51 protein-coding genes and 2 riboswitches (1 of these 53 only partly in view) are annotated in these 57,523 nt (G+C 59.9%); of the genes, 11 read left to right on the top strand and 40 right to left on the bottom strand.

The genetic code is table 11. The features are described from left to right. A riboswitch (SAM riboswitch) is annotated at positions 1-16 on the bottom strand (it extends 97 nt beyond the left edge of the window). 547 nt (positions 17-563) lie between these two features. Then, positions 564-1,499 (top strand): magnesium/cobalt transporter CorA, encoded by a 936-nt coding sequence (gene corA / locus ACSEXW_RS13050; RefSeq protein ID WP_438446590.1) that lies wholly within the window; start codon positions 564-566, stop codon positions 1,497-1,499. A gap of 98 nt (positions 1,500-1,597) precedes the next feature. Here the strand turns inward: corA and ACSEXW_RS13045 are convergent, their stop codons facing one another. Continuing rightward, positions 1,598-2,623 carry an HRDC domain-containing protein gene (locus tag ACSEXW_RS13045; protein ID WP_438446589.1) on the bottom strand — a complete coding sequence of 342 codons (1,026 nt, stop codon included), beginning with the start codon at positions 2,621-2,623 and terminating at the stop codon, positions 1,598-1,600. A 254-nt stretch (positions 2,624-2,877) separates the two neighbouring features. Here ACSEXW_RS13045 and ACSEXW_RS13040 point away from each other — a divergent pair, with 254 nt between their 5' ends. Continuing rightward, on the top strand, positions 2,878-3,177 hold the full coding sequence (locus ACSEXW_RS13040) for a DUF3055 domain-containing protein (RefSeq protein ID WP_438446588.1): 300 nt from the start codon (positions 2,878-2,880) through the stop codon (positions 3,175-3,177). Between the two features lie 69 nt (positions 3,178-3,246). Beyond that, positions 3,247-3,501, top strand: a complete 255-nt coding sequence (locus ACSEXW_RS13035) for a hypothetical protein (protein WP_438446587.1) — start codon at positions 3,247-3,249, stop codon at positions 3,499-3,501. Positions 3,502-3,565: 64 nt separating this feature from the next. On the opposite strand, the gene ilvD is transcribed toward ACSEXW_RS13035, so the two are convergent. The 27 genes from ilvD to ACSEXW_RS12900 all read right to left on the bottom strand — a co-directional run bounded on the left by ilvD (position 3,566) and on the right by ACSEXW_RS12900 (position 30,907). Then, positions 3,566-5,251 (bottom strand): dihydroxy-acid dehydratase, encoded by a 1,686-nt coding sequence (gene ilvD, locus ACSEXW_RS13030; RefSeq protein WP_438446586.1) that lies wholly within the window; start codon positions 5,249-5,251, stop codon positions 3,566-3,568. Between the two features lie 88 nt (positions 5,252-5,339). Next, positions 5,340-6,047: a hypothetical protein gene (locus ACSEXW_RS13025; protein WP_438446585.1), complete on the bottom strand. Its 708-nt coding sequence runs from the start codon at positions 6,045-6,047 to the stop codon at positions 5,340-5,342. Continuing rightward, positions 6,044-6,907, bottom strand: a complete 864-nt coding sequence (locus ACSEXW_RS13020; protein WP_438446584.1) for an ABC transporter ATP-binding protein — start codon at positions 6,905-6,907, stop codon at positions 6,044-6,046. The genes ACSEXW_RS13025 and ACSEXW_RS13020 overlap by 4 nt, the downstream gene beginning before the upstream one ends. 71 nt (positions 6,908-6,978) lie before the next feature. After that, positions 6,979-8,238 (bottom strand): methyl-accepting chemotaxis protein, encoded by a 1,260-nt coding sequence (locus ACSEXW_RS13015; RefSeq protein ID WP_438446583.1) that lies wholly within the window; start codon positions 8,236-8,238, stop codon positions 6,979-6,981. Between the two features lie 109 nt (positions 8,239-8,347). Then, positions 8,348-9,196 (bottom strand): 5'-3' exonuclease, encoded by an 849-nt coding sequence (locus ACSEXW_RS13010; RefSeq protein WP_438446652.1) that lies wholly within the window; start codon positions 9,194-9,196, stop codon positions 8,348-8,350. Positions 9,197-9,443: 247 nt separating this feature from the next. Beyond that, complete coding sequence (locus ACSEXW_RS13005) at positions 9,444-9,920, bottom strand: NanQ anomerase/TabA/YiaL family protein (RefSeq protein WP_438446582.1); 477 nt, start codon at positions 9,918-9,920, stop codon at positions 9,444-9,446. A 131-nt stretch (positions 9,921-10,051) separates the two neighbouring features. Then, complete coding sequence (locus ACSEXW_RS13000) at positions 10,052-11,221, bottom strand: DNA sulfur modification protein DndB (RefSeq protein ID WP_438446581.1); 1,170 nt, start codon at positions 11,219-11,221, stop codon at positions 10,052-10,054. Next, positions 11,221-12,339 (bottom strand): DGQHR domain-containing protein, encoded by a 1,119-nt coding sequence (locus ACSEXW_RS12995; protein WP_438446580.1) that lies wholly within the window; start codon positions 12,337-12,339, stop codon positions 11,221-11,223. Before ACSEXW_RS12995 ends, ACSEXW_RS13000 begins: the two co-directional genes overlap by 1 nt. A 265-nt stretch (positions 12,340-12,604) precedes the next feature. Then, complete coding sequence (locus ACSEXW_RS12990; protein WP_438446579.1) at positions 12,605-13,789, bottom strand: aminotransferase class I/II-fold pyridoxal phosphate-dependent enzyme; 1,185 nt, start codon at positions 13,787-13,789, stop codon at positions 12,605-12,607. 101 nt (positions 13,790-13,890) lie between these two features. After that, positions 13,891-14,250: an arsenate reductase family protein gene (locus tag ACSEXW_RS12985; protein WP_438446578.1), complete on the bottom strand. Its 360-nt coding sequence runs from the start codon at positions 14,248-14,250 to the stop codon at positions 13,891-13,893. A 35-nt stretch (positions 14,251-14,285) separates the two neighbouring features. Next, entirely contained in the window at positions 14,286-15,272 is a 987-nt protein-coding gene (locus ACSEXW_RS12980) for an RluA family pseudouridine synthase (RefSeq protein ID WP_438446577.1), read from the bottom strand. Next, complete coding sequence (locus ACSEXW_RS12975) at positions 15,269-15,838, bottom strand: cob(I)yrinic acid a,c-diamide adenosyltransferase (protein ID WP_438446576.1); 570 nt, start codon at positions 15,836-15,838, stop codon at positions 15,269-15,271. Before ACSEXW_RS12975 ends, ACSEXW_RS12980 begins: the two co-directional genes overlap by 4 nt. Continuing rightward, positions 15,835-17,469: a cobyric acid synthase gene (locus tag ACSEXW_RS12970; protein WP_438446575.1), complete on the bottom strand. Its 1,635-nt coding sequence runs from the start codon at positions 17,467-17,469 to the stop codon at positions 15,835-15,837. The genes ACSEXW_RS12975 and ACSEXW_RS12970 overlap by 4 nt, the downstream gene beginning before the upstream one ends. Continuing rightward, on the bottom strand, positions 17,466-18,581 hold the full coding sequence (gene cobD / locus ACSEXW_RS12965) for a threonine-phosphate decarboxylase CobD (RefSeq protein ID WP_438446574.1): 1,116 nt from the start codon (positions 18,579-18,581) through the stop codon (positions 17,466-17,468). Before cobD ends, ACSEXW_RS12970 begins: the two co-directional genes overlap by 4 nt. Positions 18,582-18,623: 42 nt before the next feature. Next, a complete protein-coding gene (gene cobS / locus ACSEXW_RS12960; RefSeq protein ID WP_438446573.1) occupies positions 18,624-19,445 on the bottom strand; it encodes an adenosylcobinamide-GDP ribazoletransferase in 822 nt (273 codons plus the stop codon). Beyond that, positions 19,415-20,407, bottom strand: coding sequence for an adenosylcobinamide-phosphate synthase CbiB (gene cbiB / locus ACSEXW_RS12955; protein ID WP_438446651.1), 993 nt, complete (start codon positions 20,405-20,407; stop codon positions 19,415-19,417). The genes cobS and cbiB overlap by 31 nt, the downstream gene beginning before the upstream one ends. A 33-nt stretch (positions 20,408-20,440) precedes the next feature. Then, entirely contained in the window at positions 20,441-21,160 is a 720-nt protein-coding gene (locus ACSEXW_RS12950) for a bifunctional adenosylcobinamide kinase/adenosylcobinamide-phosphate guanylyltransferase (RefSeq protein ID WP_438446572.1), read from the bottom strand. Between the two features lie 84 nt (positions 21,161-21,244). Beyond that, positions 21,245-22,309, bottom strand: a complete 1,065-nt coding sequence (gene cobT / locus ACSEXW_RS12945) for a nicotinate-nucleotide--dimethylbenzimidazole phosphoribosyltransferase (protein WP_438446571.1) — start codon at positions 22,307-22,309, stop codon at positions 21,245-21,247. Continuing rightward, on the bottom strand, positions 22,306-23,139 hold the full coding sequence (locus ACSEXW_RS12940; protein ID WP_438446570.1) for an ABC transporter ATP-binding protein: 834 nt from the start codon (positions 23,137-23,139) through the stop codon (positions 22,306-22,308). The genes cobT and ACSEXW_RS12940 overlap by 4 nt, the downstream gene beginning before the upstream one ends. A 4-nt stretch (positions 23,140-23,143) precedes the next feature. Next, positions 23,144-24,178, bottom strand: a complete 1,035-nt coding sequence (locus ACSEXW_RS12935) for a FecCD family ABC transporter permease (RefSeq protein ID WP_438446569.1) — start codon at positions 24,176-24,178, stop codon at positions 23,144-23,146. 1 nt (position 24,179) lies between these two features. Next, positions 24,180-25,196: an ABC transporter substrate-binding protein gene (locus ACSEXW_RS12930; protein ID WP_438446568.1), complete on the bottom strand. Its 1,017-nt coding sequence runs from the start codon at positions 25,194-25,196 to the stop codon at positions 24,180-24,182. 196 nt (positions 25,197-25,392) lie between these two features. Continuing rightward, positions 25,393-25,588: riboswitch (cobalamin riboswitch) on the bottom strand. Between the two features lie 135 nt (positions 25,589-25,723). Further along, positions 25,724-25,987, bottom strand: coding sequence for an aspartyl-phosphate phosphatase Spo0E family protein (locus ACSEXW_RS12925; protein WP_438446567.1), 264 nt, complete (start codon positions 25,985-25,987; stop codon positions 25,724-25,726). Positions 25,988-26,131: 144 nt separating this feature from the next. Next, a complete protein-coding gene (locus ACSEXW_RS12920) occupies positions 26,132-27,325 on the bottom strand; it encodes an aminotransferase class I/II-fold pyridoxal phosphate-dependent enzyme (protein WP_438446566.1) in 1,194 nt (397 codons plus the stop codon). Between the two features lie 23 nt (positions 27,326-27,348). After that, positions 27,349-27,840, bottom strand: a complete 492-nt coding sequence (locus tag ACSEXW_RS12915) for an Lrp/AsnC family transcriptional regulator (RefSeq protein ID WP_438446565.1) — start codon at positions 27,838-27,840, stop codon at positions 27,349-27,351. A gap of 249 nt (positions 27,841-28,089) precedes the next feature. After that, entirely contained in the window at positions 28,090-28,383 is a 294-nt protein-coding gene (locus tag ACSEXW_RS12910; protein WP_438446564.1) for a hypothetical protein, read from the bottom strand. A gap of 201 nt (positions 28,384-28,584) precedes the next feature. Then, positions 28,585-29,505, bottom strand: a complete 921-nt coding sequence (gene cysK, locus ACSEXW_RS12905; protein WP_438446563.1) for a cysteine synthase A — start codon at positions 29,503-29,505, stop codon at positions 28,585-28,587. A gap of 61 nt (positions 29,506-29,566) precedes the next feature. After that, positions 29,567-30,907 (bottom strand): MFS transporter, encoded by a 1,341-nt coding sequence (locus ACSEXW_RS12900; protein WP_438446562.1) that lies wholly within the window; start codon positions 30,905-30,907, stop codon positions 29,567-29,569. A 321-nt stretch (positions 30,908-31,228) separates the two neighbouring features. On the opposite strand from ACSEXW_RS12900, the gene ACSEXW_RS12895 reads away from it, so the two are divergent. Continuing rightward, the gene (locus ACSEXW_RS12895) at positions 31,229-37,426 is read left to right on the top strand and encodes a rhamnogalacturonan lyase family protein (RefSeq protein ID WP_438446561.1); all 6,198 of its coding nucleotides are present in this window, start codon (positions 31,229-31,231) and stop codon (positions 37,424-37,426) included. A 70-nt stretch (positions 37,427-37,496) separates the two neighbouring features. Then, on the top strand, positions 37,497-39,215 hold the full coding sequence (locus ACSEXW_RS12890; protein ID WP_438446560.1) for an S-layer homology domain-containing protein: 1,719 nt from the start codon (positions 37,497-37,499) through the stop codon (positions 39,213-39,215). A gap of 83 nt (positions 39,216-39,298) precedes the next feature. Here the strand turns inward: ACSEXW_RS12890 and ACSEXW_RS12885 are convergent, their stop codons facing one another. The 4 genes from ACSEXW_RS12885 to ACSEXW_RS12870 all read right to left on the bottom strand — a co-directional run bounded on the left by ACSEXW_RS12885 (position 39,299) and on the right by ACSEXW_RS12870 (position 43,682). After that, the gene (locus ACSEXW_RS12885) at positions 39,299-39,850 is read right to left on the bottom strand and encodes a hypothetical protein (protein ID WP_438446559.1); all 552 of its coding nucleotides are present in this window, start codon (positions 39,848-39,850) and stop codon (positions 39,299-39,301) included. A 160-nt stretch (positions 39,851-40,010) separates the two neighbouring features. Beyond that, complete coding sequence (locus ACSEXW_RS12880) at positions 40,011-40,430, bottom strand: DUF350 domain-containing protein (RefSeq protein WP_438446558.1); 420 nt, start codon at positions 40,428-40,430, stop codon at positions 40,011-40,013. Between the two features lie 86 nt (positions 40,431-40,516). Continuing rightward, a complete protein-coding gene (locus ACSEXW_RS12875; RefSeq protein ID WP_438446557.1) occupies positions 40,517-41,197 on the bottom strand; it encodes a PspA/IM30 family protein in 681 nt (226 codons plus the stop codon). Between the two features lie 112 nt (positions 41,198-41,309). Continuing rightward, a complete protein-coding gene (locus ACSEXW_RS12870; protein ID WP_438446556.1) occupies positions 41,310-43,682 on the bottom strand; it encodes an endonuclease MutS2 in 2,373 nt (790 codons plus the stop codon). A 235-nt stretch (positions 43,683-43,917) separates the two neighbouring features. On the opposite strand from ACSEXW_RS12870, the gene ACSEXW_RS12865 reads away from it, so the two are divergent. After that, the gene (locus tag ACSEXW_RS12865) at positions 43,918-44,292 is read left to right on the top strand and encodes a phage holin family protein (RefSeq protein WP_438446555.1); all 375 of its coding nucleotides are present in this window, start codon (positions 43,918-43,920) and stop codon (positions 44,290-44,292) included. 52 nt (positions 44,293-44,344) lie between these two features. On the opposite strand, the gene ACSEXW_RS12860 is transcribed toward ACSEXW_RS12865, so the two are convergent. After that, positions 44,345-44,677 (bottom strand): hypothetical protein, encoded by a 333-nt coding sequence (locus tag ACSEXW_RS12860; protein WP_438446554.1) that lies wholly within the window; start codon positions 44,675-44,677, stop codon positions 44,345-44,347. A gap of 134 nt (positions 44,678-44,811) precedes the next feature. On the opposite strand from ACSEXW_RS12860, the gene ACSEXW_RS12855 reads away from it, so the two are divergent. Both ACSEXW_RS12855 and ACSEXW_RS12850 read left to right on the top strand, forming a co-directional pair. Then, positions 44,812-45,792, top strand: coding sequence for a helix-turn-helix transcriptional regulator (locus ACSEXW_RS12855; protein WP_438446553.1), 981 nt, complete (start codon positions 44,812-44,814; stop codon positions 45,790-45,792). A gap of 2 nt (positions 45,793-45,794) precedes the next feature. Beyond that, a complete protein-coding gene (locus ACSEXW_RS12850; protein ID WP_438446552.1) occupies positions 45,795-46,055 on the top strand; it encodes a TfoX/Sxy family DNA transformation protein in 261 nt (86 codons plus the stop codon). A gap of 47 nt (positions 46,056-46,102) precedes the next feature. Here ACSEXW_RS12850 and ACSEXW_RS12845 read toward each other — a convergent pair whose 3' ends face one another. Next, complete coding sequence (locus ACSEXW_RS12845) at positions 46,103-46,522, bottom strand: VOC family protein (protein ID WP_438446551.1); 420 nt, start codon at positions 46,520-46,522, stop codon at positions 46,103-46,105. 217 nt (positions 46,523-46,739) lie between these two features. Here ACSEXW_RS12845 and ACSEXW_RS12840 point away from each other — a divergent pair, with 217 nt between their 5' ends. Then, a complete protein-coding gene (locus tag ACSEXW_RS12840; protein ID WP_438446550.1) occupies positions 46,740-47,150 on the top strand; it encodes a cupredoxin domain-containing protein in 411 nt (136 codons plus the stop codon). A gap of 173 nt (positions 47,151-47,323) precedes the next feature. Further along, positions 47,324-48,004 carry an SDR family NAD(P)-dependent oxidoreductase gene (locus tag ACSEXW_RS12835; RefSeq protein ID WP_438446549.1) on the top strand — a complete coding sequence of 227 codons (681 nt, stop codon included), beginning with the start codon at positions 47,324-47,326 and terminating at the stop codon, positions 48,002-48,004. Between the two features lie 33 nt (positions 48,005-48,037). On the opposite strand, the gene ACSEXW_RS12830 is transcribed toward ACSEXW_RS12835, so the two are convergent. The 5 genes from ACSEXW_RS12830 to ACSEXW_RS12810 form a co-directional block, all read right to left on the bottom strand. After that, on the bottom strand, positions 48,038-48,580 hold the full coding sequence (locus tag ACSEXW_RS12830) for a CvpA family protein (RefSeq protein ID WP_438446548.1): 543 nt from the start codon (positions 48,578-48,580) through the stop codon (positions 48,038-48,040). A gap of 9 nt (positions 48,581-48,589) precedes the next feature. Next, complete coding sequence (zapA, locus tag ACSEXW_RS12825; RefSeq protein ID WP_438446547.1) at positions 48,590-50,437, bottom strand: cell division protein ZapA; 1,848 nt, start codon at positions 50,435-50,437, stop codon at positions 48,590-48,592. A 142-nt stretch (positions 50,438-50,579) separates the two neighbouring features. Beyond that, the gene (gene pheT, locus ACSEXW_RS12820) at positions 50,580-53,042 is read right to left on the bottom strand and encodes a phenylalanine--tRNA ligase subunit beta (protein WP_438446546.1); all 2,463 of its coding nucleotides are present in this window, start codon (positions 53,040-53,042) and stop codon (positions 50,580-50,582) included. Between the two features lie 24 nt (positions 53,043-53,066). Continuing rightward, positions 53,067-54,101, bottom strand: a complete 1,035-nt coding sequence (gene pheS, locus ACSEXW_RS12815; protein ID WP_438446545.1) for a phenylalanine--tRNA ligase subunit alpha — start codon at positions 54,099-54,101, stop codon at positions 53,067-53,069. 404 nt (positions 54,102-54,505) lie between these two features. Further along, the gene (locus ACSEXW_RS12810; RefSeq protein ID WP_438446544.1) at positions 54,506-55,471 is read right to left on the bottom strand and encodes a GGDEF domain-containing protein; all 966 of its coding nucleotides are present in this window, start codon (positions 55,469-55,471) and stop codon (positions 54,506-54,508) included. A gap of 220 nt (positions 55,472-55,691) precedes the next feature. Here ACSEXW_RS12810 and ACSEXW_RS12805 point away from each other — a divergent pair, with 220 nt between their 5' ends. Next, the gene (locus ACSEXW_RS12805) at positions 55,692-56,888 is read left to right on the top strand and encodes an MFS transporter (RefSeq protein ID WP_438446543.1); all 1,197 of its coding nucleotides are present in this window, start codon (positions 55,692-55,694) and stop codon (positions 56,886-56,888) included. Between the two features lie 105 nt (positions 56,889-56,993). Here ACSEXW_RS12805 and ACSEXW_RS12800 read toward each other — a convergent pair whose 3' ends face one another. Beyond that, positions 56,994-57,407 (bottom strand): DUF2203 domain-containing protein, encoded by a 414-nt coding sequence (locus tag ACSEXW_RS12800; protein WP_438446542.1) that lies wholly within the window; start codon positions 57,405-57,407, stop codon positions 56,994-56,996. Positions 57,408-57,523: the final 116 nt, after the last annotated feature.

Here is a 57,523-nt window from a genome sequence, read left to right as displayed (position 1 = left end):
CTACTCTTGATAAGAAAGTTTTTTAGTTTGATTCTTACTGTACCTGTAAAAGGTTCTTACGTCAAGGTATTTTAGACAATTTTTCGGATAAGAATTCTTCTTCCGAAACGAGTGCTTTTGGGGCAAAAAGGATGCAAATTGAAGTACCGGAAATACTAGTTCCCGAATACTATACAGTGCATACTTGCGAAGGATTCCGGGGCATGGAAATGTAGCTTGCCGGGAGGTTGAAAATCCTTGGCAGGGAAGGTGTCGAAGCCCCGCCGTTCCTATGAAAATTGCTTATTGAAAAGTTTCGAAGCGGGAGCTATACTAACGAGTGTCTCACAAAAAGATCCCTTGCCGGGATCTCAAAAAAACTGTCATTTTGAGGTGAGTTCCAGTATGGACGGAAACCCAGCGAGGTTAAGACGGACGAACGATCATAAACCGTATACGTTGAAAACCAGTTGGCGCCTCCGCCATGCCTGATTCGGAGTTTCCACATGCCGACTGGTGTTTCGCGTTGTCCCGTTCCGTTCTTGCCATCCGGGGAAATGCGAATAACTTGAGGAGTGGTGACAATGAAGGTGCGCCTCGTGCAAAACGGGGTTTTTACGCTCTTGGATGACGTAAAAACCGCCACCTACCCGCCGGAAAACGGCTTTTACTGGATTGATGCCCAGGTTGACGAGCTCTTGGAGCTCCAGCCTCTGTTCAATCTTCATGAGCTGGCCATTGAAGACTGCATGAACGAAGAAGAGCAGCGGCCGAAGCTTGAGATCTTCGACACCCATTATTTCGTCGTGGTTAACAGCATCCGCTATGACGATGAAGAGATCTTCCTCCGGGAACTCAACATCTTCATGGGCAAGCATTATGTCATTACCGCCACCAAGCAGAAGCTTCGGGAGATTCGCTCCATCAAGCCCATTCTGCTCGAGGAAGAGATCAATACCGGCGACAAGTTTCTCTATCATCTATTGGATCTGGTCGTGGACAACTACTTTACGGTCGGCTACCGGATCGAATCGAAGATTGAGAAGCTGGATGAGGACATTCTGTTACATCCGAGAAAGTCCCATCAGAATGAAATCATCGGCTTGCGAAGCGAGATCATGTGGCTGAAGAATGTGCTTGGCCCGCAGCGGAACGTGATCATGGCTCTGTCGAAGAAGGATCTTCGCCTGATTGACGAGGATCTGCAGAAGTACTTTAACGATATCTACGAGAATGCCGTCAAGATCCATGAGACCTTCGATACGTTCCGGGATCTGATCGGCAACTTGCGCGAGGCCTACCAGCTGTCCCTGTCCAACCGGATGAACGACATCATGCGGATGTTCACGGCGCTGACCACCATCTTCATGCCGATGACCGTTATCACCGGCTTGTACGGCATGAACTTCAAGCATATGCCCGAGACGGAATGGAAGTACGGCTATTATGTGGTTCTTGGCTTATTAATCTCCGTCGGTGCGGCGATGTTCTATCTGTTCCGCAAGAAGGATTGGTTGTAAAAGGATGCCCCCGGGCCGCGTAAGCGGCTGCGGGGGCTTTTGGGTATCCGGCCCGGGTTCGCTCCCGGGTTAGAAACTGCGGCGGGGCTGCTTCCGTCTTACACGGCCGCTTGGGGCTCGGAGGCTGCAGGCTGCTCCGATTCAAGCGAATGCTTATAACGGATCCGGTGCAGCCGAAGCTTCTCATAGCAGCCGTTCATATCCGCCTGCTTCAGCTCCTCCTCCGTATAGAGGGCCTGCAGTACCGGCTTCAGGAAACGGATGCCCAGACTGCAGAACAGCTCCCGGACTCTGGCGGTATGAGCGTCATCCTCCTGCTCCAGCTCCACCCCGATCAACGGGCTCATATCGTAGCCGTTCCGGTCCAGCTCCTCCACAAGCCGGATCAGGTCCGGACGCTTCAGTCCGGTAGACGCTTCCAGGTCCGCCAGAGAGCACCCGGCTGCGGCTCCCTCCAGCACTCTCTTGCGCCGCATGAGCTTCTCCTGCTCCTGCTGTTCCCGGGAACGCTGCAGCTCTAAGAGCCAGGCATCGAAATCCGCCTCCGCCACCTCCGCTTTGACCCAATCCAACGGGAAATCCGTTTGCCGTTCTCCCTTGCCTGTGATGGCAAATACCTCCGGGCCATAGATCTCCGCCTTCCGCTGGCCGAACCCGGGGATCTGCTGCAGCTCCTCCACCGTACGAGGCAAATAAGCGGCCAGCATGAAGAGCATCCGGTTGGTCGCTACGAAGAACGCGGATTTCCCCTCCTTGTTGGCGGTCTTCCGCCTCCATACCCGCAGTTCCTGAAAGACGGCATCCGCATAATGCATCTCGCCGTAATACTGCAGCATCAGCATATCCCGATTCTTCGCCGTTTCCCCTCCGCCGGGCAGGGACGTATCGATGAGGGGAAAGTAGCCTTGACTCTTCTTCACCTTCAGCCCCTCCCGGAAGCCATGAAGCAGATCCTTCCAGCCGTCCCCTTCATACCAGATATCCTGGGCAGGCTTGCCGTCCGTGCCTTCCTCGCTCCACAGCACACGCCAAGCTCCCTGGTGCTCCGTAATCGACACTTGAGCCGTCCTCACCCGGTCTTCCCCCGTCTTGCGTTCCATCGTGCTTAAGAATATCAGCTGCATGTAACCCATCCTCCTTCGGTTTATGAGGTTCAAGCCGCTGAACGGACCAAATACAAAAGCACCTCTTCCGCCCAGGCGAAGAGGTGCTTCCTCCGAATCACTTGAAATTACTTCCAATATAGCACATACGTTCCCCTTCCGCAAGCTTTTTTATTTCCGAATTTTTGCATCCGTTTTTTTGCCCCTCGGTACCCCCCGTGATATGATGGGTGGGAAAAAGCCGCAGCACCGGCAGTGAGACAGGAGGCCCCCACATGGCAGCGAACCAATTCGATTATTTGTATGATACCACCGAGGACACCACCACACGCTTTGTCAGCTTCGTTGGTCCCAGCGTCAAGCGCTTCGACCTGGCCGTCACCTCTTCGAACCGGTTCTACGGCAAGAAGCTGGTTGCCGATCTTCAGACCGGCAAGACCGCCATTATCGGGCCGGACGACCTCGAGGAGGAGGGCTATCTGGAGCACGTCTTCAAGCTGGAGGAGGAGGAGGCACAGGAGCTTCGGACCTTCCTGGCGGAGATTGTGGGCGGGATCCACTTTACGGATATTTAGTCGTTCCGCAGGTGAAGCTAAAGGCATCTCGATAGCACCTTGGCCATTCACCGAAACGGAGGAGACCCCATGGACGGCTTCAAGAATGAGCACAATAGGAAGTATACCGACCTGGCGACGGTGGAGTCTCAGCGGAACGACCTGACCGCAGAGGAATTCCCCGAAGGCCCTCTCGGGTCGGACTTGAAATCGGAAACTCTCGGCAAGAGCACGCCCTGGCGAGACGACCAAAGACCGCCCAACCGGTTCAGCTACGAGAACCGTACGCTTCATGAAGGCTTGTCCCGCGGCTACCCTGGAGACCACGAGACTCACGACGAATAGCATCCGCCCTTAAACGTAGGACGCCTCACTCCGCAGCGGAGTGAGGCGTCCTTATTCTTCATCCTTATACCTTCATGATGCCGCCCATGGAAGCATTGGTAACAAGCTTGGAGTAACGGGCCAGATAGCCGGTCTTCACCTTCAGCTCGAAGCCCTTCCAGTTGGCGCGGCGCTGCTCCAATACCTCGTCGCTGACGGCCAATTGGAGGGTACGGTTTTCCAGATCGATCTCGATGGTATCCCCGTCCTCGATGAAGGCGATGGGACCGCCCTCCGCCGCTTCCGGTGAGATATGGCCGATGCTGATGCCGCGGGATGCCCCCGAGAAGCGGCCGTCGGTCAAGAGCGCTACCTTGGCGCCCAGGCCCATGCCTACGATCTGGGAGGTCGGTGCCAGCATCTCCGGCATTCCGGGGCCGCCCTTCGGTCCCTCATAGCGGATGACCACCGCATGGCCTTCCTTCACCTTGCCGCCTGCGATACCGGCCAATGCCTCATCCTGCGAGTCGAAGCAGATGGCGGTGCCGACGAACTTGGTCCCGACGGATTTATCCACGGCGCCCGCCTTGATGATGGAGCCTTCCGGCGCAATGTTGCCGAACAGGACGGACAAGCCGCCTGCCTGGGAATGCGGGTTATCCAAGGGATGGATAACATCCTTGTCCTTGATGTCGCAGCCGGCCACATTCTCGGCCAGCGTCTTGCCGGTAACGGTGATGCGGTCGCCATGGATGGCGCCCGGCTTCTTCAGCAGCTCGTTCAATACGGCGCTCACTCCGCCTGCGTGGTGAACGTCCTCGATATGGTAATCGGAGGCCGGTGCAATCTTCGCCAGGTGCGGAACCCGCTTCGCCACTTCGTTAATCCGCGAGATCGGGTAGGCGATGCCGGCTTCATGCGCCAATGCCAAGGTATGCAGCACGGTATTCGTGGAGCCGCCCATGGCCATATCAAGTGCGAACGCGTTATCGATGGCTTCCACGGTTACGATGTCGCGAGGCTTGATGTCCTGCTTGATCAGCTCCATCAGCTGCTTGGCCGACCGCTTCACGAACTCCTTGCGCTCCTCCCAGATGGCGAGGATGGTGCCGTTGCCCGGCAGCGCCAAGCCCAGCGCCTCCGCCAGACAGTTCATGGAGTTGGCCGTGAACATGCCGGAGCAGGAGCCGCAGGTCGGACAGCCGAATTGTTCTAACTCCTGAAGGCCCTTCTCATCGATCTTGCCGGCCTGGTATGCGCCGACGCCCTCGAAAACGGAGGACAGGGAAATGGAACGCCCCTGGGAATCCTTGCCGGCCTTCATGGGGCCGCCGCTGACGAAGACGGTGGGAATGTTGACGCGCAGGGCGCCCATCATCATGCCCGGGGTGATTTTGTCACAGTTCGGGATGCAGACCATGCCGTCGAACCAGTGAGCCGCTACGACCGTCTCCAGAGAGTCGGCAATGATCTCACGACTCGGCAGGGAATAGCGCATGCCGATGTGGCCCATGGCGATGCCGTCGTCTACGCCGATGGTATTGAATTCAAAGGGAATGCCGCCTGCCTCGCGGATGGCTTCCTTGACGATCTTGCCGAATTCTTGCAGGTGGACGTGGCCGGGCACAATATCGATATAGGAATTGCAGACGGCAATGAACGGTTTGTCGAAATCCTCTTCCTTGACGCCGGCTGCACGAAGCAAGCTGCGGTGCGGGGCCCGGTCGAAGCCCTTCTTGATCATATCACTGCGCATGGAACCTCTGGACATGGGGGAAAATCTCCTTCCTTCAACTCCAACTGGGTTTATGTTTTCAAACATTTTAACACGTTTACGCATAAAAGAAAATCGAATTTGGTCAAGCCTTGGGTATACGGAAAAGCCTGGTTGAGACTATAACACCGGCCGCCGAATACAGCAAGGGGAGGATGATTTCCAGCCAAAAGAAGGCTCCGCTCCGGTCCGACGAACCGTAAACAGACAGAATCTCCATGACCTTGTAGATGGGCGGAAGAATCCAGACCACCCAGGACCCCCATGCCGGAAGTAGGTCATGAAGCCCACCAGCGGCCAAAGAGGCAGTGACTCCCACCAGAACAGCCCCCAGGAGCGTGCTGCGCTTGCGGAACAGGAGCTCCGCCCCCCAGACCAACAAGCTTCCCAACAGGAATGCGGTCCCATGCGCATACGCAGCCAACAGGAGATCGGCCGCCGTAACGCTGCGGTTGAATGCGGACATCCCGATGGGAACAAGGATGCTATAAAGGGAAAAGACTACACCCGATACGCCGAGCATTATCCACCGACCCCATACGTAACGCCGGATTCCGCCGGCATGAAGCACCGTCAGCTCCATCTGACGCTCCGTCTCCGCCCCCCACAGCTGCATCGTGAACCAAGCGGCGGCGCAAAACAGGATGGCGGAGGTGGTTCCGTAGCTTTCCAGCACCGGGTTGGGCTTGATCGTATAGATCCAAGGCACGATGATGATAAAAGCGACGGATGGCATAAAATACCGGCCTGACTTCATCAGATTATGCAGCATGTATGTAACGAGCGCCTTCATGTCTCTCTTTCCCCCGATCCTGCGGAGCGAACGCTCCGTACCTTCCCCCCCGCTTGAAGCATTGCCAGCAGTAATTCGTCGGATCGTCCGGACGGTACGGAGAACCGGACGGTTTCTCCATGACGGACTGCCTGCAGACCGGCATACCCGAGAACCAATTCCTTCACCACAGTGTCCGTCAGCCCGGCAGCTTGGACGACCATCCGTTCTTCCTTCCCGTCCGGCTGGAGCTCCCGGCATACCCCGCCCGGCGCAAATACCAGCAGCCGGTCCGCCAGCCGCCCGGCCAGCTCCGGCTCGTGGGAGACCAGCACCAAAGCGAGCCCCTGATCCTTCAGCTCTTGCAGAAGACCCAGCAGGTCCGCTTGGGAACCGGCATCCAGTCCGGAGAAGGGCTCGTCCAGCAGGAGAAGCTGCGGCTCGTCCAGCAGCGCCTGCATCAGCCCGACCTTCTGCAGCATACCCTTGGAGAATTGACGGATCGGCTGCCCTTCGGCGGTCTCCAGCCTGCAGAATGCCAGCAGCTCCTTGATTCTCCTCTCTCTACGGCCCTTCTCCATCCCCCGGATCGCACCCATGTGCCGCAGATATTCCGTGGGCGTGAACCTCAAGAGGGGCATCCGGTCCGGCACATAGCCGATTCGGCGCAGTGCATAGGGGCCCTCCCATTCCAGGGTAATGGTGCCCTGATCTGGCTTGGTCAACCCGGCCAACAGACGCAAGAGAGTGCTCTTCCCGCTGCCGTTGGGGCCCGACAGCACGAGACACTCTCCTTGCTCCAGCTCGAAGCTTACCGGCTGCAGAACCGTTCGGCGGCCGTAGGTTTTGGCCAATCCGCTTACTCGGACCAATGTCGACATTCCATTCCGCTCCTTCCCGACAAAAAAAAACGTTCCGCCCTTCAACAGAGCGAAACGGCATCTTCTATTCATTATAACCTGAAAATCTGGATCGTGCGCTGCAGCTGGCTGACCGCCTGGTTCATCCGCTCCGCATGCTCGGCCATAGACTCGATCGAAGAGATCTGCTCGTTCATAGATGCCGAAACCTCCTCGGTGCCGGCGGCAGATTCCTGGGTGATAGCCGATATGTTCTCGATGGAGCCCGAGATCCGGTGTGCGCCCTCCAGCATAACGTCGCTCTCCTTGGAGAACGAGGAGATCTGCTCCGTAATGTATTGGACGCTGTCCACGATCTCGTTGAAGACATGGGAGGTCTCTTCGATCATCTGGTTCTGGGTGCGCACGATCTGTTCGTTGGCCTTGATGTTCTCAATGGCCTCCCGGACTCCCGCTTCGATGCTCCGCACCAGCGTGAAGACCTCCTTCGTGGAACGGGTGGCCTCTTCCGCCAGATTCCGAACCTGCTGGGCGACGACGGCGAAGCCCCGTCCGTGCTCTCCGGCGCGGGCCGCCTCGATGGAGGCATTCAGCGAAAGCAGGTTGGTCTGCTCCGCAATATCCTTGATGGTCGCGGTAATCTTCGTGATGCCGACGGCCTGCTCTGCCAGCTGGTCGATGGTATGAGCCACCGCCTTGGTAGCCGCCACGTTGCTCTTCATGCCGATGCTCTGGCTCTCTACGGCCTTGCGTCCCTTCTCGACAAGGTCGATCATTTCCTCCGACCGCTTGTTCATCACCTTCGTGGACTGGGCATAGGAGGCGACCTTGGTCTCGATATCCCGGATGGACCCGGTCATGTCCGCCACATCCTCCGAGATGGTGTTGGCGCCCTGCGCCAGCTCATTGGTGGACAGCGATACTTGGCCCAGCGCGTCCTTCATGTCCTGGCTCTTCGCGAAGATGTCCCGGCTGTTCTCCGAAACCTGCTTGGTGATGGAGGTGGTGTCCTGCAGAATGCCCCGGAGCTTGTCGATCATCTGATTCAGCGACTTGCCCAGGTCGCCGATGGCATCGTTCGACGTGACGTGAATCTTCTGGGAGAAGTCCCCCTTGGAGATGTTCATGGCCACGCGGGACATGTGCTCGATAGAATCCGATAAGGATCTCTCCAGAAGGCGGATCAAAGGGAAGGATACTGCTAAGGTTACAAGCAATTGAATCAGCCATTTCACAAGAGATTCATGGTTGATCAAGCCGATGATTAGCGTCAGCAGCTCGGCGACGGCGACCAGCGTATAGCAGCCCACCTGCAGTTTCTTGCGGAATGACCATGAGCTCATAAGTTCCATAAGCACAACTCCCTTTTTATCGACAAAATGTAACCGATTTCTTTACCAGATATTATAGCATTGATAGAGAGTTTGGTCTATGCCGCGTAAAAAGGTTAGGCCCATGGAACTAGCTGATCCACTTCATCGCATGCTTGAACTCCAGCTCGTCCAGCTTGGCGCCGGCCTTCTCCGGGTCGGGACGCCACTCACACTCGTGAAGCTCCACGTTCACCGGCACCTGGCAGCAGATGGCCGCCAGCTCCCGGGACAGATGAAGGTTGTCCAGATCGCACTCAATCTTTCTCTTCACGCCGGCCGCCAGCTTGTCCAGGTTCTCCAGAATGCCTTCGATGTCCTGGTATTCGCACAGGAGCTTCACGGCCGTCTTCTCGCCGATGCCCTTGACGCCGGGATAATTGTCGCTGGTGTCCCCCGTCAATCCCTTCAGGTCCACGATCTGGTTGGGGGACAGGCTTTTTTCGGCCAGGAGGGTGTCTGGGTCGTATACCATGTAGTTGTTGGCGCCCTTCTTCATGATGATGACCTTCACGTTATCGTCGATGAGCTGCAGCATATCGTGGTCTCCCGTCAGGATGTGCACCTGGCAGGTCTCGCCGAATTTCCGGGCCAGGGTGCCGATGCAGTCATCCGCTTCGTAGCCTACGAGCCCCACATTGGGAATGCCGAAGCTGGCCGTGACCTCCTTCACCAGGTCGAACTGGGGAATCATCTCGAGTGGAGCCTCAGGGCGGTTGCCCTTGTAATTCCCGAACTTCTCCGTGCGGAAGGACTTGGAGCCCATGTCCCAGCAGCAGACCACGTGGGTCGGCTTGAAGGCGCGGATGGCGTCGGTCATATATTTCATGAACCCGTAGACGGCGTTGGTGGGCATGCCCGCTTTGGTGCGCATGATATACCCGCTGGAGGAAGTGGCGTAGAAGCCCCGGAACAGAAGGGCCATTCCGTCGATCAGCATCACATTGTTCAAAGCTTATTACTCTCCTTTTGTCTAGATCTTCAGAGAAAAGTATATCACGAATCCAGGTCTGCCGGGGGATCCGCAGGTTTTTCCATATCTCAGGCGGGGGATGGGAGCCTGGGAATGGCTGCGATAAGGCACCGGAACCATGATCATCGCCTATGCCGGCGCACCAAAAAAAGCACTGCCCCCGAATTACGGGAGCAATGCTTCTTATCGGTACCGCTGCTGCGTTCGCCTAAGCTTACAGCAGATCCTTATCGATCTTGATGACGACCTTCCGCACGGGGCCGCCTTGGCCGGTAACGGCACAGAGCGGACGGTGGATGTCATCCGGGAAGAAGACGGCGAACATGCCCGGGCGCAGCAGCACCTCGGACTCATCCTTCACGTCCTGGAAAAACGCGATGTCGCGGGAATCCAGGTAGTCCTCCGACGGTACGGTCTCCGGCGTTCTGCGGCACACCCCGATGACCTCGCCTTCGCCCGCCATCAAGTATTGGATGTCGATATAACGGTTGTGGGCCTCCGGCTTGCGCTGCTCCTTCGGCTCCGTCGTGCCTTCCTGCACCAGGGCGAACATTTTGTCGCCTTCGATCTCATATTTGCCCGGCTCCAGTGTCTCCGGCTTCGACTCCGTCAGGAACGCCACCCCGCGGGACAACGCCTTAGAGTATACATGTTCTTCCTTGCTCCATGTCGCCAAATCGCTCACGATCATGATCCCTACACCTCTTTCGTCAGTCTCTTCCTAAGAGTACAACCGCCCCTCCAAAAAAGCAAAGAAAAAGTACCTTTCCGAAAGGAAAGGTACCGAATCGGACACAATTTGAACCGAATTGAACCTAAAAACTAAGCCAGCGCTTCCTCTTCCGCCGCACCGCCGTACAAGGTCTGGAACAGCTCCACCATCTTCACATGCTTGCGCAGGGACTTCTCGTGGATCAGGTTCAGCTTCCCGTTGTCCAAGGAGCCGAAGACTCCGATCAGATCCTCATTATCATGGCTCCAATCGTAGCCGTTGAAGATCTGAAGGCATGCCAAGCCCTTCTCGTCGTACTCTCCGTCGCGGAACAGGTGCTGGTGGGCGTAAAGCGCGATGCTCTCCTGCATGACCCGGCTGGAGGTCGAGTATTGGGGCAGACCTGGCTGCTCCGGCATGAACGGGAGGATGGTATTGAAGAATTGGTGCAGAATCTCCACATAGGTCGACGGAGCCTTCCGGACCCGGCGGGCCAGCTCGTAAGAGGACTGCAGTCTGCCCGAGAAGAGCATGACAGCGGTCGAATACAGCCAGCTGAAGGAGGTGAAGTTCTTGTTGAAGGAGGTCAGATTGCTGCGTTTCTCCACGCCTGCCGCCTTCAGATAAATGTTGTGGTCCACCACCTGCTGGATGACCAGGTTCAGCGGGTCCGTGGAGTCGAAGGAATGGCCCAGCTCCTTGCTGACCAACTGCACCTTGGAGTTGATGTCGCCGAACAGCTGCTTCTCCTCTTCCTCGGACAGGCCGACATACAGCTGCACGGACAGCTCGGTCTCCATCAGGTCCAGACGGCGCTTCTCCAACTGGGCCAACAGCCCCTCCGTCTGCTCCGCCTCATCGCGGATCTCCTCCGATTCCGGCTGCCGGCGCTGCTTGAGCTTCAGGGAGGCCAGCTTCTTCTCGTAGCGGCGCACTTCCTTCAGCATCTGCTCGTTCACATAGCCCAAGGCCATGATCCGGTGCTGACCGTCGAGAATGCTCAGCTTGGAGCCGTGGCGCAGGTACAGGCTGCCGCCCTCCCGGCCCAGCTGGCTGACATCGCGGAGCGACAGCGTTACCGGTCCGAAGAACACGTGGTCCAGCTCCCGCTCCTGCAAATAGTTGGCGATCTTGCGGCGCTGCATGCCGGACAGCTTGCGCTGCACCATGGGATCGATCGCGGTGTAGTTCAAGAGATCCTGTACCGGCAGGGAAATGGTGGCCAGCCCGAACCGTTCGCAGAACGGGTGGATCGTCATATTCAAGCATAAGCCTTCCATCAGCCTGCATCCTCCTTCGTCCCGATCAGCATCAGCTGGTTCTCGTTGTAGAAGTCCCTGATGTACTGATACGCTTTCATAATCCGAGTCCGCCTCGGGAGCCGGTCCTTCTCTTCCCCTACATAGATGGCATCCCAGTTGATGTGGGGAAGAATCTTCATGGCATGCTCCAGCGCATACCGGTTGAAAGCGCCGGTCTTGACCGCTTCCTCGTGGGCGAACAGGGCCAAGCCGATCTGCACGTTCTCAGACCAGGCGATGTTCCCCTTCCCGGGTTTAGGCAGATAAGCCAGCATCCGGTCAAAATAATACGAGGCCTGCTGCATGGTCTCGTTCTCATCCTGCTCGGTAAACTGGTAGCCGTTGTTGCGGGCGGCCGTGCGCATGCGGCCCTCGAACAAGGCGGCCAGCACTTCGACCAGCAGGTGGTACGACCAGAGGAACTCCGGTCCCTTGCCCCGCTCGGTGTACATGTCGATGCCGATGCTCTGCAGATTCGCATCGCTCATGACCAGGCGGGAGCCCACCACGTGGTAGAATCGGCGCTGGTCGCGGAGAACGGCCAGGTTGCCCCCGATCTTGCGGGGCAGCTTATTGATATCGGAGAACAGCTGACGCTCCTGGCGGGCATCGATGTCCAGATAGATCATGACGGACATCGGGAACTGGTACAGACGGTTCAGCTTCTCCGTGATCTCTTCCATCTTATCGTACTCCCGGCGGTCCTTGGCGCGGGCCATCAAGCTCTGGAAGCTCTCGGTCAGACGCTGGAACGCGGCCAGACGGTGCTGTCCGTCCACGACGTACAGCTTCTCGATCGCCTTCAGCCGGTAAACGCCGGCGTCCTGATCGTACTCGCCTGCGCCCCGAGCGGAGAGGATGATCCCGGGGAAGTAAATGGTCTGCTTATGGTCCAGAAACAGCTGCACGTAGTCGATGAGCTTGGACAGGTTGGCGGGAATAATGGAGCGTTGAACCTCCAGATCCACCTCATAAATGGACAGGAGCTTGCTGACGGGAAGCGTGGTCGAGATGGTTGACTGGCCGAAGGTGCTGGCCAATCTTCCCGGAACCTCCACGAAGGAGCCGGCCTTCTGCTCCGACAGCAATTCAGACAAAGAATGGATAGAGTCCAAGATGTTTCACCCTGCTTTCTTCAAGTTTCTCTCGTATCGGTTGACGGGCCCGACGAATCCCGGGCTTCGACATGGATCTCATTAGTACCATCATAGACAGATTACATGCAAAATATATCATCTTTTTCGAAAAAGTCTTCTATTGAATCTCCAGTTGAAGAGGGAGAGCTCCGGCTCGGATCCCTTGTACAACGGGAAAGCAAGCCTCATTCCAGGCTAACAATCTCGCAAGCCGCGTTCCCGGAAATTACATCCGCCATCCGCAGACAAAGCGCCCCATCCGTTCGACAGCCTGGGCAAGATCAGGGTCCTCCTGCACGAGTGCAATTCTCACATACCCCTCCCCATTAGCTCCAAATGCATCGCCCGGAATGACGACGACACCGGTCTCCAGCGCCATACGGCGGGCGAACTCGCGGGAGGATGCTCCCTCCGGCACCGGCGCCCACAGGAACATGGTGGCCTTGGGCTTCCGGATGGACCAGCCCCATGCCTCGAGCCCGTCCACGACCAGGTCACGCCTGCGCTGGTAGACCTCGGCATTCAACCGCCCCGTTCCGGACCGGATGTCCTCGTCCATAGCGGCGATTCCAGCCTCCTGGGAAGCCAGGAACACCCCGTAATCTATGTTGGACTTCAGCGTCTTCAAGGCCCCCACCGCATCGGCATTGCCGACCATGAAGGCGATCCGACATCCCGCCATGTTGAAGCTCTTGGACAGGGAATGGAATTCGACGGCGGTCCGCTTGGCGTCCGGGAGCTGAAGGATGCTGGGAGGCCGGTACCCGTCGAAGGCCAGCTCGGAGTAGGCGATGTCGTGAACAATCAGAAGATCGTGCTTGAATCCAAGATACAACACTTTTTCGAAAAAGGATAGGTCCGCCACCGCCGATACCGGATTGCTGGGATAATTGAGCAGCAGGAAGGCCGCCGAATCCAAGACCTCCGCCGGAATGGCCTCCAGATCGGGGAGAAACCCGTTCTCCTCCAAGAGGGGAACCGGGTACGGCTCCATGCCCGCCAGCACAAGGCTGGCGCTGTAGATCGGATAACCCGGATCCGGCACCAGAGCCTTGTCCCCCGGATTGGCCACCGCCATGGCCAAGTGGGCGAGCCCGTCCTGGGAACCCATCAGGGCCGTGATCTCCGAAGCGGGGTCCAGGGAAACGCCGAACCGGTGCGCATACCAGTCCGCCACCTTCTGCCGGAAGGCACTACTGCCCTCTGAGGTGGGATACCCGTACAGCTTGGGGTTGCGGACCGCGCGCTCCATCGCCTGCAGCACCGTCTCTGTCGGGGCCCCGTCCGGGCTTCCGATGCCCAGATCGATAAGCTCCAGCCCTCGCGCCCGGGCCTCCCTCTTCCATTCCGCCACTTCACTGAATATCGCCGAGCCCAGCCGGCTCAGCCTTTCCGAATGCCACTTGGCCATGTCGTATCCTTCTTTCATGGGTCCCCGATTAGGGGGCTACATAAGAACAAGGCTCCTAGTGGGGAGCCTTATCTGGTTGTTTATGGAGTCTCTCGGTGTTATCAGCGAGCCCAGGTAAGCTCGTACTCTTCCTCCCGGAAGCCGACGGTGGCCTTCAACCCGTCCATAACGACCGGGCGTTTGAGAAGCCGGCCGTCCTCTGCCAGCAGCCGGAGCTTGTCCTCGTCGGACATGGAGGGAAGCTTGTCCTTCAAACCCAGCTCCCGGTACACGTCGCCCGAGGTGTTGAAGAGCTTCTGCACAGGCAGCCCGGAGAGCGCCACGATCCTGCGAAGCTCCTCCAAGGAGGGGGCCTCCTGGAAGACGTCCTTATATTCCACGTCGATCCCCTTGCCGCTCAGCCACTTGTAGGCGTTCCGACAGGTTCCGCACTTGGGATAGCCATAGAATGTCAAGCCCATTCGTCCATCTCCTTCAATGTCTAATTTTCATCATATCATGAGTTGCGGAGGTACGACAATATCATCCCGATATCCCCGGGAAGCGGCGCCGTAAAGGTCATTCTCTCCCGGCTCACCGGGTGATCGAAGGCCAGTCTGGCGGCATGCAGCGCATGACGGTCCGGCACGGGAACGGAGGAACGAGGCCACTCCGAGACGCCTGATTCCGGGGCGAACTCCCCTGGTACCCCGGGGATTCCCGAATCGCCGGAGGCGTCTGGTCCGTACATGGCGTCTCCCAAGAGGGGATGCCCGATATGGGACATATGGACCCGGATCTGATGGGTGCGCCCCGTTTCGAGCCGGAGGGAGAGATGGGTGGCATCCCGGAAGCGTTCCAGCACCCGGTAATGGGTCACCGACGGATAACCGGACGGCGTGACGATCCGGTAGTGGGGGGAGTCCGGGTTCCGGTCGATGGGCGCGTCCACAGTGCCCGCATCCCGTTCCACGATCCCGTGGACCACGGCCTCGTACTCCTTCTCCACGGTGCCCGCCTTCATCTGCTCCGATACATTCTGATGAACATACGGATTCTTCGCCACCGCCAGCACCCCGGAGGTTTCCCGGTCCAGCCGGTGGATGGGACGGAACCGGATCTTCAATCCCCGCTCCTGCCACATATGGACAATGCCATTGGCCAACGTGTTGGACCAATGTCCGGTGGTCGGGTGGACGATGAGTCCGGGAGGCTTGTTGACGATCAGCAGATGGTCGTCCTCATAGAGCACATCCACCGGAATGTCCTGCGGAAGGATGTCGTCGGAGGTTTCTTCCTCCATCCGGACCTCCACCCGGTCGCCGGCCTGCACCCGGTAATTGATGTAGCGCCGGATGCCGTTGACGGTGATGCCCTCCTCCGTCAGCTTCAGCCGGGACAGGAGCTTCCTCGATATGTGAAGCCTGCGCTGCAGAATGGCACGCAGCTCCATGCCGTCTTCCGATGCAGGCACCAGGTATGTTAACGGTTCGTAGTAGGTCATGGACGCTTCTTGAACACCTCGGCGCTTCTTATATATTCCACATCGGGATGGCCCTCCCGGTGGTTGGCCGCCCGAGCCAGAACGAAGAAGAGGTCGGACAGCCGGTTCAGATAGATCTGCACCGCCGGGTTGATCTCCTGCGTGCGGGCCAGCGTGACCACCCGGCGCTCCGCCCGGCGGCACACCGTGCGGCAGACGTGCAGCGCGGACGATACCCGGCCTCCGCCCGGCAGTATGAAGCGGGTGATATCCGGCGTCTCCGCGTCGAAGCGGTCGATGAGCCCCTCAAGGCGCTCGGCCAGCTCCGGAGTCACCTTGTACTCCCGCTGCTCCTTCTTCAGGATCGCCAGGTCGGAGCCGCAATCGAAGAGCTCGTGCTGGACGTCCAGCAGCTCCTCCAACAGATCACCGAACATCTCCCGGTCCATGAAGGACATGGCCTGCCCCAGGAAGCTGTTCAGCTCATCCACGGTGCCGTAGGCCTCTACCCGGATATCGTCCTTGTCCACCCGGCCTCCGATGACGCCGGTCTGGCCTTTGTCGCCGGTTCGCGTATAGATTCTCATGGCTCTTGTCCTCCCTCATCAGTCTCCGTCGGCCTTATCATCTCATAGATCCGTTCCATATCCAAATGCGCGCGCACATGGCCGGCCAGCCTGTCGAAGGCAGCCTCCCGCCGGGATTGGAGATCCAGCGTCTCCCGTACCGGCTCCCAGCCTCTGGCGGTGCGGAGCTTATCGAGCCAGCACCGGCGGAACCCGTCATTGTGCAGAATGCCGTGAACGTAGGTTCCCCACACCTTGCCTCCGAAGGCCGCAGCGCCGTCCCCGTGGGGCGGCTCCTCCGGCATGCCGTCCGGTCCCGTCCTGGCGATCCGGAAGGGATGGGGCTCCGGCTCAACATACCGGGTCCGGCCCATATGGATCTCGTAGCCGCGGATGGGATAGGGAAGGCCGGCCGCTCCCGGCACCTCAGCCGTTCCCGCCACCCGGACCGTCCGCTTGTCGGGCGTGAAGACGGTCTCCGACGGGAGCAATCCCAGCGCATCCGTCTCCTCCCGGTCCGATTCCAGCCGCTCCGGATCCAGAAGACGGCGGCCCAGCATCTGGTAGCCGGCGCAGATACCGACCAGCTCGCCGCCCTCCCGGACGTACCGGAGAATGGCGGCCTCAAGGCCCGTTTCCCGGAGGAACAAGAGGTCATCCACCGTATTTTTGCTGCCGGGGAGGATCAGGGCATCGGGTTCTCCCAGCTGCCCGGGCTCGGTCACATAGCGCAGCGATACGTCCGGCTCCAGGGGCAGAGGGTCGAAATCAGTAAAATTGGACAGCCGGGGCAGACGGACCACAGCGATGTCGAGAGCCTTCCCGGACGTACCGGATCCGGGCAGGGGCGAACCCTGCCGCCCCGACAGCTTCGCGTCCAGAGAGGCCGAGTCCTCATCCTCCAGGTCCAGCTTAGGCAGGTAGGGGATAACGCCCAGCACCGGCTTGCCCGTGCGCTGCTCCAGCCAATCAAGCCCCGGCTTCAAGAGGGTCACGTCCCCACGGAACTTATTGATGATGAAGCCCCGGACCCGGTCCCGCTCATGGGGCTCCAGAATCTCCAGAGTACCTACGATGGAGGCGAATACGCCGCCACGGTCAATATCGGCGACCAAGAGCACCGGAGCGCCGGCCCAGCCGGCCAGCCTCATGTTGACGATGTCCCGGTCCTTCAGATTCACCTCCGCCGGGCTTCCGGCGCCTTCGATCACGACGAGATCGTATTCCGCACGGAGGCGGTCCAGCGCCTCCTTCACGATCCCTTCCGCCTGGACAAGATACTCCTCCCGGTATGCCCGAGCCTCGTAATCCCGGAGGGGCTTGCCGTGGACCACCACTTGGGAGACCATGTCCTTCTTCGGCTTCAGAAGGATCGGATTCATGTCCGTGCTGGCCGCAATCCGGCAGGCATCGGCCTGAAGTCCCTGGGCCCGGCCGATTTCCTTGCCGTCCGGCGTGATGTAGGAGTTGAGCGACATGTTCTGCGACTTGAAGGGCGCCGTCCGGAGCCCGTCCTGAACGAAGATCCGGCACAGAGCGGCCGTCAGAATGCTTTTGCCAACGTCGGAGGCGGTTCCTTGGAGCATCAGCGTCGGCGCCGGCTCTGTGGAGCCGCGAATTCCGCCGGGCTTCGGGATGATAAGGTCGGTCATAAGCGGCCTCCTTCTGAATGATGCAGCTCCCGGATGGAAGCCTGAAGCGCGCCGATCAGCCGGAGGTTGTCCTCCCGCAGCTTGACGGCGGTCCGGCCGAAGCGCCGGGAGAGACAGCCGAAGGTGGAGGCATCCCGGATCAGGATGCCCCGCTTGCCCATGGCGGCTTGCAGCGCCCGGATGTCATAGGGCTCCTCGTCCGGAATCCGGAACAGCAGGTAATTGGTATCGCTCTTCGTCACCTGGAGACCCAGGGCCCGAAGCTCCTCTGTCAGCCAGGGGCGCTCGGCTTGCAGCCAAGCCAGCGTCCGCTCCCCGAACTCCCGGTCGCCGAGCATCTCCGCACCGAGCCGCTGAGCCAGGGCGTTGACGCTCCACTGCACCTGCTGCCGCTTCATCCGCCGGATCCGGTCAGGATGGGCTACGATGAAGCCGAGCCGCAAGCCCGGAATGGTGTAGAACTTGGTCAAGGACCGGACCACCATTAGCTTGTCCGTGAGAGGCGCCTGACGGATCCGGCTGAAGCGCTCTTCGTCTCCCGAGAAGTCAATGAAGGCCTCATCCAGGATGACGGGCTTGTCCGTATCCAGGACCCGGTCAAGGAAGGTCTGCGGCAGCAGGCGGCCCGTCGGGTTGTTAGGATGTCCGAAGAAGAGCAGGTCCGACGCCCGGATGCCCTCCTCCAGCTCAAGTGAGTCCGGATCGGGCAGGAAGCCGTGCTCCTCCCGAAGCGGCAGCTCGATGACCGCCGCCCCTGCTTTCTCCGCCGCTTCCCCGTATTCGGAGAAGCAGGGGCGCAGGAGACCGACGGTGCGCGGGTTGTGGGATTGGACCGCCAGGTCGATCAGCTCGGCCGCGCCGTTGCCGGCCAGCACCGCTTCCACTGGAACCCGATACAGGGCGGCGATCCGTTCCCGCAGCTCCCGGCAGTCCGGGTCCGGGTAGCGGGACAGCTCCCGCCGCCATTCCGACAGCAGGATCCGCTCCGCCGACCCGGGAGGCCCCAGCGGGTTCATATTGGAGCTGAAGTCCAAGAAGCCGTTCTTATCCAAGCCGTACAGCTCGGCGGCCGTCCAGATATCTCCGCCGTGGCCGTGCCGTTCCAGCGACATGGTCATATCCTCCCCATCCTTGTCTCTTGCGGGCCGTCCCGCCTACAGGTTATACAGATACAAGACGGAAGCCAGCAGCAGCACCGTCTCCACTATCTCGTTGATTGCGCCGTACGTATCCCCGGTCAAGCCTCCCAGCTTGCCCGCCATACGTACCGCAACCAACAGCCCCGCACATCCGGCGGTTACCGAAGCCCCCGCCGACAGCACGATGGCGTCCCGCCAATCGCCGGCCAGCCAGCCCAGCAGCACGGCCGATCCGATCGCCGCCAGCAGGGAGGCGCCCAGCAGGTGCCGGGAGCCGGCGCCGCTGAAGTAGGAGCCCATGCCCGGCTGTCCTTCCCGGGCATACGGCCATGAGACCACTGCCGCCACCATAAACCAGCGGCTCCAGACCGGAGCCGCCGCCAGCAGGCCGGCTGCCAGGGGCCACTGCGCCTCCAGCAGGGCGTGGAGCAGCGCATATTTCAGCAGCAGCTGCAGCACGCAGGCCATGACGCCCATGGCTCCCACCCGGCTGTCCTTCATAATCTCCAGCATCCGCTCCCGGGACCGGTGGCTCAGCAGGCCGTCGGCCGTGTCCATCAGCCCGTCCAGGTGCAGCCCCCCCGTCAGCGCCACCCAGAGCCCGGCCAGCAGGGCGGCCGACACCTCCACGGGCAGCACGGCGGACAGCACCGTTCCCGCTCCGGCCAGGAGAAGGCCGATGACGAGGCCCACCGCCGGATAGAATACGACGCTCCGGCTGAGCACCCGCTCCTCGAACGGCACCTGCACGGGGAACGGGATCCGGCTGAGCAGCTGGAACGCCGCCGCTGCCGGGTGCCACCAGGTTATAGAGCCTTTAGGATCATGAGTGCGCATAAGCATCCTCCCGCTATCAGATAGCTGACCCGGTACAAGAGCCGGACCGTCAGCACCAGGTCATCCTTGCCGAGGGGCCGCAGGGGCCACCCCATCCGGGCCCGCTCGCTGATCAGGCCCCCGTATGTGTTCCTCCCGCCCAGCTCGACCCCCAGAGCGCCGGCCACGGCGGATTCGGGGAAGCCGCTGTTCGGGCTGGGATGCAGCCGGGCAAACTGCCGGACCGCGCGCCGGGCCCGGACCGCCGACAGCCCGCTGCCGGAGCAGGCGGCGACCAGCACGAGCATCCAGGCGGTCAACCGGGCCGGCAGCAGGTTCAGTACGTCGTCCCACCGGGCCGAGGCCCAGCCGAAGTGCAGGTACCGCTCGCTGCGGTAGCCGACCATGGAGTCGAGGGTGTTGGACGCCCGGTAGGCCATGGCCAGCGGCGCCGCTCCCAGGAGAGCGAAGAACAAGGGGGACACCACAGCATCCACCGTGTTCTCCGCCACCGTCTCCACCGCCGCCCGGGTAATCTCCGGCTCGTTCAGGCCGGCCGTATCCCGGCCCACGATGTAGCCCACATATTTGCGGGCATCAGGCAGGTTACCCTCCGCCAGCGGACGGTACACCAGCAGGGCCGCATCCTTCAGCCCCTTCACCGCCACGGTGGTGGAGATGAGCCAAGCGTTGGCGACCATTCCCAGCCACGGATGCACCGCGTGAAGGGCCCAGACGATACCGCCGGTTACTGCGGCTGAGAGAATGACCGTAGCCGCCGTCAACACCGTCCCCCGGCGCTTCAGCTTGGCCCTGTCCCACTCCGGAGTTTCTCCGTCGCGCAGACGGCGCTCCAGCCACTTGATCCAGCGTCCGATCAGGATCACCGGGTGGGTGGGCCAAGGCGGATCCCCTACCAGCCAGTCTATGACGAGGGCCGCCAGCAGCATGCCCAGGATTTCTTCAGGTGTATACCAGAGCAGCACCCTCGCCTCCTCCCCGATGAATAAGTACGTTCACGCTTCTCCCGGCAGCCGGAAGGCCAGATGCTTCAGCTCCACCGGAATGCCCGCCGTGACCAGGAACACCTGGTCGCAGAGCGCGGCAAGACGCTGGTTCATCCGCCCCGCCGCATCGCGGAACAGCCGGCCAAGCGGGTATTCCGGCACCAGGCCGTCCCCCACCTCGTTGGTCACCAACAGCACGGGAACCGGCAGAGAGCGCAGCACCCCGGCCAGACGCTCCACCTCCGCTTCCGCCAGGGCACCGGCCTGAGCCATCTCCTCCCGGGTCCATTCCTCCACGCCGGCTTCCAGCAGCAGGTTCGTCAGCCACAGCGTCAGGCAATCCACCAGGATGACCGGCCCGGCCCACTTTCCGTCTATCGCGCCATTGCTGGCTGGCTTCTTGTCCTCACGGCCCGCCAAGGCCGGAGCCCGTCCGGCCTGAGTCTCTGTCCCGGACGCAGAAGCCTCCGTAGATGCCTCCGCCTGCGCCTGCGCCTCCACGCCCAAGTCCGCCAGCAGCTCCGCCAGCTTCAGGGGCTCCTCCACCGTCGTCCATGGGAAAACACCAGCCTCCCGTGTGCTCCTGTGCAGCTCCACCCGGTCCTGCATCTCGCCGTCCCAGATCCGGGAGGTTGCCACATAGATTCCCCGTCGGCCCAAGCAGGCCGCATACCGCTCCGCGAACCCGCTCTTGCCGCTGCGGGCTCCTCCGGTGACCAATACCAGCATAATGAACCGGCTCCTTCTCTTCGATCCTTGTCAGCCCATTCCCGTCTTCACGTCCTGCTCGCCGGGCCGGTCCCCGGCCTTCGGTTACTCCTGGTTGCTGACTCCCGCCGAAGCGAAGGTCGCCATCTCCGCCATCACGCGGATCGCCGCCTCCACCAGGTGGAAGCACAGAACGGCTCCCGTCCCCTCGCCCAACCGCATGTCCAGCGTCACCATGGGCCTAAGGCCCAAGGCATCCAGCATCAACCGGTGGCCCTGTTCATCCGACAGATGGGAGGCGATCATGTATGCCTGGGATAGCGGCGCCATACGGCTGGCCGTCAGGGCGGCGGCCGACGAGATGAAGCCGTCGATGACCACCGGCTTCCGCTTCTCCGCCGCACCCAGAATCAAGCCGGTCAAGCCGGCGATCTCCAGGCCGCCTACCTTGGCCAGCACGTCCAGCGGGTCGGAGGCGTCCGGCTTGTTCACCTCTAAGGCCTGCGCCAGCACCTTCTGCTTGTGCACGAGCCGCTCGTCCCCGATGCCCGTGCCCCGTCCCACTACGGCTTCCGGAGGAAGACCGGTGAACGCCGACAAGATCGCCGCACTGGGCGTGGTGTTGCCGATGCCCATCTCGCCGGTGGCGAACAGGCCCACGCCCTGATCCGCCAGCTCCAGAGCCAGCTCGTAGCCGACCTGAACGGCGGCCAGCGCCTCCTCCCGGGTCATGGCCGCTTCCCGGGCCAGATTCCGGGTGCCCCAGCGGACCTTGCGGGAGATCAGCTTCTCGTGGGACAGCTCTGCGTTCACCCCGATATCGACGCAGACCACCTCCGCTCCCGCATGCCGGGCCAGCACATTGACGGCAGCGCCGCCGCCCAGGAAGTTCATGACCATCTGGGGCGTCACCTCCTGCGGAAATGCGCTCACGCCTTCCTCGCATACCCCATGGTCGCCGGCCATTACCACCACGGCCTTGCGCCCCAGCTCCGGGGCCAGCTCACCGGTCATGCCGGCCAGCTGCACCGCCACCGCCTCCAGCTTGCCCAAGCTGCCGGGGGGCTTGGTCAGCTGATCCAGATGCGCCGCCGCACGGGCGCAAGCCTCTTCGTCCAGCGGCCGAATGCCGGCCGTCATTTGTTCCAATGATAAGGTTGCCTTCTTCATCGTCTTATCGTCTCCTTTTCCTCTTGCCGGGTATCCCCGGTCTGAATCGGTTCGCTTTCTTCCGGAGTCAGCAGCAGCTGTGGCGCTCCGACAGCCGGATGCGGCATCACCACGGGCCGGGTGCCGTACACCCGCTCCACCAGCTCCTCGCTCAATACCTCCCAGGGCATCCCGATGGCCTGGACTTCCCCATCCTTCAGCACCAGCAGCCGGTCGCAGTACAAGGCGGCCAGGTTCAGATCGTGCAGCACAGCCACCACTGTCAGCCCGCACTCCCGGTTCCACTTGCGCACGTAATCCATCATCTGGAGCTGGTAGCCGATATCCAGGTAGGTCGTGGGCTCGTCGAGGAGCAGCACCGTCGGCTCCTGCGCCATGGCCTTGCCCAGCGCCGCACGCTGGCGTTCGCCTCCGCTCAACTGGTCCACCGCCCGCTCCTCCAGCACCGCCAGCCCCAGCCGCTCCACGATCCCGGCCAGCAGCCCCTCGGCATCGCTCCGGTCCCGCCCGAGCCAATCCTGATGGGGATACCGTCCCATCTCGAGAATCTCCCGCACGGTGAAGCCGACCGGCGGCAGTGCCTCCTGCTCCAGCACCGCCATGAAGCGGGCCAGCTTCCGCCGGGCATAGTCGGACACCTCCCTGCCGTCCACCCGCACGCTCCCCGCATCCGGGCGCTCCGTGCCGGAGATCATCTTCAGCAGGGTGGATTTGCCGCTCCCATTGGGACCGATGATCCCGTAGATCTCGCCCTTGCGCACGGAGCAGCTCACCTGCTTGAGCACCGGCACGCCGTCATAGCTCTTCTGCACGTTCTCCATGACGATCATCGCATTAACCCCCTTGCCGGTATTTGCGCTTGCGCAGCAGATAAGCGAAGAATGGCGCGCCCAGGAGTGCTGTTACCACACCGAGCGGGATCTCCTTCGGAGACAGGACGAGCCGGGCCAGCGTATCGGACCACAGCACATAGATCCCTCCAGTTAGGGCGGACAGCGGCACGATAAGCCGGTAATCCGGTCCGACCGTCAGCCGCACCAGATGGGGAACCACTAATCCGACGAATCCGATGACCCCGCATACGGACACCGCCGCTGCAGTCAGCAGAGTGGACACGGTCAGCACGATCCACTTGGTCCGCTCCAGATCGACGCCGAGATGAGCGGCCTGCTTTTCCCCCAGCGTCAGGAGGTTCAAGGCCCTCACATGCCACCAGATGACCAAGAGTCCGAACACAAAATACGGCAGGAGCACCAGCGAATAGTCCCAGTTCCGCATGGACAGGCTTCCCATGAGCCAGTAGAGGATCTCGTTGACTACCTTGTTGGAGAGACTGACCATAAATGAGACGACGGCGCCCAGGAAGGCGCTGACGACCACCCCCGCCAGAATCAGCGTTTCCACCTTGGACTTCCCGCCATGGGAGGACAGCCGGAAGACCGCCACAAGCGTCAAGGTCCCCGTTGCAAAAGCTACCAGCGGCACGGTAAACTGCCCCACGGCATGCTGCAGCTCGAACAGGATGATGAAGGCGGCCCCGACGGACGCGCCTGAGGCTACGCCCAGCGTGTAAGGGTCGGCCAGCGGGTTCCGGAGCACCCCCTGGAAGCCCGAACCGGCCACTCCCAGCGAAGCGCCGACCAAGACGGCCAGAACCACCCGGGAGAAGCGAACCTTCATAATAATGTTCTCGCTGGCCTGCGGCCAATCCGGATGGACGACACTCCCCAGCAGGGGGAGCTTATGCAGGAGAATCCGCCACACCTCCAGGAGCGGCAGTCTAGCCGAACCCAACGACAAACTCGCAATAATGGAGAAAAGAAGGAGCGCCGCCGCTCCTCCTCCCCATATGATCAGTCGCCTGTTCATCTTATTTCACTTCATCCGGGTGGATCGCCTTCGCCACCTCGATCAGTCCCTTGGTGACACGCGGACCGACCCGGCTGACCAGATTGGAATCCACCGCATACTGCTTCTTGTTCTTCATGGCATCGATGGCATCCCAGCCCGGACGCTTGTTGATCTCCTCCAGGATGGAACCCATGCCCGCTTCACCCTTGGCATAGACGATGACCTCCGGATTGGCCTTGATGATGGCCTCCGGATCGATCTTGTACCAGCCCTTCTTGTCTGCGCCGATGTTGATGCCTCCCGCCAGGGTGACGATCTCGTCCATGAACTCGCCGGAGCCTACGGTCCAGCCCGGGCTGAATTCGATGTACACCCGTTTCTTCGGTGCGTTCTTCACGGCATCGGTCACTTTCTTCAGATCCGCGCGCATCTCGTCAGCGGCTTTCTTGGCTTCCGCTTGGGTGTTCAGGATCTGGCCGAACAGCTCCACCCGGTCGATCGCCTGCTGGAGCGTCTTCGGATCGCTTGCGAACACCTTGACGTTCAAGGCCCGAAGCGCCTCCACCGCCTTCTTATTCACACCGGCGCTGGCGAAGACCACATCGGACCCTGCCGCCACCACCGCTTCCATGTTGGAATTCAGATCGCCGATCTGCGCCTTGCTCTTGGCTTCCGCCGGATAGTCGCTCCACTTGTCCACGGCCACGATCTTGGCTCCCGCTCCCGCCGCGTATACGGACTCCGTCTCGCTCGGGGCCAGGGTGACGATCTTCTCAGGCGCTTTGTCGAAGGTGATCTCCACGCCGGTCGCATCCTTCAGCTTCAGCGGATACACCGTCTTCGAAGCCGCCTGGGTCGCCGCGGGGGGCGTTGCCTGGACAGCCGCCGTGGCCGCGGGCTGAACCGTTGCGGTTGCCGCTGCCGAAGGAGATGCCGAATTGGTGTCCTTGCCGCCGCAGCCCGCCAGGGCCAGGGACAGGGTTAGTGCTGCCGCTGCCGTGACAGCCGCCTTTTTCCGCCACATGTTGTTGCTCATCCGAATCTCTCCCTCGTACGTATGTATGAGATGAGCCTGAATGCCTCGAACAAGACCCAAACGAAAGAACCCTCCGGCCTCTTGCGAGGCGGGAGGGCACAGCAAATCAGAAAGGGGTGCGTTCCGGCGTTCGACGTTCGTCTCACGTCCGGTCGGACTCCGTGATCAGCCTGATCCTTTTCCTCGAAGGATTTCGTCAGCTACACTCGGATGGGCAGGTCTCCTGACTTACGGGTTCAGACGTGCCTCGCCTTCCCATTCCGGCTGCATGCGGAACAGTGGCCTTACGAGGTCGTCCCCGATTCACAGTGGCGGGACCGTGCCGGTTTCACACCGGCTTCCCTTTTAACCTTGCGCGTGAAGCGCGAAGGACCCATCGGCGGGAATCTGCTATTCGGTTCTCATTCAAGCGCGAATCTCTAAGAGCACATTATAGGCATATCCGATGGGAATTACAAGAACTATTTTAGATAACGTTCGTCATACGGTGGGAGGAAGAACATGAAAAGAGCCTTCCCCGTGCGGGGTCAGGCTCTCTGAAAAATTCCCATATATTCGTTCAGCTTCTTATCGAGAATCGTGCTGATTTCCACTACCTTGGGCGCGGTCAAGCACTGCTCCTTCAAAGCCAATTGCTCCATCTTCTTGCGAAGGCTGTAAATTTCTTCTTCCAGGGAGGCGGATGGCGAAGGTTTACTAGATAGTCGGTAAGCCCATTTGGTGCTATGGTTAGGATCGCGAACCAACATGCTACCACGATAAGACCGGCATACGTATTCAGCAAACGCCATTTATATCCCTCCTTTAAGAATTCCCTGGTTAGAATGTTTACAATCCCCTAACATAAGGATACCAGTTTTTATTTGAAAAAGAAAGCGGATTTTACTAGATTTCAAGAATTTGGGGGTCTTGCGCAGGACAATGGACCTGCTCCTTCAGCCCCGCTCCAGCCGCCTCAGGAACTTATCGATCCGATCCAGCGCTTCGATCAGCTGGGCGATCGAATTGGCATAGGTGCATCGCAGGAAGCCCTCCCCGCCCAAACCGAATACGTGCCCCGGAACGGCAGCCACCTTCGCCTCAAGCAGCAGCCGCTGGGCGAATTCCTCGGACGTGAGCCCGGTTCCGGCTATGCTCGGAAAGGCGTAGAACGCTCCCTGGGGTTCATGGCACTCCAGTCCCATGTCGCGGAAGCCCTTGACCACCAGCCTGCGCCTCTGGTTGTAGGAGTCCACCATCCGGTCCTTCTCCTCCATCCCGTTCCGAAGCGCCTCCAAGGCAGCCACCTGGCTCATGATGGGAGCACACATGACCGTATACTGATGGATCTTCAGCATGGCGGCGATCAGCTCCCGGTGTCCGCAGATATAACCCATCCTCCAGCCGGTCATGGCGAAGGCCTTGGAGAAGCCGCTGACTAGCAGCGTGCGGTCCTTCATCCCGGGCAGGCTGGCGAAGCTGGTATGCTTGATCCCGTAAGATAGCTCGGCATAGATCTCGTCGGAGATGACGAGGAGATCATGCTCCTCGACCAGACGGGCGATCGGCAGCATGTCTTCGTAGGTCATAACCCCGCCGGTCGGGTTGCTCGGATAGCAGAGGATCAGAACCTTGGAGCGAGGCGTGATCTTGGCCTTCAGGCTCTCCGCGGTCAGCTTGAAGCCGTCCTTGGCGAAGGTCTCGATCCCTACGGGAATGCCCCCGCCAATGGAGGTGATGGGGCTGTAGGATACATAGCAGGGCTCGGGAATCAGAATCTCATCCCCCGGATTGATCAAGGCCCGGAGGGCCAGGTCGATGGCTTCGCTGCCTCCAACGGTCACAATCATTTCATTGGAGGGCTCGTAGCTGACCTTGAAGCTGCCATGCAGATATTCGGCAATGGCCTCCCGAAGCTCGAGCAGGCCGGCATTGGACGTATATTGGGTCTTGCCGCGTTCCAAGGAATAGACGCAAGCCTCCCGGACATGCCAAGGCGTGACGAAATCCGGTTCGCCCACCCCCAGGGAGATGATGCTCGAATCCTTGCTTGCGCTGACCAAGTCAAAAAACTTCCGGATCCCCGAGGGCGGAATAGCCCGTACCAAGGGAGTCAAATAGTCCTGCATCGATTGGCGTTTCGTCGTCATACGGGATCATCCTCCGCTTGGGTTTAGGGAGCAATGACGAGCCGGTTATCGTCCTCATGGTCTTCGAACACGACGCCGTCCTGCTTATATTTTTTCAAGATAAAATGGGTTTTGGTCGAGAGTACGCGATCAATGGAAGACAAGCGCTGCGAGACGAACAGGGCCACCTCTTTCAGGGTGCGGCCTTCCACTTCCACCAGGAGATCGTAAGCGCCGGACATCAGATATACGGACTTCACCTCAGGGAACAGATAGATCCGCTCGGCGATGGCGTCGAAGCCGCGGCCTCGTTCGGGTGTAATCTGAACCTCGATCAGGGCGGTGACCTTGTCGTCCTCCACCTTGCTCCAGTTGACGATAGGCGCATATTTAATGATCACTTTGTCCGCTTCCAGCTCCGCGATGGCTCGCTCAACCTCCTCCCGCGCCGCATCCAGCATGGTGGCGATCAAGTCGGGCGTTCTCCGCGCATCCTCCTTCAGGATATCGAGAACCTTCGCTTTCAGTTCAGTCATGATCATGTCCTCCTAGAAGAGTAATCCCGGAATCTTCCGGATTCCCACGCCCCGGGCGGACCGGGGCTGAAAAGAATTATTATCACTATACACCGTAAACTCCCATGAAGCAAAGAAAAAATCCCACCCTTGACCATTCGCTCCTCAAGTTGGCAAATGATCGGATGGGACCTTTCTATAATTCGGCCGTTCGTTCCTCAATTTGACGAAAAACCGTAAAACAACCCTGTGGTGACCGCATACTCCGCGTCAGCCCGCGGTATGCAGCCGTTCGTTCTTCGGCAATAGGAGCTTCGCCATGTGGTCGCGGATTCCGCGGCGCTCATAGCCCGGGGCCAGAATGACCTTCAGGGCGGCATGCTGGTCCGGAGCCGTAACCCGGCTGCCGATGCCAACCAAGCGGCCGCTGTCGTAAGCGGCGATGACACTGCCGGCCTCCACGGCCTGCCCGATGTCGGATGCAAACTCCGTCTCCGCATAAGACTGCATAAAGGCATTCAGCTGTTCCGGTTCGGGAGCTCCGACTTGCAGAGCAATCTTCATTTCCCTCATCACCTTCAATTCGTTTCTCTGTATATAAATATACAGGATGCTGAATTTTTATGCAAGTGAATTCTCAAAAAAATCTCATTCCATCCCTCTGCATGTTCATCATCCCCAGGAGCTATTATAAGCAGCCGCCTGTGTATCGGTATGGGCGAACGCCAAAAATAATCCCCTTAGCCAAGGCCAAGGGGATCTGCTTCAATCGAATAAGCCCATACTCAAATAACGTTCGCCCGTATCAGGGGCGATGCATAACACCCGCTTGTCAGGGCCCAGCCGCTCCGCTTCCCGAAGCGCAGCCCATACCGAGGCTCCTGCAGAGGGACCTACGAGTATCCCCTCTTGGGCCGCAAGGCGTCTGACGGTATCCAGGGCGTCCCCATCTGACACCTGGACGATCTCGTCATAGACGCCCGTGTTCAGGATGGCCGGGATGAAGCCGGGGCTGGTGCCGACCAGCTTGTGTGGACCCGGCTGACCGCCGGACAGCACCGGAGAGCCCTGCGGCTCGACGACCACGACCCGAAGACCCAGGATGCGGCGCTTCAGCTCCTCGACCGTGCCGGTAATCGTGCCGCCCGTTCCCGCCGTTGCCACGAAGGCATCGAGGCGGCCTCCGGTCTGCTGCAGGATTTCCTCCGCTGTGGTGAAGCGGTGTACGTCGGGGTTGGCAGCATTCTCGAACTGCTGGGGAATGTAGCTGCCGGGTATGCTCTCCGCCAGCTTCTCCGCTTGCCGTACGGCCCCCGGCATCCGTTCCGCGGCGGGAGTCAGCACCACCTCCGCCCCATAAGCGCGGAGCAGCTGAACCCTCTCCTTGGTCATATTATCCGGCATGACCAGGATGGCGCGGTAGCCCTTGGCCGCTGCGTTCATGGCCAGGCCAATGCCCGTGTTGCCGCTGGTAGGCTCGATGATGGTCCCTCCCGGCCGCAGCCGGCCGGCCTCCTCCGCTTCGCGGATCATATTCCAGGCGGCCCTGTCCTTCACGCTGCCGCTCGGGTTGAAGGATTCCAGCTTCACCAGTACCTCCGCAGCCCCGGTCTGGGTCAGCCGGTTCAATCGGACCGCCGGCGTATCCCCGATGAGCGCCGTAATGCTATTCACCATTCTTGCCATATCCGCCATTCCCTCCGCCTGCCCGGTTTTCCCACATTGTCCCCCGGGCTTCGACCTTCTGTCAACCCGAACGGCCCGTGGAGGCAGCACGGACCGACAGCAGCTCCTTCATGATGAGCCACACCAGGAGCGGCGAACTGCCGATAGCCAACAGCAGCACATTGATGGACAACGGCGTCGGCGTATAGATCACCACCAGAATGAAAGCCATCGTACCCAGCAGTCGGCCCGCATTGAGACCCAGCTCACGGAGGATGATGAATTCCTCCCGGCGGCCGGAGCTTTCCTTGTCCCTGCCGATCAGGTCGAAGGCCGAGGAGGTCAGGGGGACCGTATAGAACGGAATGAACAACGCCGTGCCGATGCCGAAGATGAGAAGCGTCCGGTAATCTACGTACCAGAAGAAAGGGAGAATCACCAGGATCATTCCCGTCACTCCGGCCAGCATACCCCACTTGCGGAACCGGGGCTTGAGCCATCGGCCCACCGCATAGAAGCTGGCGAAGGCCACCGCTGAAGTGATGAGGGAGAAGCTGCCCAGCTTGGCTTCGTTCTTCGTGCTGATGTAAACCATCAAGGCGATCATGAAGCCGAATACGCCTTCCCGGATCCCTTGGGCCACCATGGCGCCGAAGACCTTTCTCCAGGTCCGGTCCGGATCCCGGAGCTTCCGGAAGGCGAACATCCAGGCGTAATGGCCGCTGACCTTGCGCTTCTTCAGGAAGAAGCTGGCGATGGCCCCCAGGACGAAGACGCCCAAGGACAAGGAGAAGATCAATCGGTAGCCTGCGGCATCCGACAACCGGGTAATCAGAATACCGGAGATCCAGGGCGCCAGCATTCCAGCCCCCGAGCCCAGCAGTCCCGCCAGACCGTTGAAGCGGTCCCGGCTGTCCGGGTCCGTTACCTCGAAGTACACGACGTTGAAGGCCAGCCAGAAAAGCCCTGCGGCCACCCCTTGTACCACGCCCAGTGCCCATACGAAGTGAACGGCTGACGTTCCCAGGAACAGCACGAGGCCGTAGAAAAGAGCCGATACCATTACTCCCGCACGAAGGGCATTCATCTTGTTATGCTCCTTCACCCACTTGCCGGCGATCCAGAAGGTCAGTGCCATCGTGATCTGCTGCAGCGCTGCGAACCAGCCGATCAAGGCGAAGTCGTTCCTGGCCTTCCACAGATACACGCTGACGAAGGTGCCCGACAGCGCATTCCCCGCGCCGAAGAGCCCGTTCACTGCCAGCAGGAGCCACGCTTGCCCGTCCAGCTTCCCGGAGCTTCTGCCCTTGGACTGCCCTTCTTCGGAATGCTTCCTACCGGCATGGACGCCGCCATCCCCGCGCAGCCAAGCGGGCATCCCCGTGAACATCGGAGGCAGGCGGGGCTTGGTACGTTCCGCCATCCCATCACCCCTTATATGAGAGTAGACCTTATTTAAGGTAACCCGCTCTGAGCAAAAAAAACTACGGCTGTACAATTGTTTAGCAAGACAAATCTCGGATAATTAAACAAAATTCACGGTTTATTGAATTTCAGGAGATAGGGAACTCAAGTAAGATTACCATTTGTAAGGGTTTACATACCCATTGTTAGGAGGTGGTTGGAAGAAATATAGAGATGATTCCATCTTCAGACCCTTCAAACCGGATGACTGCAGGGAATCGTATGACGGCCCTGCCGCAATGTAGCGGATCCATATGAAGCGGAGGTTGGGATGATTACGATGAAGAAACGCATGAACAAAGTCATTTCCCTTGCCTTATGCCTGCTTATGCTCATCTATCCCGTGCTGTCCGGCACCCCGGGCTGGGCGGATGAAGCCAAGGCCGAGGCTGCGGCATGGAAGTACGACTTCGGCTCGGAATCGAGTCCACTTATGGCAGGTTATATCCGGGTGCATAACAACCTGGTTTATTCTTCGGAGCTGGGCTATGGGCTGGACGCCAGCACCGGCTCCAACGGCTTCCGGGACCGGGGCTCTGCAGCCAATGACCTCTACCGGGATTTCCTGATGGTGGCAGGACGCACCTTCATGGCCGACGTGCCGAACGGCCAGTATGACGTCACCGTCTATTCGGGCGACCCGCTCGCCGGTACCAGCACCGTCAAGACGGAGGTCACCATTGAAGGGGCGTCTCAAGGCACCCTTTCGTCCAAAGCGGCCGTTACCTCCGGTACATACCGGGTTACGGTCAGCGATGGACAGATGAATATCCTGTTCGGCAATACGGCCTTCGTCAGCGGAGTGGAGATCGTCAGGGTAGTTCCCGCGGCTCCGCCGGCGCCTGCCGGGTTTGCTATGACGGGAATGAGTAACGTGCCCGGATCCGAACAGGTCACTCTGACCTGGGAGAGCGTGACGGGCGCCGTCTATTATGACCTGTACCGCGCGACAGTCAGTGATGCTACCTATGTCGCCTACGGCAAAGTGGCCCGGCTGAAGGACACCACTTCCTATACCGACACCGGTGTAAGCGTCGGGCATACTTACGGCTACAAGGTAACCTCTACGAACGCGGCGGGGATGGAATCGGAAGCTGCCGGACCCGTGACCGTCGAGCTGGCAATGGCCGGCACTCCCCCTGCGGCTCCCACCGGCTTAATCGCCACCGTTCTTGGCGCCCAGACCGTGAAGCTGCAATGGACCGCTACTGAGGCTGCCTCCGGCTATAAGATATTCCGTTCTTCCAGCGCAAGCGGAGGATTTACGGAGATCGGCAGCGTGCAGTCAGGCACTACAACGGAATATACGGACGCTTCTGGGGATACGTCATCGATCCACTACTATCAGGTCGTCGCCTATAATCCCGCAGGTCATTCGGCTCCGTCGAATACGGCTTCAAGCACGGTTTACGTGCCTCCCGTACCGCTTCCGGAGACCGGCGCCATCCAGTTGGACTTCGGCCCTGGCGCATTGGCGGATGGCTACATTCGAGTCCGTGCGGAAACTCCATATACCAAAGAGCTGAAATATGGCTTCGCGGAGCCCTCCAAAGTCACCTCCGGGGACCGGGGAACCTCCGATCCGCTTCGGTCGGATTATGTCTCCCCTGCGGATACCTCCTTCGCCATCGATCTCCCGAACGGAGACTACACCGTAACGCTGATCTCCGGCGACGCAGCCGCAGGAAGCCAGACGGCCATCAAGGCCGAGACCATTCAGAAAGTTCAGCTTACGGACAAGACGGCCGGACAGTACCTGGAGATGAGCTTCGAAATCGCTCTGGTGGACGGACAGCTGAATCTGGAGTTCTCCGGTTCGGCTCCGCGCATCAATTCTCTTGTCATTACTCCCAAACCGAACCGGGTACCGGGAGAAATCCCGACCATCTACGTAGCAGGCGACTCTACCGTCCAGACCTATGACGAATATTGGAAGCCTGAAGCCGGCTGGGGCCAAATGATTCCCCGGTTCTTCTCTGACAACGTCACCTTCAAGAACCATGCCATCGGAGGCCGAAGCTCCAAGTCATTCATTGTGGAAGGTCGCCTTGACGAGGTGCTGCGGCTGATCAAGCCGGGCGATTACTTCTTCGTCCAATTCGGCCATAACGACGCCACCATCAGTGTACCGGAACGGTATGCTTCGGTACCGGATTATAAGAACTACCTCAAGACCTACGTAAACGGTGCTCGCCAGCGTGGCGCGACTCCGGTTCTGGTGACACCGATGGGCCGCCGAAGCTTCAATGCGGATACCGGTAAGTTCAACGTCAGCTTCCCCGAGTACGTGGCCGGCATGAAGGAAGTGGCCGCAGAGCTCGACGTGAAGCTGGTGGATCTGTCTGCGCTTAGTATTGCGTATTATGATTCCATCGGACCGGAAGCCTCGAAATCCGTATTCCTGCATGTGGAGCCGGGCATCTACAATGCATGGCCCAACGGCTCTGCCGATGACACCCACTTCCAGGAATACGGCGCGATTCAGATTGCCCGGTTGCTGTCGGGAGGCGTCAAGGGGCTCAACCTGCCCATCTCCGCCTTCGTGAAGGATGCGGAGCTTCCGCCTGCCGTGCCGGCTAAGCCGATGAACCTGTCCGCAGGCAGCATCAGCAACGCAGGCGCCGTTCTCAAGTGGGATGCCGTGAATACGGCCGAGATCTACAAGATTTACCGCAAGCTGTCCACGGATGCCGAATATACGCTGGCAGGAACCTCCACCGTGCCGACCTTCTCCATCGGCGGCATGCGGGAAGGGCTGACTTACCAGGTCTACGTGGTAGCCGTCAACGGACGCGGTGAGTCCATTCCTTCCGACCCTGTGATGATCAAGACCAAAGCTGCCCAGTACCGCTACGACTTCGGTCCGGCCGGCAGTCCGGTTGCCGCAGGCTATACGGAAGTCAACTTATCCACACTCTACACGCCCGAGAAAGGCTACGGCATACGGGACAGCGCCGGCATGATCACCCGTGACAGAGGCGCCTCCGGAACTGACCTGACCCGGGATTGGCTGGGGTACTTTAACGCCTTCTGGGATTTCCTCGTTGACGTTCCGAACGGCTCCTATGCAGTGAAGCTGTACATCGGCGATATGAGCGGCACCGGCCGGACCGACGTCAAGATCGAAGGGACCAGCTACGGTACCGTTTCGGCCGGCAGAAACAGCGTGGTTGAGAAAGCGATCAATACCGTTCAGGTGAAGGACGGCCAGCTGACCTTCTCCTTCGGCGGAGCGACGGGGATCGTAAATGGCCTGGAGATCACGCCGATTCTGCAATCGCCGACAAACCTGAAGGTAGACAGCATGCAGCTGGAGCTTGACCAGCCAGTGGTCAAGCTCTCCTGGAGCGCAGCAGCCGATGCGGCTCAGTATAAGGTATACCGGAAGTCTGAGGGAGCTTCCAAGCCGGAGCTGCTCGGCAGCGCATCGAGTACCGCCTTCTCCGACCATACCGCAGATGTGGGTGTTGCCTACGAGTATACCGTCACATCGGTGGACGCTTCCGGCTTCGAGACCGTACCGTCCCTGCCGCTTCAGCTGTCGACCCTGGATCCGACCAAGCCTGCACCGGCAACGCCAACCGGACTGCGCGCATCCGGGATGGAGAAGAAGGCTGTCACCCTCACCTGGAATGGCGTCCCGGAAGCACGAACCTACAATATTTATCGTGCGGATAAAGCCGACGGCTCGTATGAGCTGATAGGCAAAACCCGCGCGACCTCCTACACCGATACGGCGGTCCTGACAACCATTCCCTACTACTACAAAGTGTCCTCCGTCAATGCAGGCGGCATCTCGGCCAAGTCAGAGACACTTGTGACCGAAGCGATTACGAAGCTCGTCCGTCAGATGGAAGCCCTCGACAGGGCGCCGGTCGCCATCCAGACCGGTGCAGGCGTATACATAGGCTGGAGAATGCTGGGCCTGGACCCGGACAGCATCGCCTTCAACCTGTACCGCGACGGAGTCAAGCTGAACACGAATCCGATTCAAGGCAGCACCAACTTTGTGGATGCCGGCGGCACCGTATCCTCCAAGTACAAGATATATGCCGTCCTGAACGGCGTGGAAACCCCGGCTACCGGCACATTCTCGGTATGGCAGCAGCAGTACAAGTCCATCCCGCTGCAGAAGCCGGCAGACGCCTTGACGAAGGACGGCCAGCCGTATACCTACAACGCCGGCGATGCCAGCGTCGGGGACCTGGACGGCGACGGCACCTACGAGATCGTCATGCTGTGGAACCCTTCTAACGCGAAGGACAATTCTCAGGCCGGCTATACGGGCATCGTGTACATGGACGCCTACAAGCTGGACGGAACCCGCCTGTGGCGCATCAACCTGGGACCCAATATCCGCGCGGGCGCACATTACACCCCATTCATGGTCTATGACCTAGATGGGGACGGTAAGGCCGAGATTGCCTTCAAGACCGCGGACGGCACCGTGGATGGCGTGGGCAGCGTCATCGGCAAAGCGGACGCTGACTACCGGAACAGCAGCGGCTACGTGCTTCTCGGCGACGAATATCTGACCGTATTCGAAGGCCTTACGGGCAAAGCCCTGTCCACCGTCAACTATGATCCGCCCCGCGGGGACGTCAGTCTATGGGGCGACTCTTACGGTAATCGTGTGGACCGTTTCCTGGCTGCCGTGGCCTATCTTGACGGAGAACGGCCGAGTCTGGTCTTCAGCCGCGGCTATTACACCCGCACGGTACTGGCGGCCTACAACTTCCGCGACGGCCAGCTGTCTCAGGTATGGCGATTCGATACCAACGATGAAGGCAACGCCGCGTACTACGGCCAAGGCAACCATAACCTGTCCGTCGGGGATGTGGACGGAGACGGTAAGGATGAGATCAACTTCGGCGCCATGGCCATCGATGACGACGGCACCGGACTCTATTCCACCGGCCTCGGCCACGGCGACGCGCAGCACTTCGGCGATCTGGATCCGTCTCGCCCCGGACTGGAGCAGTTCGATGTCCACGAGCATACGGATTCGCCTTATGGTATGGAGATGCGGGACGCTGCCACCGGAACGATTCTGTGGGGCGTGTACACCGGAATCGATACCGGCCGCGGCATGGCGGCGGACATCGATCCGAATTATCTGGGCGCGGAATTCTGGAGTGCCACCATCACCAACGCCCAGCATATTCAACTTACCGGACTTCACAACACGAAGGGTGAGAAGATCAGCGACATGATTCCAAGCTCCACCAACTTCGGCATCTGGTGGGACGGAGATTTGCTCCGCGAGCTGCAGGATTATAACCGGATCGATAAGTGGGATTATGTCAACCACACGACGGTGAACCTGCTTACGGCCACCGGCGCAGCCTCCAACAATTCCACCAAGGCTAACCCAATGCTGCAGGCGGATCTGTTCGGCGACTGGCGCGAGGAGGTCATCTGGAGATCGGAGGACAGCTCCGAGATGAGGATCTACTCGACGGTGGACCCCACCGAATACCGGTTGCGCACACTGATGCACGATCCGAACTACCGTCTGGGCATCGCTTGGCAGAACGTGGCTTACAATCAGCCGCCGCATCCGAGCTATTACCTGGGGGTCGGCATGACCGCGCCTTCCGCCCCCAGCATTTACCTGGCCTCTGCGGTACTTTCCCAAACTCAGGCCACTCTGAGCGGCACAAGCCCCGTATTCAAAGGCCAGGAGTTTACGGTGACCTACGGGCTGTCCAATGTGAATGTGGGCGGTGCCGCTCCTGCTCAAAACGCCGTTTACGCGCAGGACATCACGATTTCCTTCGATCCCGAGGCCGTAGAATTCGTGAATGCGACCGTGCTTCGGACCGATATTCAGATCGTCAGCAAGAACGTCTCGGTTACGAACGGTACACTCCGACTGCTGCTCGCAAGCTCCGGCCCGGAATCCGCCATACAAACCGACGGGCCGCTGGTGAATCTGAAGTGGAAGGCCAAGACCGGCACCTCCGCCCATCAGACGGAGCTCGCCGTTACTCAGGCCCTTCTGGCCAACGGCAGCATGGAAATGCGGGAGGCCGCCGGAGACGTACTCCCATTAGCATTCACCGTGGACGTGTCGCTCTTGGATCAAGCGATTCATGAAGCCCAGCAGCTGTATGACAACGCAGTGGAAGGTCTGGCCCCCGGTCAGTACTATCCGGGCTCCAAAGCCAGGATGCTTCCGGTCTTGAACGCCGCGATCGCCGTTCAAGCCGACCCTTCCGCCACTGTTAATGAAGTGGCGAACGCTTACGTTGCCTTGACGAAGGGAGTCCGTCAGTTCTATGCAGCAGCAGGTGACTTCAATCCGAAGGATAAACCGGGTACAGACATCACCGAGCTTGGCTTCATCGCCGCCCATTACGGCATGAAAGCCGCAGACTCCGGTTGGGACGACGTGGAATTCGCAGACATTAACAAGGACGGCATCATCCGGGTTGAGGATCTGATCATCGTCGCCAAGAAAATCTTGAACTTGTAGCCTGTTGAAAGAGGGGGCGGCCCATGTCTCCCTCTCTTTCCCTAACATTCCGGCAAAGGATGATGGAAAGATGATGAGACCTATTCGCAAGCTCCTCTTCCTGGGTCTGACGCTGCTCCTGGTAGCCATGGCTGCCCCCTTGCCTGCCCGAGCGGACATGGCGGCATTGAATTTTGGTCTGATGGCAGACAAATCCTCATACAAGACCGGCGACATAGTGAAAGTGACCCTAACCGCCACAGGAATGACGGATCTATACGGTTTCGAGGCGGTGCTGACCTATGATCCGGACCAGCTTGAATGGAAAGGCTTGGCTGCAGACGCATATTCAGATGGGGGAATGTACACCGTAACGAAGACCCCTGAAGACAACGCAGTAACCGTAACCAGAACCAAGATGAGCGATGTCCCCGGCATCAACGGTTCTGGCAATCTGGCCGTGCTGACATTCACCGCTAAGGGAGTCGGCGTATCCAAGATCAGGCTCGATCGTGTCGAGGCATTTGACAGCAATCTTCGTCCTACCCGATGGAATGCCGGATATGAGCTGAGCGTCAGCTATGCCAATTCGGCCCCGGCACCCGGCTCATCCGGAGCGGGCAATCCCATCGGGAACAGCAAGCCGGACACCGGAGCATCCCCCACTTTCCAGGAGGTTGCCTTAAGGGGGGACGTGAAGGCAGGCATCTTCCAGATGGATAGAACGCAGCTGGAGGCGGCCGCGGAAGACGGCAAGAAGGTGGTGCCTCTTGTTGTCCCGTATGTAAAGGATGTGGAGATGTATGTCCTGCAGATGCCCGTATCGGCTTTGAATGGATCGTCGAAGGGCAAGCTGCTCTATGAGATCCGGACGGAATTCGGCTCCCTCTCGGTACCGGACAGGATGCTCTCCAATCTGTCGCTTCCGGACACGCCGGTGGAGCTCCGCATCGCCAGAGCGGACATAAGCAAGCTGAGCGCTGCTGTGCAGGAAGCCATTGGCAGCCGACCCGTCCTGAATCTAGCGCTTGCCGTCAACGGCCGGGAGACAGTCTGGAGCAATCCTTCGGCCCCAGTGACGGTCTCATTGGCCTACACTCCCAGCAAAGAGGAACTCCAGCATCCGGAACGGATTACCGTTTGGTATATCGACGGTGCCGGAGCCATACACTCTGTTCCCAACGGAAGATATGACGCCAAGACCGGTCAAGTGATCTTCCGAACCACCCACTTCAGCCATTATGCCGTTGTGTTCCCGAAGGTCGGCTTCTCGGACTTGTCCGGTACCGAGTGGGCAAGACCCGCGGTGGAGGCGATGGCAGCCCGGGGTGTCATTCGAGGAACCTCAGAGGGTGTATTCACCCCGGATATGAGCATCAAGCGTGCAGACTTCATGCTGATGCTGATGAGAGCTCTGGAGCTTCCGCCAGCGTCAGCCACTGAGAACACGGAGGACTTCCTCGATGTGGAAGCTGGCTCTTATGCCTATGCTGCCGTCCGGCAAGCCCGCAGCTTGGGGCTGACGCTGGGGGACGGCAGCAACCGGTTCCTGCCGGAGAGTCCGATAACCCGGGAGGACGTTATGGTTCTCACCGCCCGGTCACTGAGCATCAAGGGAGAGACGCTTCCTTCTTCCGCAGGCGGAGTGTATTTCAAGGACGAAGCGGACATTTCCGGCTATGCCCGGGCTAGTATCGAAGCTCTATCGGCTGCCGGTATCGTGAAGGGTTATGAGGGTGCCATTCAACCGAAGATGAGCTTGACCCGCGCGGAGGCCGCCGTCCTCATCCACAATCTTCTTAGCCGGTGATCCGGCCCATCAAGCCATAATCGCCCTCCGCCATACGTATGCAAAAAAAAATCGGTCTGCCGCAGGGCAGACCGTTTGTCGTTTTATAGATTCGCGCCAGGTGCGAACACCCGGACCATCTCTTCCTTAACTTCCTTCGTCAAGTATTCGTCCGTCTTGAAGCACGAGGGACAGACGAAGACGTCCAGCTCGTAAGGTGCTGTCAGGAAGGCATCCCCCAGAGGAACGGGAACCTTGGAGACGAAACCAGCCGCCCCTACGGTCCGAACCCCGGCATGGAGCATCAGCTCATGGCAATTGGTGCATTCCGGTGCGTACTCCTGCATGTCCATGCAGGCCACGACCTTTTCGGAATAGGCATCCGGCTCCGGGTCCACCGTATAATCATCGAGAAGATCCTCCACCTCCAGCGCATCCCCATCATCCTCGTCCGGGTCGCCCAAGGTATCGAGTCCCCCGTCGTCCTCTTCCAGGGCCAGGTCTCCATTGTCCTGCTTCAGCTTCAGCTTGACCGTCCGGTATCCGCCCAGCTCATTCAAGCAATGCGGGCACGTCTCCTCCGGGCCGATCTCCGGATCCCATACAATCTCTGTCTGGCACCATTGGCATACCTGCGATTTATTCTTCGAATCCATAATGCGCCTCCTCGTTCATCCGCCGGCACTGGCTGCCGGATCCATCCGTATGGACTATGTTAAATAATAGATGCCCAGCGCCAAAAACACAAACGCCAGCACGAACAGCGTCCCCCACAAATATTTCATAAGCGCTCCCCCAGGCCGGGAAGCCAGCGGTTCAAGTCACGCAGGCCCCGATAACATACGACAGCGAAACGGAAAGGACCATGGCAATGAAGCCCACCGCTTTGTTATCCTTCTGGATCTCTTCATCAATATTATAATACGGCGTCAGAAATTCAAAAACATAATAAGCCGTCAGCAATAGAACGAATCCGATCCCCGCCCACTGAAGGACCTCCAGCAGGCCGTCGTTCTTCTGGATGGCGAACCGGAAGATGTTGCAGATGCCGAACACCTTGCCTCCGGTGGCCATGGCTACGGAGAGGTTGCCCTTCTTGATCTCACCCGATACGCTGTAGCGGGTCACCGCTTCGAATATGGCAAGAAACAGGATCAGGGCGATGCCCGCCACCGAGAAAAAGGCCAGTGTCTCCAGAAACGGATTCTCCATGATCCGATCCACTTCATTGTTCATCCCGCATCCCTCCTCGACAATCTCCCGGAAAACGCTTGAAGAGACCGGGGCTTCCCCCAGTCTCCTTGAACAAGTCGGTTATGCGGTTACTGCTGTTCCTTCTTGGCGGCAAGCTGAGCCTTCAGCTGTGCCAGCTCATCGTCCACACCGCCGCTCTTGGACAGGGCGGACAGCTCGTCGTCCAGGCTCTTGTTGGAATCGCGGAGCTCTCCGGACGCCTTGGCTTCGGCTTCCATCTGAAGCACCTTCTCCGTCATCCGGTCGAAGCCCTTGGCCGCATTGTCGGTCCCGAAGCCGGACATGGCCTGGTTGATCTGCTTCTGAGCCTTGGCCGCCTCGGCACGGGCGATCAGAAGGTCCTTCTTGTTCTTCATCTTGCTGTATTCGTCCTTCATCTCGGAGAGCTGGCTGCGCAGCCGGTCGGCATTGGCCTTGGCTACGTCGTATTGGTCTTTCATCTCGGTGAAGCGGGTCTGATGCTCCTTCTTGTCCTCCAGCGCGCGGCGGGCCAGATCTTCGTTGCCCTGCTCCAAGGCTTTCATGGCCTGCTCGGAGCGCTTCTGCACCATCTCTTCGGCTTCCTCGTATTGCTGCTTGAACTTCATCTCGATGGCAATCTGCTTCGCAACGGCCGATTCGGCTTCTTGGATGTCCTCTTCCATATCCCGGAGGAACTGGTTCAGCATCTTAACCGGGTCTTCGGCCTTGTCAAGCATGTCGTTGATGGAAGCCATCGTCAAATCGCGCAATCTCTTAAAAATTCCCATAATTCGTTTCCTCCCATTATGTTCTTCCAAGTGATATTTGGATTGAATTTCGTTCCCTCTACACCCATTACATACGCGGGAAGAAATGGCGGGTTTCAAGATTCGCAAAAAATTATTTAAGCTCCACGACGGTGACTCCCGTACCGCCTTCCCCGTAGTTGCCCGTACGATAGCTCTTCACGTGCTTGTGCTTCTTCAGGTATTCCTGGATGCCGGTACGAAGCACCCCGGTACCCTTGCCGTGAATAATATACACTTGGCCCAGATTGGACAGGAAAGATTCATCCAGGAAGCGGTCCACTTCCATGATGGATTCCTCCAGGTTCTGCCCCCGCAGATCCAGCTCGGTTCTGACGTTGTCGTCGCGCGTCCGCTTGACGCCGGCAGCCACCTTCTGCTGCGGGGTTTTGGCTTCCGCCTTGGCCGACACCAGCTGCAGATCCACCTTGGCCACCTTCATCTTCATGATGCCAAGCTGTACGACCGCTTCGGCGTCCCCAGACAGCTCCACGACGTGGCCCTTCTGGTTCAGGCTCGTTACGAGCACCTCGTCGCCGGGGCCGATGACGGCCGCCTTCTTGGGCTGGGAGGAGGCGGTTCGCTTCATCTTGTTCGTCAGCTCCGGCACGGCCTGGTCCAACCGGCGTCGGGCTTCCGTCAGCCTGTGATCCTTGACTCCCGTTCTCTCCTCCATGGCCATGCGGCGAAGCTCCGCAATGATCTCCTCGGCCTCGCGGCGGGCCTTGGCTACCGCTTCCCGCGCCTCCTGCTCGGCCTTCGCCAGGAGCTTCTCCCGCTGCTCGTCGAAGCGGCGCCGCTCCTCCTCCAGCTTGCGCTTCAAGGCCTCCACCTCCTGGCGGAGCTCCGTGGCCGTGTTCCGTTCGGCTTCGGCCGTCAGCCGGTTCTCCTCCAGGGTGGCGATCATGGATTCGACCCGCTGGTCCTCCTCGCCCACTTGGCCGCGGGCATGCTCGATGATGCGGCGGGACAAGCCGAGACGCTCCGCAATTGCGAAGGCGTTGGACCGGCCCGGCACTCCGACCAGCAGGCGGTACGTCGGAGACAGGGTCTGGATATCGAACTCCATGCTGGCATTGATGACGCCCTTGCGGTCATAGGCGTAGGCCTTCAGCTCGGAGTAGTGGGTGGTCGCCACCATGCGGCAGCCCATGTTGTGGATGTACTCCAGGATGGAGATGGCGAGGGCCGAGCCCTCCGCTGGATCCGTTCCCGCTCCCAGCTCGTCGAACAGGACCAGGCTCTTGGGTGTCATATCCCGCAGAATGCCGATAATGTTCGTCATGTGGCTGGAGAAGGTGGAGAGATTCTGCTCGATGCTCTGCTCATCGCCGATATCGGCGTAGATCGCGTCGAAGACGCACAGCTGGCTGCCGTCCTCCGCCGGCACGAACAAGCCGGACATGGCCATAAGCGACAGCAGGCCGATGGTTTTGAGCGCGACGGTCTTGCCCCCGGTATTAGGGCCCGTAATGATGATGGTGCTGTATTGGTTGCCCAGCTCTACGTCGAGGGGGACGACGGAATCCCTGCTGATCAGCGGGTGCCGCCCCTTCTTGATCTTCAGGAAGCCCCGGTCGTTCATCATGGGCAGCGTGCTCTTCAGCTCACGGGCCAGTACGGCCTTGGCGAATATAAAATCCAGCTCGGCCAATAGATCCAGATTGTTGGCCAAGGGGTCCGCGAATTCCGCCACGAGGGCGGACAGCAGCCGCAGAATCTTTTCCACCTCGGCCTCTTCCTTCAGCTTCAGCTCCCGCAGCTTGTTGTTCATTTGCACCACGGATTCCGGCTCGATGAAGAGCGTGGCTCCCGAGGCGGACTGGTCATGAATCATGCCGCCGAAGTGGCTCCGGTATTCCGCCTTGACGGGAATAACATAGCGGTCGTTGCGGATGGTGACCAACGCATCCTGCAGCATCTTGGCGATGGATGGCGTGCGGACCATCTGATCCAGCTTCTCCCGGACCCGCCCTTCGCCGGAGCGGATCTCCGAGCGGATGCGTCCCAGCTCGGGACTGGCCTGGTCCAGCACGTGAGCGTTATCGTCGATGCAGCTCTTAATCTTGTCCTCCAGAGTCCGGTTGTCCTCCAGCAGTTCAGCCACTCCCTGCAGGAGCGGTATCGGCGTCTCTTCATGCAGCTCGGTCAAGAACCGCTTCAGCCTGCGGCCTCCGAAGAGCGTGCCGCCGATATCGTTCAGCTCCTGGGGATTCAGCATCCCGCCGATCCGGGCCCGGTGCAGCGCACTGCGCACATCGCGGATGCCGCCGAAGGGAGCCCCTCCCTTCAGACGATCCACCTTGGCCGCTTCGTCTGTGGCGGTGAGACGCCGCTTGACCTCATCCAGTTCGCCGCTGGGCTGAAGCTGCGAGGCTTTGTCCTTGCCAAGGGAGGTGGAGGCATGCTGGACCAGTAGCTCCACGACTTTCGTATATTCAAGCGTATGCATAATTTTTCGGTTCACTGTCGTAACCCTCTTCCTTATGAGACCGTGTTTTTCACCCTCCTATTATATCCAAAGGCCCGGCCCAGCGCTATCGGATAGAATCGTTACAGTCAAACTCACTTCGAGAGGCGCACCGCCTAAGGTTGGCTAAAGATGGGCCTCATAAACGGCATACCGGGGGGAGAACCTAAATCCTGCAATGGCATATCAGGTCCACCAAGCTAGATACCAACTTACAAAGGAGGAGACCGTCATGCACATCTTAGGCACAATCGTCCGCTTCGTCGTAGCGGCACTGGTCTTGATCGTAACCGACTGGTTCGTGCCCGGCTTCGATGTCGGCGGCTTCTGGAGCGCCATGTTCCTCGCCGTCGTCATCGCTGTTGTTGCCTGGATCATTGAAGGCATTTTCGGTCGCAAAATCAACCCTTTCGGCCGGGGGATCGTGGGTTTCCTGACCAGCGCTTTGGTCATCTGGTTGGGTCAGTTTATCGTTGGGGACGTAGAAGCCACCGTACTGGGCGCCGTCTTGGCTGCGCTCGTCATCGGGATCATCGACTTGTTCATCCCCGTCAGCACCCCGTTCGATGCAGGTAAGGGCAGGGGCGACCGTGAAGGCATTCGCTGACCGGTGCAAAATGAAAAATCAACCGTCCTTGTAGGGGACGGTTGATTTGCGTTCACTGCTGCGCGGCAGCCGGACAGGCTGCCTCCGATACCTTGCGGTAATGCTCCAGCGTCACCGTTGCCATGTCGATGCAGGCAAAGCCTTTTTTACAGATCGGGTGGGCCATAAGCATCTCCTCCGCCTTACGAGCCTCCTCGGCACCGCTCCACGCGATAACCTCCACCCAATGTCCGTCTTCCTCCCGGAAGAAAACCTCCCGCTTCACAAAACCCTCCACCGAAGCCAGCAGCTCATTCAGCTCGGCCACCGACTCCAGGTAAGCTTCCTTCATTGAATCCGACAGCAGCCGGTACTTCGTTATTTCATAACACAGCTCCCTGATCATTGCCGTTATTCCTCCTTCGTAGTTGACGATAGATTCCGCCGGGCGGTTCGTCCTGGAATCAGCATAACAAACAATGGTGACAGATCCTGCCACCATTATCTGCTATACTTGTGCTGGAAGGGAGAGTGATGGGGATGAATAAGCCGCAGCGGCTCATGGCTCTGTTAATGTCCTTGAACACGAAGCGAAAATACAGCCTGCGGGAGCTTGCGCAGGAATTCGGCGTATCCAAACGGACGATCCTCCGGGATCTTCAGGACCTGGAGCTCCTGGGCGTTCCGCTTTATGCTGAACACGGACCCGCCGGCGGATATCAAGTCTTGAAGGACCGGACTTTGCCTTCCATCCAATTCACGGAGCACGAAGCGGTCGCCTTCTTCTTCGCCAGCCAATCCTTGGGCCAGTACGGAGCGCTGCCGTTCGACGCGGAGCTGAAGACAGCTCTGGACAAGTTTCTCCGCCACCTTCCGGAGGATACAAAGGAACGGATCATGCGCCTTCAGGCCAAGCTTCGGCTGTGGGTTCCCACCCATGAGCTGGGCCAGCCCTACATGCGGCGGCTGCTGGACGCCTCCATGAACGGGCTTCCGATTGAAGCGGAATACGAATCGGAGAGAGGCCGGAGCCGGCGCAAGCTTCTCCCCTTGGGACTGTATGCAATGAACGGCCTATGGTATTGTCCGGCTTGGGAGTTGGACTCCGGTCAGGTCAAGACCTTCCGCACGGACCGGTTCGCCGCCATAGAAGAGCTTCCGGCTCAGGAGTGGAGTCCAAGTATAAGGGAGCAGATGCGGACCATGGCCCAGACTCCTCTGGACCAGTGGCTCGGTCCGATGGACGAAGACGGTTCAGATCGGCTGGAGCTTCAGGCCATCTTGACCCGCCGCGGCGTACTCCGGTGCAGCACCGACGTCTGGCTGGCCCAGGGGCTGAATGTCCGCGAGGATGGAAGCGGCACGGTCGTCCGGGAGATGAGCCGCTCTTATGTGGACTGGGCGGCGTCCTTTTTTGCCTCGTTGGGCTCGGACGCCCGCGTGGAACAGCCACCCGAGGTCCGCTGCCGGATACGGGAGTTGGCGATGGAGCTGACCGGCTTATACCAAGAGGAGGAATAAGTGTGGGAGAGACTGCCTCGAAGAAACGGTTGAATCTGATGAATATTGGCCCCCGAACGGAATGGATGCTGGAGGCTGTCGGGGTGCACGGATACGACGAACTCAACGCCATAGGATCAGTGGAAGCGTATAAGCGGCTCAGGGAACGGTTTCCCGGCAAGGTGAACCTGAACGCCTTATATGCGCTTGAAGCCGCTCTCTGGCACATTCACTGGCTGGAGCTTCTGCCTGAGATCAAGGAGCAGCTGAAGGCGGAGCTGTAGCATCATAGAAAAAAGCCCCGGAGTCGGGGCTTGTAACCGGTAAACGGTCAATCTTGGGGAGGCGCGGCGTTGGGATCCATCCAGAAGATCTCCCACAGGTGATGGTCGGGATCCTGAAAATTTCGGGTGTACATAAAGCCATGGTCGGAAGGGTCGTTATACGGCTTGGCACCGGCGGCTATCGCCTTATCCGCCAGTGTATCGACCTCTTCCTTGGTGTTGACCTGCAAGGCTACGATGACCTCGGAGGCTCCAACCGTATCGGGAATATCCTTCTTGCTGAAGCCCTTGAAAAAATCCTCGGTCAGCAGCATGGCGGAGGTCGTCTCATTGATGATCATACAGGCCGCCGTTTCGTTGGTAAATTGGGCGTTAAACGAAAAGCCGATCTCCTTGAAAAATGCGATGGTCCGGTTCAAATCCTTCACCGGCACGTTGATAAAGGTCTGCCTCACTTGCAGCTCCACTGGATAGTCCCCCCATAATCTCGGATTCGTTCCGTCCATTTGCTTCCCATTCGGCGAAACGGCATGTCCTTCTCATTATAACCCATCCGACACGCCGGCATTTCTTCCGGATTGCCAATCTGGTAGGGCACGTTCACGATTTTGTCACTGCATTTTTCTGTCAAAACTAGTATGATAATCATTGTCATTTGAGAATAAATGTTTGGAGGGATATATGATGTTGAAGAGAATCGTATGGGGGATCTCTTGTTTGGCCCTTCTGTCCGTCCTGGCCGCCTGCGGAAGCAAGGCGGATGAGCCGGCCTCCGCTGCCGCATCCGCCAGCCCGGCTGCCGCGGGCCAGACTGCCGCTGCGGAAGGCGCCCAGCTGGTGACCATCAAGGCCTCCAACTGGAAATTCGACCAGACGGAATATAAAGTCAAGAAAGGGCAGCCCGTCACCCTGAAGCTGGAGAATGCCGAAGGCGTCCACGGCCTCGAGGTGCAGAAGCTGAACGTCAAGCTCGATAACAAAAACGCGTCCAAAACGTTTACCCCCGACAAAGCCGGCAAGTACACCATCGTCTGCACCATTCCTTGCGGCTCCGACCACCTGAAGATGAAATCGACCCTGATCGTAGAAGAATAACCGCCGCTTCGGCTGTCCCTCCTTCCTGGAGCATTGGGACAGCCTTTCTTTTTGGAGGATCGTCGATCCACTTATAAGCAAATTCACGGAATGTCTTCAGAAAGTCTAATTTCCCATTCAAGGCGCCGTTTGGTATGATTCGGATATCCAAAAAAACAAGTATGGGGGTAGGAATGATGGGTATCCGTGATCAAGTCGTATTAGTTACAGGCGCGGGCAGCGGTCTGGGAGCGGCAGCTGCAGCCGCATTTGCCCAAGCGGGCGCCAAGGTGGTTCTATGCGGTCGCCGGAAGCAGCGTCTCGACGAGATCGCCTCCCGTATCTCGGCAGCCGGCGGCGAGGCCCTGGCCGTCCAGGCAGACGTAACCTCCCCTTCGGAGGTGGAAAATCTGGTCCGAGCGGCATTAAGCCGGTTCGGGCGGATCGATACGGTCATCAACAATGCCGCCGTATTCGAGGCGGGCACTACGGTGGAGCTGTCCTTCGAGGCCTGGAGCCGCCAGATCTCCACCAATCTGAATGGCGTCTTCCTGGTAACGAAGACCGTCCTTCCTACCATGCGCACCCAGAAGCACGGGCGGATCATCAATATCACCTCCGGCATGGCTCCCAACGGAGCGGGTGGCTTCGCCGCTTATGCCGCGGCCAAGGCCGGCGTGGAATCCCTTACCCGGACCGTGGCGGAGGACGAGGAGAGCAGCGGGATTCTGTGCAACATGTACAATCCCGGTCCCATCAAGACTGAGATGCACGCTACGGGCAAGGATCCGTCTGCCGTAACCGAGGACCTGATCCGCTTGGCCGAGCTCCCGACCGGCGGCGCGACCGGCCAGCTGTTCGAGGCCGCCGTCTGACCATCCGGCAAGCAGCACAAAGAGCTTCCACCGTCATGACCATGACGAGGGAAGCTCTTTCACTTTGCCGAAGAATACCGGCAGCCATTCCATAGCCCACTGAGCGGCCTTGGAGCCGCTTAAGAGAGCTTGAACGCTGTCGTACGGGAGCAGAGCCATCAGGTGGAGGATCACTGCAGCCGCGAGAGCGGCCTCCACCAGAGCCAGCAGCCCGCCCGACCACCGGTTCAGCATATTCAAGCCCGGCACCTTCACCAGTACGTTCAGTACGTGTCCCGCTGCACTCAGCCCCACCTTCACCCCGACCAAAATCAGTGTGAAGGTCACCGCACCGACGATATAACTCTCCAGCCGGAGCCCATTGGCTACGAAGCTGTAGCCCGGATATTCAGCGAATGCACCGACCGGCAGCATCCGGCCGACCCAAGGGGCCAGATCGTCGTAGAACAAGTAGGCCGTAAGCCACGCCACGAATAGGCTTAAGAACGAAACCAGCTGCAGCACCAGGCCTCTGCGGTACCCGAACAGAAAGGACAGGGCCAGCACGGCCGCCACGACAGCATCCGTATGATTCATCCGCAGCCCCTAGTCCTTCTCCAGCACAAGCTCAAGCCACTCGTTGTATTCCTTCTTGAGCTTCTCGTATTCGTCCTTCAGAATCTCGTATTCCGCTCGAAGGCTCTGATCCTGGGCCATCGAGCCCAGACGCAGCTCCTTCTCCTGCTCCAGCTCCTGCTGCAAGCGTTCCTTCTCCTCGGTTAGGGTACGCTGCGCCGCCTCCAGCCTGCGGAAGGCGCTCTCCCGCTCCTCGAACCGAAGCTTGACGCCGGACAGCTCCTCCTGTGCGGAATCCTCCGCCCGTTGAACAGCCTGCCGAGCGGCGGCCAGCTGCGCCTCCGCTTCCTCCAGCATCTCCGCCTGGAGCTCGGTTTCTTCCCGGACCGCCGCCAGCTTGTCTTCGTACTCGCCGTGCACCCGTCCCAGCTCATCCTTGGCAGCCGAGCGGATCCGCTCCAGCTCGACGGCGGCTTCCTCGCGGGCTGCCGCCAATGCGACGGCCGCATCACGGCGGACCTGGGCCAGCTCCTCCGCCGCTTCCTTCCGCGCCTGTTCCACCGCGGATGCTGCTGCGCTCTGGGCATTGGCCGCCTGCTCCGCGGCTTCGGCGCGGAACTTGTCACGTTCCGCTGCCGCCTCCGCCAGAGCCCCGGACAGCCGGTCCTCGATCTGCTTGCGCAGGCGTTCCGCCTGTACGGCCGCTTCCGCCTGAGCGGCTGCTTGTGATTGGGCCGCTGCCAGCTCCGCCGCGGCCTCTTCCCGAACGCGCTTGAGCTCTAATGCCGCCTCTTCCCGAACGCGCCTGAGCTCCGCCGCGCTCTCGCGGCGCACCTGCGCCAGCACCTCGGATGCCTCTTCGCACTCCATCACCAGGGCGGCACGGTCCTCGCTCCACTGCCGGCGTTCAGCCTCGAAGCCGTCCAGCAGCCGAAGCCGCTCGGCCTCCTTCTCCTCGAGCTCCGAGCCGAGCAGGAGCTTCTCCTCCTGTTGCCGGTTCAAGAGCTCCTTCTCCCGCTCGGAGAACTCCGCCTGCAGCTTGCGCCGAACCGCTTCCTCCCGTTCCGAGAGGCGCTTCTCCGTCTCCCGCGCCAGCTGCTCCCTCTCCTCCGCCAGCTCCATGCGGACGTTGTGGAGCTTCAGCTCCCAGCTCTGGTCGGATTCGGCCGTCATGCGGTTCCATTCGTCCATAACGGCGGCCGCCTCCTGCTTCCAGGCCTCCTCCCGCTCGTTCAACGCATGCTGCCAGTCGAGCTCCTTAGCCCGGATGCGGTCGTTCCACTGCTTCTCGAGACCTTGACGCTGCTTCGTCTCCTCCGCCCTCAATTCCTCCAGCTCACGGGCGTGCTGAGCCTTCAAGTCTTCTACGCGGGCAAGAAGCTGCTGGATCTCCTGGGCATACCGCTCCTCCAGCCGGCGCTTCTCTTCCGCCGCTTGGTCCGCCTCTTCCCTGCGTGCGGACTCCTCGGCTTCCTTGACCCGGAGCGCTGCCTCCTGAAGCTGCAGCTGCAGCCCCCGGACGCTGAACTCCAGCGTATTGCGGGCTTCCTCCCATTCCTTCTCCCCTTGGCGAAGCTTCTCCAGCTCCTCCGCCGATCCTTGGAGCTCGGCCTTCTCGCCGCGGACGCGCTGCAGCTCATCCCATACCTTGGCCAGCTCGTTGCGCACCTGGAAGAACTCGTCCGCCATGTTCACAGCCGCCAGCACTGCCGTACGGGGGGTGTCCAGCCTTCCGTTGGAGGCATTCTCGATCCGGTGCATATGATCATCGACGTGGGAAGCCACTTGCTTCAGGTAGCTCGGGGTCGAGCTGCCCTTCAATCTATATTGGGTACCGAATATCTCAACGGTGATCCGGGTTTTGTCTGCTCCGTCCATCGGTTAAATCCTCCTTACTGGTCTTGACGAACGGTCCGGCGTTCCGGACCCGGGTCCTGCAAGCGAGTTCATCTTCCCGCGCAAAAAAAGGACCGATCCTATCGTGTCCTTAGACTTCGATACGACCGGCCCGTTTTCCTTCCTACTTACGCAATTCCGCTCCAAAAGATTGCTCCAGCGCTCCGACCACAGAGCCGTGGAGCTCCGTAATCTCCTCATCGGTGAGCGTCCGTTCCGGATGGCGGAAGACCAGCGACAGTGCGGCGCTCTTCCGGCCGGCTCCCAGGCGCTCCCCGGTGTAGATGTCGAATACGTGAACCGACTCCAGCAGACTGCCGGCAGTCTCCTTCACCTTGGCAGCCAGCTGGCCCACCGGCACCTCGGCACCCACTACGACGGCCAAGTCGCGGGTAACGGCCGGGAAGCGGGGCAGCGTCTGGTATTCGATGGAGAAGTCCGCATAAGCGGACACCGTATCGAGCTCCAGCTCCGCCACATAGGTATCCTCCAGATCCATTGCCTTCTGAAGGGCCGGATGCAGCTGGCCGGCGTAGCCCAATACCACCTCGCCGTCCGGCGTATTCAGCACGATCTCGGCGGTACGCCCCGGATGATAGCCCTCCGGTGCGGCCGAGCGGTACTCGGCCTCGCCCAATCCCAGGGCGCCCAGCCATTTGTCCAGCACGCCCTTCAGGTCGTAGAAGTCCACTTTCTCCGGCTTGCCGGTCCAGGACACCGCCTGGCGGTTGCCGGTCCACAGCAGCGACAGGAGCAGACGCTCCTTCGGCAGTCCGGTCAGCTTCTCTTCGGAGGTGACGAACACCTTGCCGATCTCGAAAACGGCCACGTCGTCGTTATTCCGGTTGCGGTTGTAAACGGCGGTGTCCATCAGATGCGGAACCAGGCTGGTGCGGAGCACGCTGCGTTCCTCGCTCATAGGCAGAGACAGCGCCACCGGCTTGGCATCCGTGTACCGGCCGGCGAATTGCCCGATCTGGTCCGGATGGGTGAAGGTGTAGCTGACGACCTCGTTCAAGCCGCAGCCGGACAGGATGGTCCGGGTCTGGCGGCGGACCTTCTGTTCCCGGGACAGGGCACCGGGTGTGGTGACGCCGTTGATCAGCGTGGTCGGAATATGATCATACCCATGCAGACGGGCAATCTCTTCGATCAGGTCCACATCCCGGGTAATGTCCCCCCGGCGCTTGGGCACATGAACGGCCAATGCGCCTGCGCCTCCGGCCGTCGGAAGCACCCGGTATTCGAAGCTCAGGCGGTCGAAGACGGCCTTCACCTCGTCCAGCGTCAGCGCGGTGCCCAGGTAGCCGTTTACCTTGTCCAGGGTGATCTCCACCCGAACCGGCTCTTCCTGACGGACACGCGCCTCGGATACCCCCTTGGCAGCTGTGCCGCCGGCCAGCTCGCACAAGAGGCTTGCCGCCCGGTCCAGCGCCGGAAGCACCGCCTCCGGGTTCACTTCCTTCTCGAAGCGCAGGGAGGCTTCGGAGCGGAGACCCAGCTGGCGGGAGGTCTTGCGGACAGAGCCCCCGGCGAACTTGGCGGATTCCAGGATGATGCGGGTGGTGCCCTCGGTCACCTCGGAATTGGCACCGCCCATAACGCCGGCGATGGCGATGGCCTGGCCCGATCCGTCGGTGATGAGCAGCATGCTGGCCGCAAGCTCCCGCTCCTGATCGTCCAAGGTTACGAGACGCTCGCCTTCGCGGGCCATACGCACCTCGATCTTGCCGTCCGCCACCTTATCGGCGTCGAAGGCATGGAGCGGCTGTCCGTATTCCAGCATGACGTAGTTGGTCACGTCCACCACGTTGTTGATAGGACGGATTCCGGCCGCCATCAGACGGTTCTGCAGCCACAGCGGAGACTTGCCCACGGTGACGCCTTCGATCACTCGCGCCGCATAATGGGGGCATTCCTCTCCGGCGGTGATCGCCACCTTCACGAGATCCGCTGCGGCTTGCGCTCCGTTCTCCTTCAGCCCCTGCCGCTCTTCGGGGAGCTTCACGGGACGGCCCAGAATGGCTCCGATCTCGTAGGCTGCGCCCAGCATGCTCAAGCAGTCGGAACGGTTCGGAGTCAGGTCCAGCTCCAGAACCTTGTCCTCGATGGCCAAGACGTCCAGGATGCTCTCGCCGATCCTGGTGTCCTCCGGCAGCACCAGAATGCCCTCCTGGATCTCCTTCGGCAGCAGCTTGTCGTTCAAGCCCAGCTCCTTGGCCGAGCAGATCATGCCCTGGGACTCCACGCCGCGCAGCTTGGCCCGCTTGATGACCAGGCCGTCCGGCAGCTTGGCGCCCACCATGGCGACGGGAACCTTTTGCCCCGCTGCCACATTCTTGGCCCCGCAGACGATCTGCAGGTCCTCGCCCGTACCGGCGTCCACGATACAGACGGACAGCTTATCCGCGTCCGGATGCTTGGAGCGGTCCTTCACGTACCCGACCACGACGTTCGTCACGCCCTGGTTCCGGTTCTCGACCACATCCACTTCGACGCCGCTGCGGGTCAGCTTCTCCGCCAATTCTTCCGCCGTATATCCGCTTACGTCCACATATTGGGACAGCCATTGATAGGAAACCTTCATCGTATAATCCCCCTTTCTCCCTCGTTAAACCCGTGCGAACTGCCGCAGGAAGCGCAGGTCGTTGGTATAGAAATGACGGATGTCGTCCACGCCGTACTTCAGCATGGCAATCCGCTCTACGCCCATGCCGAAGGCGAAGCCGCTGTACTCCGACGGATCGTAGCCGGCCATCTCCAGCACCCGGGGATGGACCATGCCGGAGCCCAGGATCTCCAGCCAGCCGGTCTGCTTGCAGATCCGGCAGCCGTGGCCGCCGCAGCCGAAGCAGCTCACGTCCACCTCGGCGCTCGGCTCCGTGAACGGGAAGAAGCTGGGCCGCATGCGGATCTGCGTATTCGGTCCGAACATCTCGCGAACGAACTGCAGCAGCGTGCCCTTCAGGTCGCTCATGCGGATGTTGCGGTCGATGACCAGACCCTCGATCTGTGTGAACACGTGGGAGTGGGTCGCATCATCGTCGTCGCGCCGGTACACCTTGCCGGGGCAGATAATCTTGACGGGCACCTCGCCTTTCTTGCGCTCCATGGTGCGTACCTGCACCGGGGAGGTATGGGTACGCATCAGAATGTCCTCCGTAATGTAGAAGGAATCCTGCATGTCCCGAGCCGGGTGATTCTTGGGCAGGTTCAAGGCCTCGAAGTTGTAGTAATCCTGCTCCACCTCCGGACCTTCCTCCACCGTATATCCCATGCCGATGAAGATATCCTCAATCTCCTGAATCACCTTGGAGAGCGGATGCAGCGCGCCGGCGGCGGACGTCCTGCCCGGCAGCGTCACATCGATGGTCTCCTCGCGGAGCCGGGCTTCGGTCTCCGCCTGCTGGAACTCCTCCTGCTTGCGGCCGATGACCTCCTCGATGGCGGCCCGCACCTCGTTGCCGACCTGCCCGATGACCGGCCGCTCCTCCGCGCTTAAACCTCCCATGCCGCGGAGAATCTCGGTGAGCGCTCCCTTCTTGCCCAGATACTTGACGCGGAGCTCGTTCAGCTCCGGCAGGCCGGATACGCCGGCGAGCTCTTGGAGAGCCTCTGTCCGAAGAGCTTCCAAACGTTCTCTCATGTTCCTTCCCCCTATCCGAATGTTGTCCCTGCAAATCAAAAAGACCCTTCCATCCCCAGAAAGGGACGGAAAGGCCGTGGTACCACCCTCATTAAGACGGTCGGACACCAGCCGGCATCAGCACGGCAGCTTGGCTCCTTGACACGTCTTCACTCGTTACGAAATATCGGCTCGAAAACCGGTCCGCTCTACATACGGCTGCATGGGGCTCATAGGCCTGCACGCGTTCAAGCGACTGCTCGGGAGCGAACTTCAGCGATTCCGTCCCGTCAGGCGCTCTCAATCTCCGGCGCCTGCTCCCTGTCCGTCGGTCTTCGCTTACTTTTCTCCGTCATTGCGTTGGTCGATATGAATTTACCGTCTATTATATGCAAACCGCAGGCCTGATGCAAGTGCTCTCCCGCCTAAGCCTCCGGGGACACCCGGTTCCGTCCCTTTTTCTTGGAGGAGTACAGCTCCCGGTCCGCAGCCTCCAGCAGCATCTCCGGACTGCTGCCGTCTTGGGCCGGGTCCGCCGAAGCGCATCCCACGCTGATCGTCACATGCCCACTGACCGCCGACCCCTTGTGGGGGATGGCTGCCCGTTCGATTCCCTCCAAGAGGGAGAGGCCGACAAGCCGGGCTCCCGCCAGATTCGTATCCGGGAGAATGACTGCAAATTCCTCCCCGCCGTAACGGGCCAGCATATCTCCGGACCGCCGCAGCCCGGAGCGCAGCACCGAGACGACCCTACGGAGCGCTTCGTCCCCTTGCTGGTGGCCATACTGATCGTTGAACAGCTTGAAATAATCGATATCGATAAAGAGCACGCTAAGCGGCTGAGATCCCCGTACGGCCCGGGCCCATTCCTTGGCCAGCAGGCAGTCAAAGGATCTGCGGTTCGCCACCCCCGTCAGGGAGTCGATCATGGCGAGCTGCTCCAGCATGCGGTTCTCCGCCTTCAGCTTGTATTCCTCCTGCACCCGCTCCGTAATGTCCGAGAACACCGCGCAGTAATGGGTCGTCCGGCCGTCATGCCCCCGAATGGCGGAGATGTTCAGCCACTCGATGTAGATCTCTCCGTTCTTGCGGCGGTTCCAGATCTCGCCCTGCCATTGGCCGGTGCGTTCGACGGACCTCCACAGGCTCCGGTAGAATTCCCGGCTGTGCCTGCCCGATTGGAGCAGGCTCGGGTTCCGCCCGATGACCTCGTGGGCCTCGTAGCCCGAAGAAACCGTAAAGGCCGGATTCACATACAGGATGGCACCGGAGGCGTCCGTCAGGATGATTCCCTGCTGCGTTTGCTCGACTACCTGAGCCATCAGCATATGCATGGGCATCGGCAGAATGCCCGCGCCCGTGCCGGCCGATACACTAGGGTTCAGTACCATAATCTCCCCTCCTGCATGTCTTAATGGGTTATTGTATATATCGGAGTCCGGACCGCCGAAGTGAAGCGGTATTTCCTAGAAGATTTGCGATCGCATAATAATCCATGTTTTTCGGTCCGGATGTCCATGTAAACGGTTTACAAGCGGCGTTATGCTGGAATTATAGCCGGATTCCCTTCCGGTTGGCTAACGGACACCATAGCAAGAAAGGACATCCGCCATGAAAATCTCGACGCGCATTTACCTGGACGCGGGCCTACAGAATATCAAGAGCGTCGCCTTCTTCACCTTCCTGCCGGTGTTAATCGCCCGACTTGGAGCCAGCGATTTCCAGATCGCCCTCTCCAACTCGCTGCCGCCCCTCTTCTGCGCGCTGTCGCTGGCCTTCCTGACCCGCCAGTTGCCGGTAACCCGGGGCGTCTATCTGACCAGCGGCTACGTCCGCCAATTCGCATTCCTGAGCATGGCGCTGTCCGTCATGCTGCCGCACCCTATCCCGTATCTCTTGTTCTTCTGGAGCATCAATGCGGTGTCCGTCATGATCACCGGCGCCCAGCAGCCCGCCATCATGCGGAGGGTGGTGCCCCACGAGGACTTCCCCCGGATGTTCAGCACCAACAAGCTGATCGGCATCGTCATCCTGGTGGCGGGGAGCTACGGCATCGGGCATGCCTTGGATGCGACCCAACGCTTTTTTCCCATGAACTATTCCGTCTCCATGCTGGTGGGCTGTCTGGCTACCTTCACGGGCATGAATCTGATCGCCGCCCTGGCCCCCCATGAGAAGAAGCCGGTCCGTCTGCACCTGGTCCGCCCGTTCCGCGAATGCAACCGCCGGATGTGGTGGATGGCGCTGAACAACATCGGCATCGCCATGGCGGCTCCCCTCTTCACCATCTACCACGTGAACAGGCTGGGCTTGACCAATACCCAGATCGCCTACTTCGTCATCGCCTCCGGCATCGTATCCGCCCTGCTGATGCCTTTCACCCGGAGGGCCATCGAGCGGTTCGGTGCCATACGGGTGTATGGCTTGGCCCTTCTGGGCATGGCGCTGGCGATTCTTCCCTACGGACGGATCAGCTCCTTCTCCCTGCTGGTGCTGCTGCAGGCTTGGCTGGGCGGCTCAGCGGCGGTGGCGGAGGTAGCCACCAACTCCGTCATGATGGAGGAGGCGGAGAAGCACAAGAAGGAGATGGACTTCTTCTCCGACTTCCAGCTCCTGATGAACGGGGGGAATGCCATCGGCGCCCTGCTGTCGGGGGCCCTACTCTCGATGCTGCCCATTTGGGGGTGCTTCCTGGCCATCGCGGCCATACGGATCGGGGTGCTGTGCGCATACCGTCTGACGTTAACCGGCGACCACGAAAAAACCGCCCTCTCGCAGGAAGCGAGAGTAGCGGCTCATCGAATCTAAAGCAGGTGCAATATCACGGCGGCGGTGATCAAGACGATCCCCGCCGCTTTTTTTGTGCGGCTTCGCATAGGTACAGGCGAAGCTTCGCTCTGAAGCAGTTCACCTCTACCCGTAGATTTCGCCGCCGGTCAGCCTTCTCCGGCCCTGGAAGCCGTCATGCAGACCATGGTAATACTCCACCCGCTCCTCGCCGAGCCTCCAGCAGAGCAGCACCTCGCGTCCTTCGATCTTAGCCGGAAAATCCACTAGGCCGGACTCCACGTCCTTCACTTCAACCCCCTGCAGATTCAAGCCGTGGGCGATGGCCGAAGCCTCCATCCGCATGAACTCCAGCTCACACTCCAGCGAGAAGAACGGATCCTCGCCGTCCCGCAGCTCCACCCCCTGGTGCCGCAGCAGGGCCAGCTCCCGGTACTTGGATTCGAATCGGCTCCGGATGGCCTGCAGATCCCGAAGCGAAATACGTAGGGACGGAAGCAGGGCATTGGCCTCCTGCGCCGTGAAATATTTCTTGCCCATATGAGACCCCTCCTATGAGATAAATTTTACAATAGCGTGCCGGGGGATTACCAATCGAACATTTTTCAGCTATAATGGGTAGCATTTACCAAGGTATGGACCGAAAAGGAGGATTA

This window comes from Oryzibacillus soli, from assembly GCF_051594765.1.
GTDB lineage: Bacteria > Bacillota > Bacilli > Paenibacillales > NBRC-103111 > Paenibacillus_AR.
The sequence above is the reverse complement of the archived record's forward strand: the minus strand, read 5'-3'. Positions and strand labels throughout refer to the sequence as shown.

Bases quoted from the DNA above. Each gene is read 5' to 3' on its own strand.
- ACSEXW_RS12875 (WP_438446557.1), bottom strand. From the start codon at position 41,197: ATGGGAATTTTTAAGAGATTGCGCGATTTGACGATGGCTTCCATCAAC.
- ACSEXW_RS12890 (WP_438446560.1), top strand. From the start codon at position 37,497: ATGATGAGACCTATTCGCAAGCTCCTCTTCCTGGGTCTGACGCTGCTC.
- ACSEXW_RS12920 (WP_438446566.1), bottom strand. From the start codon at position 27,325: ATGACGACGAAACGCCAATCGATGCAGGACTATTTGACTCCCTTGGTA.
- pheT (WP_438446546.1), bottom strand. From the start codon at position 53,042: ATGAAGGTTTCCTATCAATGGCTGTCCCAATATGTGGACGTAAGCGGA.
- corA (WP_438446590.1), top strand. From the start codon at position 564: ATGAAGGTGCGCCTCGTGCAAAACGGGGTTTTTACGCTCTTGGATGAC.
- cysK (WP_438446563.1), bottom strand. From the start codon at position 29,505: ATGGCAAGAATGGTGAATAGCATTACGGCGCTCATCGGGGATACGCCG.
- ACSEXW_RS12885 (WP_438446559.1), bottom strand. From the start codon at position 39,850: ATGGATTCGAAGAATAAATCGCAGGTATGCCAATGGTGCCAGACAGAG.
- ACSEXW_RS12900 (WP_438446562.1), bottom strand. From the start codon at position 30,907: ATGGCGGAACGTACCAAGCCCCGCCTGCCTCCGATGTTCACGGGGATG.
- cobS (WP_438446573.1), bottom strand. From the start codon at position 19,445: ATGCGCACTCATGATCCTAAAGGCTCTATAACCTGGTGGCACCCGGCA.
- ACSEXW_RS12810 (WP_438446544.1), bottom strand. From the start codon at position 55,471: ATGGTACTGAACCCTAGTGTATCGGCCGGCACGGGCGCGGGCATTCTG.
- ACSEXW_RS12935 (WP_438446569.1), bottom strand. From the start codon at position 24,178: ATGAACAGGCGACTGATCATATGGGGAGGAGGAGCGGCGGCGCTCCTT.
- ACSEXW_RS12930 (WP_438446568.1), bottom strand. From the start codon at position 25,196: ATGAGCAACAACATGTGGCGGAAAAAGGCGGCTGTCACGGCAGCGGCA.
- ACSEXW_RS12980 (WP_438446577.1), bottom strand. From the start codon at position 15,272: ATGACCTACTACGAACCGTTAACATACCTGGTGCCTGCATCGGAAGAC.
- ACSEXW_RS12970 (WP_438446575.1), bottom strand. From the start codon at position 17,469: ATGACCGACCTTATCATCCCGAAGCCCGGCGGAATTCGCGGCTCCACA.
- ACSEXW_RS12835 (WP_438446549.1), top strand. From the start codon at position 47,324: ATGATGGGTATCCGTGATCAAGTCGTATTAGTTACAGGCGCGGGCAGC.
- ACSEXW_RS12840 (WP_438446550.1), top strand. From the start codon at position 46,740: ATGTTGAAGAGAATCGTATGGGGGATCTCTTGTTTGGCCCTTCTGTCC.
- ACSEXW_RS13040 (WP_438446588.1), top strand. From the start codon at position 2,878: ATGGCAGCGAACCAATTCGATTATTTGTATGATACCACCGAGGACACC.
- ACSEXW_RS13000 (WP_438446581.1), bottom strand. From the start codon at position 11,221: ATGGAAGGCTTATGCTTGAATATGACGATCCACCCGTTCTGCGAACGG.
- ACSEXW_RS13015 (WP_438446583.1), bottom strand. From the start codon at position 8,238: ATGGAACTTATGAGCTCATGGTCATTCCGCAAGAAACTGCAGGTGGGC.
- ACSEXW_RS12865 (WP_438446555.1), top strand. From the start codon at position 43,918: ATGCACATCTTAGGCACAATCGTCCGCTTCGTCGTAGCGGCACTGGTC.
- ACSEXW_RS13020 (WP_438446584.1), bottom strand. From the start codon at position 6,907: ATGTCGACATTGGTCCGAGTAAGCGGATTGGCCAAAACCTACGGCCGC.
- ACSEXW_RS12805 (WP_438446543.1), top strand. From the start codon at position 55,692: ATGAAAATCTCGACGCGCATTTACCTGGACGCGGGCCTACAGAATATC.
- ACSEXW_RS12950 (WP_438446572.1), bottom strand. From the start codon at position 21,160: ATGCTGGTATTGGTCACCGGAGGAGCCCGCAGCGGCAAGAGCGGGTTC.
- ACSEXW_RS12990 (WP_438446579.1), bottom strand. From the start codon at position 13,789: ATGGCCAAGTGGCATTCGGAAAGGCTGAGCCGGCTGGGCTCGGCGATA.
- pheS (WP_438446545.1), bottom strand. From the start codon at position 54,101: ATGAGAGAACGTTTGGAAGCTCTTCGGACAGAGGCTCTCCAAGAGCTC.
- ACSEXW_RS12985 (WP_438446578.1), bottom strand. From the start codon at position 14,250: ATGGGCTTGACATTCTATGGCTATCCCAAGTGCGGAACCTGTCGGAAC.
- ACSEXW_RS12925 (WP_438446567.1), bottom strand. From the start codon at position 25,987: ATGGCGTTTGCTGAATACGTATGCCGGTCTTATCGTGGTAGCATGTTG.
- ACSEXW_RS12915 (WP_438446565.1), bottom strand. From the start codon at position 27,840: ATGACTGAACTGAAAGCGAAGGTTCTCGATATCCTGAAGGAGGATGCG.
- ACSEXW_RS12895 (WP_438446561.1), top strand. From the start codon at position 31,229: ATGAAGAAACGCATGAACAAAGTCATTTCCCTTGCCTTATGCCTGCTT.
- cobT (WP_438446571.1), bottom strand. From the start codon at position 22,309: ATGAAGAAGGCAACCTTATCATTGGAACAAATGACGGCCGGCATTCGG.
- cobD (WP_438446574.1), bottom strand. From the start codon at position 18,581: ATGTCGCTGGAACGGCACGGCCACGGCGGAGATATCTGGACGGCCGCC.
- ilvD (WP_438446586.1), bottom strand. From the start codon at position 5,251: ATGTCCAGAGGTTCCATGCGCAGTGATATGATCAAGAAGGGCTTCGAC.
- ACSEXW_RS13045 (WP_438446589.1), bottom strand. From the start codon at position 2,623: ATGCAGCTGATATTCTTAAGCACGATGGAACGCAAGACGGGGGAAGAC.
- ACSEXW_RS13035 (WP_438446587.1), top strand. From the start codon at position 3,247: ATGGACGGCTTCAAGAATGAGCACAATAGGAAGTATACCGACCTGGCG.
- ACSEXW_RS13010 (WP_438446652.1), bottom strand. From the start codon at position 9,196: ATGCTGATCGACGGAATGGCCCTTCTGTTCCGGGGCTTCTACGCCACT.
- zapA (WP_438446547.1), bottom strand. From the start codon at position 50,437: ATGGACGGAGCAGACAAAACCCGGATCACCGTTGAGATATTCGGTACC.
- ACSEXW_RS13005 (WP_438446582.1), bottom strand. From the start codon at position 9,920: ATGATCGTGAGCGATTTGGCGACATGGAGCAAGGAAGAACATGTATAC.
- ACSEXW_RS12910 (WP_438446564.1), bottom strand. From the start codon at position 28,383: ATGAAGATTGCTCTGCAAGTCGGAGCTCCCGAACCGGAACAGCTGAAT.
- ACSEXW_RS12830 (WP_438446548.1), bottom strand. From the start codon at position 48,580: ATGAATCATACGGATGCTGTCGTGGCGGCCGTGCTGGCCCTGTCCTTT.
- ACSEXW_RS12860 (WP_438446554.1), bottom strand. From the start codon at position 44,677: ATGATCAGGGAGCTGTGTTATGAAATAACGAAGTACCGGCTGCTGTCG.
- ACSEXW_RS12940 (WP_438446570.1), bottom strand. From the start codon at position 23,139: ATGATCGTCATGGAGAACGTGCAGAAGAGCTATGACGGCGTGCCGGTG.
- ACSEXW_RS13025 (WP_438446585.1), bottom strand. From the start codon at position 6,047: ATGAAGGCGCTCGTTACATACATGCTGCATAATCTGATGAAGTCAGGC.
- ACSEXW_RS12975 (WP_438446576.1), bottom strand. From the start codon at position 15,838: ATGAGAATCTATACGCGAACCGGCGACAAAGGCCAGACCGGCGTCATC.
- ACSEXW_RS12800 (WP_438446542.1), bottom strand. From the start codon at position 57,407: ATGGGCAAGAAATATTTCACGGCGCAGGAGGCCAATGCCCTGCTTCCG.
- ACSEXW_RS12880 (WP_438446558.1), bottom strand. From the start codon at position 40,430: ATGAACAATGAAGTGGATCGGATCATGGAGAATCCGTTTCTGGAGACA.
- ACSEXW_RS12855 (WP_438446553.1), top strand. From the start codon at position 44,812: ATGAATAAGCCGCAGCGGCTCATGGCTCTGTTAATGTCCTTGAACACG.